This is a genomic window from Streptomyces sp. NPDC050528 (assembly GCF_044457795.1).
GTDB lineage: Bacteria > Actinomycetota > Actinomycetes > Streptomycetales > Streptomycetaceae > Streptomyces.
On the sequence record NZ_JBITHH010000026.1, the window covers coordinates 1 to 56,616 of the forward strand.

Here is a 56,616-nt window from a genome sequence, read left to right on the forward strand (position 1 = left end):
ATCTTCATCACCCACAACCCGCACCACGCCTACATGGTCGGCGACCACTTCAGCGTGCTGCGCCTGGGCACCATGGAACTCTCCGCCGAACGCAGTGAGATCACGCTGGAGGAGCTGACCAACCACATGGCCGGCGGCACCGAACTCGCCGCGCTCAAGCACGAGTTGTCACAGGTCCGCGGCGTCGACGTCCAGGAACTCCCCGGAGAAGTCACCTTGAAGGCCGGCTGACCCGGTCGGGTCTCGAACCAGGAGGCCGTACACAGCAGTTGGGGGCGGTACCGAATCGGTACCGCCCCCAACTGCTGTTTGTCAGCCGACCGGAAGAACCGTGCGCGGCCGGATCGGGAACCCTGCCGCCTGGTAGCAGTCGTCGATGAGGCGCATCGTGGTCAGCGCGTCGTCGACGTCGAGTGCCAGCGGCTCGCCGTGCCTCAAGTGGGCGGCGAAGGCCTCCAGTTGATACGTGTACGAGGAGCGGCGACCGAGTTCCTCGGTGCGTTCACCGGTCGCCGTACGCACGACGACCCGGTCGTCGAGGTGGGGCTGCACGAAGTTGACCACCGTGGCCTCGCCGCGTGAACCCACGACGCGGCAGCTCATCTGCCAGGTGTCGTGGGCCATGTGGCAGCGGGCGCTGCCCGTGGCGCCGCCAGGGAACTCCAGGTCCGCGTCCAGCCATTCGTCGATCCCCGGGGCGTCGGCCTTCTCGCCGCCGCGTGCGGCGACCAGTCGGGGTGCCCCGCCCGCCCAAGGGGCGAGCATGCGCTGGGCGTGCAGGCTGTAGCAGCCGAGGTCCATCAGTGCGCCGCCCGCCAGCGGGAGCGACCACCGTACGTCGCTGTCCGGGGGCGCGGGCATCGCGACCATGGTGTCGACGTGCCGGAGTTCGCCCAACTCCCCGCTGTCCAGCAGCTCGTGGAGCCGCAGGATCACCGGGTGGAACAGGTAGTGGAAGCCCTCCATGAACACCGTGCCCGCCTTGGCGACGGCCTCGTGGACCTCGGCCGCCTCAGCCGCGTTGCTCGCCGACGGCTTCTCGGTGAGGACGTGTTTGCCGGCCCGGAGCGCGGCCAGGTTCCACGGCGCGTGGAGGCTGTTGGCCAGCGGGTTGTAGACGACCTCGATCTCGGGGTCGGCGACGAGGTCGGCGTAGGAGTCGACCACCCGCTCCACTCCGTGCGTGGAGGCGAAGGTCTCGGCGCGGGCGCGGTCGCGGGCGGCCACCGCGACCAGGCGATGCCCGCCCGCCCTGGCCGGGCCGACGATCGACAGTTCGGCGATCCGGGCCGCGCCCAGCACGCCGATCCGCAGGGGTTCGTCCGTTGTCACTTGCGCACCTCGTCGAGTCGTACGGGACGGTTTTCGTGGAGCGAGAGGGTGCACGCGTCGGCGATCCGGCTCGCCTCGATGGCGTCGGCGACCGTGCAGGGGGAGGGGCGGGTGCCGGCCACGACCTCGGTGAACGCGGTGAGTTCGGCGCGGTAGGCGTCGGCGAACCGGTCCATGAAGAAGGTGTGCGGCACTCCCGCCGGGAAGGTCGCGCCCGGTTCGACGGAGCGCAGCGGGAGCTTGTCCTCCAGGCCGACCGCGATGCTGTCCTTCATACCGTGGAGTTCCAGGCGGACGTCGTGACCGCGGGCGTTGTGGCGGGAGTTGGAGATGACGGCGATGGAGCCGTCGTCGAGGGTGAGCAGCGAGGACGCGGTGTCGACGTCGCCCGCCGCACGGATGTACTCCGCGCCCCGGTTGCCACCCGTTGCGTACACCTCGACGACCTCGCGGCCGGTCACCCAGCGCACGATGTCGAAGTCGTGCACGCTGCAGTCGCGGAAGATGCCGCCGGAGGCGGCCACGTAGGCGGCCGGTGGCGGTGCGGGGTCGAGGGTGGTGGACCGCACGGTGTGCAGGTCGCCGAGTTCGCCGCTGACCACGGCCCGGCGCGCGGCGACGCAGCCCGCGTCGAAACGCCGGTTGTAGCCGATCTGCACCTCGACGCCGCTGCCCTCCACCGCGCGCAGCACCTCCAGGCTCTCCTCGACGCCGCGCGCGACGGGCTTCTCGCAGAACACGGGAACGCCCGCCTTCACGGCGGCGACGATGAGCTGGGGGTGCACGTCGGTCGCGGCGGCGATCACGACGCCGTCGACCCCGGCGGCCAGCAGGGCCTCGGGGGAGTCGGCGGGGACGGCCCCGAAACGTTCGGTGGCCGAGGCCACGGCCCCGGCCACCGGGTCGGCGACCACCAGGGAGTCCACGGCGTCGAGACCGACGAGGGTCTCCGCGTGGAAGGCGCCGATGCGCCCCAGTCCCAGGATGCCTATACGCATGAGCATCGAACTCCTTCTGCCGGCGTGCGGCTCAGTCCTGGCCGCCGAAGACGTTCTGGTCCCAGTCGACGACCGAGCCGGTCACCACACCGCTGCGGTCCGAGAGCAGGAACACGACGAACTCGGCGATCTCGTCGACCTGCCCGAGCTTGCCCATCGGCTGGGACTTGGCGGCCTGCTCCCGCCAGTCGTCGCCCGCGCCGTGGAAGGCGCGCTGCGTGGCGTCCTCGCCCTCGGTGTCCGTCCACCCGATGTTGACGGTGTTGATCCGGATCCGGTCGAAGCGGTGCGCGTGCGCCGCATTGCGGGTCAGGCCCGCGAGACCGGCCTTGGCCGCGGAGTACGGGGCCAGATAAGGCGGCCCGCCGTGGGCGCAGTTGGAGCCGATGTTGACGATCGTGCCCGGTGCCTTGCGTGCCGTCATGTCGGCCACGGCCGCCTGCATCGCGAAGAACGGCGCCTTCAGGTTGATCGCCATGTGCTGGTCGAACAGTTCCGGCGTGGTGTCCAACAGCGAGCCGCGTGACGTCAGCCCCGCCGCGTTGACGAGACAGTCGACGCGCCCGTGCGCCTCGACCGCATGGACAACGCTGTCGCGTGCCTGCGCCGGATCGGAGAGGTCCGCGCGCACGAAGAGCGCGCCGGTGTCCGCGGCCAGCTTCTCGCCGACCTCGGCCCGCCGCCCGGTGAAGACGACGGTCGCGCCTTCGGCTACGGCGGCCCGTACGACACCGGCTCCGACGCCTTGGCTGCCGCCGTTGACGAGGACGACTCTGTCCTCAAGCAGTCCCATGAGTGTGATGTGTCCTTTTCAGCTCTGGCGGCGCTTGGCTGCGGCCTGCAGTTCGTCGCGCAGTTTCTCGGGGGCCCACTCCTCGGCGACGGCCTGGCGCAGGGTGTCCGCCTGCGAGGGCGGGGCGAGACCGGCCACCGGCGGGTCGAGGTCGAGGTTCGTGGGGAAGGGGTAGCCCTCGGCGGTCGCGGCGATCACCCGGCGCAGCCAGTCCTCGGTCACGCCCTCGGCCTTGCGGCTCAGCAGCACCGGGAACAGCGCGTTCGACATCGCCTCGCGGTCCACCGTCTCCATGGCACGGCCGAAGGCGGAGGAGATCTGCAGCAGATTGGCCATGCGCTTGATGTCGGCCGAGCGGTTGTGGCCGGCGGCGTGGAACAGCGCCGGGTTGAAGAACACCGCGTCGCCCTTCTCCAACGGCAGCTGCACGTGGTGCGTCTCGAAGTACTCGACGAACTGCGGGAGCCGCCAGGCGAGATAGCCGGGCTCGAACTTCTGCGAGTGCGGCAGATAGAGGGTCGGACCGGACTCGACGGGCATGTCGACGTGGGCCACCGCGCCCTGCAGGGTCAGCGTCGGCGAGAGCCGGTGGACGTGCGCCGGATAGGCCGCCGCCTGCTCCTGGGTGAGGAAACCGAGGTGGTAGTCGCGGTGCACGCTCTGCGCCGCGCCGCCCGGGTTGACCACGTTGAGCTGCGAGGTGACCTGGTAGGCGGGGCCGAGCCAGGCCTCCGAGATCAGCTCCAGGACGTCGTTGGCGTAGTAGTCGGCGAACGCCTCGGGCGCCCGTACGGCAATCTTGTCCAAGGCGTTCCACACGCGGTCGTTCGCGCCGGGCTTGGCGAAGTGGTCGCCGCGGGCCGCGCCGCTCGCGCGCTCCTCCTCGATCAGCGCGCGGAAGGCGTCGGACGCCCGGTCCACGACCGCCTCGTCCGGGAAGGCGCCCTTGAGGACGACGATGCCGGGTCCGTCGAGCAGCGCGCGCACCAGTTCGCTCTGTACGTCCCGGCGGCCCTCGGCGGTGGCCGCGAGTTCGCGGAGCCGGGCGCTGTCGTAGAGCGGGACGTTCTGCTCGATCCGCTCGGCCGAGGGATGGTCGGCGGGGTCGGTGCTCTGCTCCACGAGTGAGCGGAACGCGTCGAGGTCGCAGTCCGCCTCGGTCAACCAAGTCCGCGTCCCTGCGGTTATGGGAGACATCCGGGTCCTTTCGCTGTCACGGCGTTTCTGCCAGTCTTGATAACCCAAACCCATCATTCAATGCTTACCGCTACATCAAAAGTGCATCATCGGTCTGGGGGATCACTCATGCGACATCAGTACCCGATCAGGGAAATCGCCCGTCAGGCCGGGCTGAGCACGGCCACCGTCGACCGCGTCCTCAATCAGCGGGGCAACGTCACGGAGAGCACCATCAGGGAGGTGCAGGAAGCCATCAAGGACCTGGACCGCCAGCAGAGCCAGGTCCGGCTCGGCGGCCGCACCTTCATGATCGACATCGTGATGCAGACGCCGGAGCGGTTCTCCACCGCCGTACGGGACGCACTCGAAGCCGAACTGCCGTCCCTGCACCCCGCGTTGGTCCGCTCACGCTTCCACTTCCGTGAGACCTGTCCGCCCGCCGAACTCATCGGCACCCTGGACCGGATCGCGAAGCGCGGCACGCAGGGCGTGATCCTCAAGGCCCCCGACGAACCGGAGATCGCCGCCGCCGTCGGCCGGATGGTCGCGGCCGGCATCCCCGTCGTCACCCTCGTGACCGACCTGCCGCACAGCGCCCGCCTGGCCTACGTCGGCATCGACAACCGCGCGGCCGGCGGCACCGCCGCCTACCTCCTCGGCCAGTGGCTGGGCAAGCGGCCCGGCAATGTGCTGACGACCATCAGCCGGGGCTCCTTCCGCGGCGAGGAGGAGCGCGAGATGGGGTTCCGCAGCGCGATGCGGCTTGCCGACCCGAGGCGCTCCCTCGTGGAGGTCACCGACAGCGACGGCCTGGACGCCACCCAGCACGACCTCGTCCTGGAGGCGCTCAAGCGGGACGAGGACATCATCGCCGTCTACTCCGCGGGCGGCGGCAACCTCGCCACCCTCGACGCCTTCGACGCGCTGGGCCGGGAGTGCGCGGTGTTCATCGCCCACGACCTCGACCACGACAACACCCGCCTGCTGCGCGAGCGCCGCCTGTCCGCGGTCCTCCACCACGACCTCCGCCAGGACATGCGCCGCGCCTGCCAGATCATCATGCGCGCCCACAAGGCCCTCCCCGACGACGGCCCGTCACTGCCCTCGGCGATCCAGGTGGTCACCCCGTTCAACATGCCGCCCGACGCGCCGTCCGTACCGGTCGTCGACTGATACGGCCACGGGTCGCGCCCGAAGTCAGCGTTCGTAGACGCCGGTCAGCCGGCCGCGGCCGAGGACGGACGCCGTGATGGTGGGCAGCAGGGCGCGGGGCCTGGCCCGGTCCAAGGGCGTGGCACCGGAGGCACTGTCGACGGCAGCCGAGAGGGCGAACAGCTCGAAGACGTAGCGGTGCGGTCCGTGGCCCTTGATGGGCGCGGGACCGTGATAGCCCCGGCCGACGGTGGACCGGAGCACCCGCACCCCGGGACCGGGCTGCCGCGCGGACAGGGCGCCGGGCTCCAGCTGTCCGGCGGCCGGGTCGATCAGGGCGAGGCAGTGCACGGCGGGCTTGGGGATGGGGACGTCGATGTCCTCGACGACCAGGAGGAGTTGTGCGGTACCGGGCGGGAGCGCGGACCAGGCCAGCTCGGGGGAGAGGTCGTCGCCGCCGATCTGCTTCGCGCAGTTCTTCAGCGGCATGGTGTCGCCGTCGCCGAAGTCCCGGCTGGTGAGGGTGAGTTGGTCGGGGCCCTGGAGGTTGGGCAGGTTCCAGGCCGTGTGGGTCTCGCCTGCCCTGCGGTTGTGCAGAAGTCGGCCGAGCAGGGTCATCGCGTCGCCTCCATCATGTCGACGACCTCGGCGGTGGTCGCGGTCTCACCGAGCTTGGGGAAGACACGCTCGACGCTGTGCCGATGCGCCTCGGCGTCGGGATCGCCCATGGCGTCGGTGGCCAGGACGACGTGATAGCCGTGGTCGGAGGCCGAGCGCGCCGTCGACTCGACGCCCGAGCTGGTCGCGATCCCGGCGAGCACGACCTGCGTGACTCCCAAGTCCCGCAGGAGCGTGTCGAGTCCGGTGTCGTGGAACGCGCTGCGCCGCCGCTTGGTGATCAGGTGATCGGTCGGCCGCACGTCGAGTTCGTCGATGAGGTCGGCCCAACCGGCGGGCAGCGCAAGGGCGTTGGCGGACCGTCCGGTGTCGGTACGTCCCGGCGCGCGTGCGGTGACGTTGACCAGGACCACGGGGAGGCCGTGCCGCCGGAACTCGGTGACCAGGTGGGTCGCCTGCTGGACGGCGGTGGTGACCGGGGTGTCGGTGAGGGCCGAGACGATGCCCTTCTGGAGGTCGACCACGACAAGCGCGGCTGTGGGGTCGACGGTGCTGAGTGGCATGGAAGTTGGCGCTCCTATGGGCGGCTTGTGATGTCGTGGACGGTGGCTGGTCGCCAGGCTCGGGATGAGGTGATCTCAGCCGTCGGCGTACTTGTCCGGTCGTGCGAGGGCGTTGCCGGGGGTGGTCCTGCGCGGTCCCGGCGTCTTGACCGTGGGGCGGGTGCCGGTGCCGCGCAGCAGGGACGCGATCGCGGCGAGGAAGGCGAGAGCGGCGCCGAAGGCGAACACGACGACCAGACCCGAGTGGAACGGCCCGGATATCAGGCTCGGGAAGAACTCGCTGCCGGTGAGCGTGCGTTGCTGCGCCCCCGTCAGACGGGTCAGGACGCCGCTGGGCTGGAGCAGATGCTGGATCGGGTTGACGCCCAACTGCGCGGCGAACAGCGAGGAGACCGGGGGCAGTCCGGCCACCTGGGTCGCCAAGTGGGCCGGTACGCCCTGCTGTTGGAGCCCGGTGGTGAGGCTGGCCGGGAGGGTTCTGGCCAGCCCGGCGATCATCAGGGAGAAGAACACGCCGATGGAGACGGCGGTGCCGGAGTTCTGGAAGGTGGCGCGCATGCCGGAGGCGACACCGCGCAGCCGTGCGGGCACACTGCCCATGATCGAGGAGGAGTTGGGGGAGGCGAACATCCCGCTGGCTATCCCGTTGAGCGCGATCAGCAGGGCGAAGATCCAGTAACTGAAGTCGATCGGCAGGCACATCAGGCCCAGGAAGCTGGCGCCGAACAGTGCCGCGCCGCCGGTGGCGAGACCCCGCGAACCGAGGCGGTCCGACAGATACCCGGAGACCGGGCCCGCCGCAAGGAAGCCCGCGGTCAGCGGGAGCATGAAGATGCCGGCCCACAGCGGGGTGTCGCCGTAGTCGTAGCCGTGCAGCGGGAGCCAGATGCCCTGTAGCCAGATGATCAGCACGAACTGCATGCCGCCCCGGCCGATCGAGATGGCCAGGCCCGCCAAGTTGCCGAAGGTGAAGGCCCGTTGACGGAACAGGCTCAGCTGGATCATCGGCGCGGAGACGCGGTTCTCGATGACGACGAACGCGGCCAGGAGGAGCAGCCCGCCGGCGATCAGTACGTCGACCAGGGGATTGGTCCAGCCCATGGTGTGACCGCCGTAGGGCTGGAGGCCCGCGGTGATCGCGATCAGGGACGCGCTGAGGCCCACCGCGAAGGTGATGTTGCCCCACCAGTCGATGCGGCCGCCGTCGCGCTTGGCGGTCTCGCGCAGGGTGCGGTAGGCCCACACCGTGAAGAACACGCCGACGGGCACGTTGACCCAGAACACCGCGCGCCAGTCCCAGGCCGACAGCAGACCACCGGCGACGAGACCGATGAACATGCCGCCCAGCGCGGCGACTTGGTTGATGCCGAGGGCGAAGCCGCGCTGTTCCTCGGGGAAGGCGTCGGTCAGGATCGCGGCGGAGTTCGCGGTCAGCATCGAGCCGCCGACGGCCTGGAGCAACCGCCAGGCGATCAGCCACATCGCGCCGTGGCCGCCGTCGAAGGGGTCGAAGGAGAGCAGGATCGAGGCGAAAGTGAAGACCGCGAACCCGGAGTTGTAGATCCGGACCCGGCCGTACATGTCGCCGAGGCGCCCCACCGTGACCACCAGGACGGCCTGGACCAGCCGGTACCCCATGATCATCCACAGCAGATACGCGATGTTGCCCGGCGCGAGCGGATCCAGGTGGACGCCCCGGAAGATCGCCGGCAGCGCGATCAGCACGATGGAACCGTCCAGCGCGGACATGAAGACCGCGGCGGTCGTGTTCGTCAGCGCGGTCCACTTGTATCGGTCGTCGGCGGTCGCACGGCGCGGGGCGCGTTCCTTGGGAGGGTCTGTCATCGGCCTGCTTCCTCGTGGCTCCGTCGCCGTCAGATGTTCTGGGCCAAGCGCTCCAACAGCGGTGCGGCTGCCGCGAGTTGCTCCAGTTCCCTCGGGGTGAACGCCCCGCCGGTCAGGGCCCGGGCGAGGAGTTCGACCCGCCCGTTGCGCTTGTCCTTCAGCGCCTGCCGTCCGGCGTCGGTCACCGTCAGCACCACGCGCCGCCCGTCGTCCGGGTCCGGCCGCCGCTCGACCAGACCACGGGTCCGCAGCGTGTTGAGCGTCGCCCCCATGGCCTGCGCGGTGATCTGCGCCTCCCGGGCCAACGCGGACGAGGTCGTGGGACCCGCACGGTCCAGCCGCGCCAGGGCACTCCGCTCGGGCATCGTCAGCCCACCCTCGACGGGCACCTGCCGGGCCCGCCGCACCAGCACACCGATCCCCGCGAGCAGGGCTGAGGCGACCGCCTCGGGGTCCAGATCGTCGTTCATGTACTAAGGCTACTTTATAAAGCTGCCTTAGTAAATCCGCATCGTTGCGGAGCTCGGGGGAGGGGTGCGATGCCGTACGACGCCGCGAGCGGGCGAGCTTCCAGCCGGGCTACTTGACCAGCCTGAAGGCGGGGTGCCGGACCCAGGCCCGCAGGAATTCCGCCGACCCCAGCGCGATCCGCCGGTCGTCCACGACCCCCAACACCCCCGGAAGACCGGCGACCACTGACGCCTGTCCGTCCAGCAGCTCGGCGTTGGCCACGCCCCCGATGACGTCCATGACGGCGGCGGTCAGCAAGGCCGTGGTCACATGGTCGAGCCCGCGATCGCAGCCGGCGCTGACATCGACGGCATGGGTCGGCCTGAAGCCGAGGAGGGCCTCCACCTCGGGCTCATCCGCGTGCGAGTGGCTCCGCCAACTCGATCACCAACGTTGGACCAGGCATGCCAGGGAGCCTAGTTCGGCAATTGCGGCGGCAGTGCGCGCAGGGCATTCCGTGCCACCGCCGTGCACAGTGCGGCGAGCGGCAGTTCGAGGCATGCAGCCATCAGGACCGCCGCGAGGACCGCGCCGGGGTCGGCGGTCAGTATGTCGAACCAGGCGTCGACCGCCAGCAGGACCGCCGTCGCCGGAGCCACGGCGACCCGCCGTCGGTCGCGGCGGGCCAGTAACAGGCCCGTGCCGACCAGGCCTATCGCCTCCATCGTGTCCAGGCCGATCCATGCGACGGGGTGGGCGCCCGCCACCCGTGACAGCACGAAGAGCCAGGGGATCAGCGCCAGTCCGGCGGCCGTGAGCACACGGGCGGACCAGGTCCAGCAGGGTGTCGTTGTCATGCGGACAAGGCTTCTCGGGATGAACTCCCAGGTCAGTAGCGTGGATTTCCGACCTGGGGGTGGTGCTGGGTACAGCCCGAAGCGGAAGCCAGCTGTATGTTCCGCAGGTCCGCCCGCGTTCTACGGTGTGCTCATGGGCCTTCTCACCGCGCTGCGCGGCGCCTTCGCACGCGTGGGCCGCGCGACGGTCTTCAACCTCGCCGGCGCACCGCTGCAGTTGCTGCCACTCGTGCTGATGACGGAACCGTGGCTGTTCATCCGCGACCCCAATGGCGTACTGGAGATCCAACTGGCCGTCTACGCACCGCTGTTGGTGATCGTCTACGTCGCCGGGGCGCTGACCGCCGTCCAGCGCCGCAGGTTCGCCTCGCTGGCGGGGGTCGACATACCGCGGCTCCCCGTCGCGCAGCGCAGGCCCACGTTCCGTCGAGCGGTGAACTGGCTTCGTGTCGGGGCGACTTGGCGACAGGTCACCTATCACCTGCTGGTCGGACCGTCGATGTTGTGCGGGACGGCCGTCACCGCCGCGCTGTGGGGCTGGGGCGCCTTCGCGGGGACCGCCCTGGTGTGGATGTGGGGTCTGCCGCCGGGGCAGCAGCTGAAGTTTCTGGAGACTTCCACGGAGGCGGTGTACATCAACATGTCCGGAATCGCTGCCCTGTTGATCGCCGCGTGGTTCACTCCCGTCCTCGTCCGCCTCGACACCCGCGCCGCCGTGGCCCTGCTGGGCCCCAGCCGCACCGAACAACTCGCGCGTCGGGTCGAGGACCTCACCGAGAGCCGGGCCGGAGCGGTGGACGCGGCCGACGCCGAACGCAGGCGCATAGAACGGGACTTGCACGACGGGGCACAACAACGCCTGGTCTCCCTCGCCGTGAACCTCGGTATCGCCAGAGCCACACTCACCGACCTGCCCGACGAGGCACGACAGGTCATCGACGAGGCCCATCGGGAGGCCAAGGAAGCGATCGACGAGCTCAACAACCTTGTACGGGGCCTGCATCCGGCCGTCCTGGACGACCGGGGTCTCGACGCGGCGCTGTCCGGTATCGCCGCGCGCGGCCCGCTCCCGGTGCGGCTGCGCGTCGACGTGCCCCGGCGCCTCGCCCCGACCGTCGAGGCGGTCGCCTACTTCACCGTCTCCGAGGCGCTGGCCAACATCACCAAGCACGCCCCCGAGGCCACCCGGGCGGACGTCACCGTCGAGATCCACGACGGTAGGCTCCGGGTCACCGTCGCGGACGACGGTCCCGGCGGTGCCGACCCCGCCCACGGCTCCGGCCTGGCCGGACTCGCCCGCAGGGCGGCTTCCGTGGACGGCGCGTTCGCGATCAGCAGCCCTGTCGGAGGTCCGACCGTCATCACCGTGGAGTTGCCGTGCGCCGTCTCGCCGTGATCGCCGAGGACTCGGTCCTGCTCAGGATCGGCCTGGTCAAAGTGGTGGAGATGGCGGGCTACGAGGTCGCCGCCGAAGCCGGTGACGCCGGCGCCCTGCTCGCCGCCGTCGCCGAACACCGCCCCGCCGTCGCCGTCGTGGACGTCCGTATGCCACCCGCCCAGTCCGACGAGGGTGTGCGCGCGGCCCTGGTGATCCGCCGCGAGTGGCCCGCCACAGCCGTGCTGCTGCTCTCCCAGTACGTCGAAGAGCGGTACGCGGCCGACCTGTTGACGACGAACACCGGCGGCGTCGGCTATCTGCTCAAGCAACGCGTCGCCGACGTCGAGGACTTCATCGACGCGCTCCGACGCGTCGAGGCGGGCGGCACGGTCCTGGATCCCGAAGTCGTGGCCCAACTCCTGCTACGACGCGCCAGCGACCCACTCGACCGGCTGACCCCGCGCGAGCACGAGGTGCTGGCCCTGATGGCCGAGGGACGCTCCAACTCCGGCATCGCCCGCCAACTCGTCGTCAGCGACAGCGCGGTGGCCAAGCACATCAACAGCATCTTCACGAAACTCGATCTGCCGTCGGTCGACAGCGACCACCGCCGGGTGCTGGCGGTACTGCGGTTCCTGAGCGCCGGGTGAGCGATGTGCTCCGCGGCGGACGGCAATTGGCTTTCGCGCCAGGCCCCCAAAAGCTACTGTCCCAACCGCCAGTGACCGCCCAGAAGTTGGAGCCCAGAGATGCCCGGTCGCCCGGGCGCGCGTTGACGGCATAGGCCGAGATCGGCCCGTCATCGCGTGCCGCCTTTGATGATGCTGCGGCACAGCGAGCCTTCCTCTCCCCGCTCGAACCACGGGCGCGTCCTTCGCGCGCCGGTTCGCGGGTCTCGTTGTCGGCGACTCAAAGGGTTCCCGTGCCGTCCACTTCCTCCTCTGTACCCGTTCCGCCGAGCCTGTGGCGCGACCGCGACTTCCGCAGGCTCTGGCTGGGGCAGACCGCCTCCCAACTCGGCGAACAGGCAAGCCTGGTGGTCCTGCCGCTCTTCGCCGTTCTGACGCTCGGTATCGGTGCCGGACAGCTGGGCGTCCTGCGCGCCGTGGAGCAGGCGCCGATCCTGCTGCTCTCGCTCTTCGTCGGCGCGTGGGTGGACAAACGGCGGACGCGCACCGTGATGGTGGTGGCGGACGCCGGCCGGACCCTGGTGCTGGGCGCCGCCGTCGTCGCCGGAGTGCTCAACTGGCTCGGTCTGCCCGCCCTGTTCGTGGTGGTCTTCGCCGCCGGAGTCCTCTCCGTGTTCTTCGACATGGCCTACCAGGCCTCTCTCGTACGGCTGGTGACACAGGATCAGCTGGTACGGGGCAACAGCGTGTTGGAGGGCAGCCGGTCCGCCGCGCAGATCGGTGGGCCCGCCCTCGGCGGCGCGCTGGTGACCCTGCTGTCGGCGCCGGTCGCCGTCGCCTCCAGCGCGTTGTTCTTCGCGCTGTCGTTCCTGTCGGTCCGACGTATCCGCCACACCGAAACCGTCCCGGCGCGCCCGGAAGATTCCCCTCGCGTAGGACGGCGGATCCTCGACGGACTGCGTTTCGTCGTCGGCGACTCCCTGCTGCGGGCCGTATGTCTTGCCGCTGCCGCCTTCCAGTTCTTCTTCGCGGCGATGATGACCGTCTATCTGCTCTTTCTCCCACGGGAGTTGCAGCTGTCCGGCACTGCCGTCGGCCTGGCACTCGCGGCGACCGGTCCCGGTGCGCTCGTCGGCGCGCTGCTGGCCGCGCGGCTGCCGGGCCGGTTCGGATACGGCAGGGTGATCGTGGGCGCGGCGGCACTCGGCGACGGTGTGTTCCTGTGTGTGCCCACGCTGCACGGATCGTCCGCGGCGACGATGCCCGTACTTCTGGCGGTCAACTTCGTGTTCGGGGTCAGCGGACAGCTGGTGAACGTCACGGTCATGGCCGTCCGGCAGGCCGTAACTCCCCACGGAATGCAGGGGCGTTCGGCCGCGACGATCAATGTCGCCGGCATGGGGACGGCGCCGCTGGGCTCACTGTTCGGCGGACTCCTCGCGCAGGAGTGGGGACTGCGCACCAGCCTCCTGGTGGCGGCCGGGGGCATGGTGCTGTCCCCGGTGGTGATGGCACTGTCCCCGCTCGCGCGTCTGGGAAGGGATCTTCACGCCCTCGCACGTGATCGATCTGCTGCCGAGTAGGGAAGCGGCGGCGGGACCTTGGTTAATCTGCACGGGTGACTGTTGACCTGACCCTGCTGCCGCGTGTCGCCCATCGAAGACAGGAGGTCACCGCGCCGCGTCTCCGCGGTCTCCTCGCCCTGCTCGCGGGCGACCTGCGCACCGGCTGCAGCACCGAGCGGCTGGTGGAAGGGCTGTGGCCGGACGAGCTGCCGGAGCGGCCGGGGAAGGCGCTCCAGGTCCTCGTGTCCAGGGCACGGTCGCAGCTCGGCGCGGACCTCATCGTCAGCACGCCGACCGGATACCGGCTCGCCCTCGCCGCGGACCAGGTCGACAGCTCCGCCCTGCTGCTGCACGCCGCCGCGAGCGCGGACCGGGCCAGGGCCGGCGATCACGCGGGATCACTCGCCGAGGCCGAGGCCGGGCTCGCGCTGTGGGAAGGCACCCCCGACCAGGGCGTCGACACCGACGACCCGGTGGCCGCGCTGCGCGCCGAACGCGCCCCCGTCCGCGACACGCTCGTCCGCGCGCAGGCCCTCGCGCTCGCCCGCCTCGGACGGCACGCGGAGGCCGCCGCGCCGCTGGCCGCCGCCGCCGAAGCGCATCCGCGCGACGAGGAGGTGCTCGGTGAGCTGCTGCGCGGTGAGGCGGCGACGGCCGGTCCGTCCGCCGCGCTGACCCGGTACGAGGCGTACCGCCGTGAGCTGCGCGACGAACTCGGCACCGACCCGGGTCCCGGACTCAAGGCCGTACAACAGGAGTTGCTGCGCGGCGAGGCGCCGGTGGCCCGGCACGGGGTGCCGCACGAGCCGAACCCGTTGCTCGGCCGGGACGAGGACGTCGCGGCGGTCGAAGGGCTGCTCCGCTCCTCGCGCGCCGTCACCGTCGTAGGACCCGGAGGTCTCGGCAAGACCCGGCTCGCGTACGCCGTCAGCCGCCGGGCCGAGCAGCGCCTGGTGTACTTCGTGCCGCTCGCCGGTGTCACCGAGGACGCGGACGTGGTCGCGGAGGTCGCGTCCGCGCTCGGCGCCGGTGCCATGAACGGGCCCGCGACGGGCGACCCGGTGGCCGGCATCCTCGGCGTGCTCGGCTCGGGGCCCGCGCTGTTGGTCCTCGACAACTGCGAGCAGGTCATCCGGGGCGCCGCCGACCTCGTCCAGGCCCTGGTCTCCTCCTCCAAGGACCTGCGGGTGCTCGCCACCAGCCGGTCCCCGCTGGGTCTCAGCTCGGAGGCGGTCTACGCACTGCCCGAGCTCCAACTCGCCACCTCCGTCGAGCTGTTCACACAGCGGGCTCGCGCCGCCCGGAGCGGGGTGGAGCTGCCGTCGGACGCGGTGGCCGAGCTGTGCCGGCACCTCGACGGGCTGCCGCTCGCCGTGGAGCTGGCGGCGGCACGGGTGCGGGTGTTGTCGGTTCCGGACATTGCCCGCCGCCTCGGCGACCGGTTCGCGCTGCTGCGCGGCGGGGCCCGGGACGTACCGGAGCGGCACCGCACCCTGCACGCGGTCGTCGAGTGGAGCTGGAATCTGCTGGCCGAGGACGCCAGGACCGCCCTGCGCACCCTGTCCGTCTTCCCCGGCGGCTTCTCCGGCGAGGCGGCCGAACAGGTCCTCGGCGAGGACGCGTTGCTCCTGCTGGAGCAGCTGGCCGACCAGTCGCTGCTCACCGTCGCCGACACCGCGGCCGGTGTGCGGTTCCGAATGCTGGAGACCGTACGGGAGTTCAGCGCGGCCCGCCGCACGGAGGCGGGCGAGGACGAGGCGGCCGTAGACCAATTCCTCCTGTGGGCGCGGGAGTTCGGGGTCGTGCATCACGACTGGTTCTTCGGGTCGGAGCCTCGGGCCGCGTGGGAGCGGATCCGGGGGGAGCAGGACAACCTTGTACTGGCGTTGCGGTATGCCCTGGCCCGGACGGACTGTCCCACCATCGCCGCTCTCACCGCCGTGCTCGCCGCCCTGTGGTCCACCGGCTCCAGCTATCCCCGGCTCACCGCCCTCGCCGCGGACACCGGCCCGCCGTTGTCGCACTACTACCCCGAGCCCGAGTACGTCGAAGTCGCCCGCGCCGCCGCGGTGTTGTGCACGGCGAGCCTGTTCATGGGCTACGGCCCGCAGGTCGTACGCCAGCTCGTCACCCTCCGGCGGCTGCCCGCGGCGCCGCCGGACACCCTGCTGCGCGCCATCTCGGCAGTGCTCGGCGCAGTGCCCGAGATGCTGCCTCCGGACTACGAAGTGCTGCGGAAGCTCTGCGACAGTGGGCAGCCGCTGCTCGCCGGCATCGCCGAGTGCGTCGCCACCTATGTCTGGGAGTTCGAGCACGACATCGACCGCTCGCTCGCCTCGGCACGGCGGAGCATCGAGGCGCTGGCGCCGGTCGACCACCCCTTCCTGCAGGTCATGGGGCATGCCCGGATGAGCGAGCTGTGCCTGCAGACGGAGCAGGGCGAGGCGGCGTACGAGCACCTCACGGCGGCGCTCGCGGCGCTGCCGCGGCTCGGCGACGAGCACGACTCCATCGGCGTCCGCTGGGGTCTGGTCCTCGCGTGTCTGCAGCGCGGTGACCCGGACGAGGCCGAGTCCTGGCTGCGGCAGGCGGAGAGCCGCAACCCCGTGCAGAAGGACGACCTCTACAGCCCCGACTTCGGCGGCCGCGCCGAGATCGCGCTCTCGCGCGGGCTGACGGAGGTCGGGCTCGGTCTGTGGCGGCGCAACGTGGAGCGGATGCACGAGGCCGGTTCGCCGGACAGCGACGACCCCTTCTACGACCGGTGGCTGCTGCAGGTCCAGTCGGCGGCGGTGACGGCACACGCGTACGCCGGCCGGCTCGGGCTGGTCGCGGAGGTGGTAGACCGCCTGCGACAGCGGCTGCGGGCCCTGCTCTCCGGCCCGGAGCGGTCGCCGATGGAACTCCCCGTGTTCGGGACGGCGTTGCACGCCCTCGGCGTGGCGGGGCTCGTGTCCGGCGACGCCTCCGCCGTACGGATGATCGCGCTGGCCGAACGGCTGCGGGTGCTGCGCGACTTCCAGCCGACCATGTCGGCGGACCGCGCCCGGCGGGCGGCCCAGGACGCCGACAGGGCGGCGTACGCCGACGCGGTGTCGGAGTACGCCGCCCTGGAGCGGGACGAGTTGCGGGAGGCGGCACGTGTTGCCATGGCGCTTACTTCAGGGCGCGGTTGAACTGTGAGGTCGACCAGCGGTAGCCGAGCACGGTGAGGCCGACGCACCAGGCGAGCGCGATCCACCCGTTGTTGCCGATCTCGGTGCCGAGGAGCAGGCCGCGCAGGGTCTCGATGACCGGAGTGAAGGGCTGGTACTCGGCGATCGGCCGGAACCAGCCCGGCATGGTGTCCGCCGGAGTGAACGCGCTCGAAATCAGCGGGAGGAGGATCAGCGGCGTCGCCATGTTGCTCGCGGCCTCGGGGTTCGGGCTCGCCATGCCCATCCCGACCGCGATCCAGGTGAGCGCCAGGGCGAACAGCACGAGCAGTCCGAACGCCGCCAGCCACTCCAGGACCGTGGCGTCCGTGGACCGGAAACCGATGGCCACGGCGACGGCACCGACGAGGACCAGGCTGGCCAGCACCTGCAGCACACTGCCGACGACGTGCCCGATGAGGACGGAACCCCGGTAGACCGCCATCGTGCGGAAGCGGGCGATCAGGCCCTCGGTCATGTCCATGGAGACGGAGATCGCCGCTCCGATCACGGTGCTGCCGATGGTCATCACCAGGAGGCCCGGGACGAGATAGGCGATGTAGTCGGAGCGGTCGGCGCCACCGCCACCGATGCCCGCGCTCATCACGTTGCCGAAGACGTAGACGAAGAGCAGCAACAGCATGATCGGCGTGAGCAGCAGGTTCAGGGTCATGGAGGGGTAGCGCCGGACGTGCAGCAGGTTGCGGCGCAGCATCGTGGACGAGTCGCGCACGGCGAGGGAGAGGGTGCTCATCGGACGTTCTCCTTGGGCTGGTTGGACTCGCTGGACTGGTGGGGGACCTTCGCGCCGCCGGTGAGGGCGAAGAACACGTCGTCGAGGTCGGGGGTGTGCACGGTCAGCTCGTCCGCCTCGATGTCGGCGGCGTCCAACCAGTCGAGAATGGCGCGCAGTTCACGCTGGCTGCCGCCGCTGGGGACCTGCAGCGAGAGCGTCTCGTCGAACCGGGTGACCTCACGCAGGGCCGCCGCGGCGAACTGGTAGGCGTCCGGGTCGGTGAAGCGGAGCCGTACGTGTCCACCGGGCACCAGTCGCTTCAACTCCTCGGCGCTGCCCTCGGCGACGAGCTTGCCGTCGTTCAACACCGCGATGTGGTCCGCGAGTTCATCGGCCTCGTCCAGGTACTGGGTGGTGAGGAAGACGGTCGTACCGCCGGAGACCAACTGCCGGATGATGCCCCACATGTTGTGGCGGCTGCGGGGGTCGAGACCGGTGGTCGGTTCGTCGAGGAAGATGATCCGCGGGTCGCCGACCAGGGTCATGGCGAGGTCGAGGCGGCGCTTCATACCGCCGGAGTAGGTGGAGGCGGGCTTCTTCGCCGCGTCGGTGAGGTCGAAGCGCTCCAGGAGTTCGGCGGCGACCCGCCGTCCCTCCTGCTTGGACAGGTGGTGCAGGTCCGCCATGAGGAGCATGTTCTCCTCGCCGGTGATCAGGCCGTCGACGGCGGAGAACTGCCCGGTGACACCGATCGCGGCCCGTACGGCGTGCGCGTCGGTGGCCAGGTCGTGACCGCCGACCCGCAGCTCGCCGGCGTCGGAGGAGATGAGCGTCGAGAGGATCTTGACGGCGGTGGTCTTGCCGGCGCCGTTCGGACCGAGCAGGGAGAAGACGCTGCCGGCCGGCACGGCCAGGTCGATGCCGTCGAGCACCGTCTTGTCCCCGTAGGCCTTGCGCAGCCCGGTGGCCGAGATCGCGAGTTCATGGGTCGTTGTCGTCATGCCGCAGAGCTTGTGGCAGGGCGCATTCAGCACGGTTTCACAGCGGTTTCAGTGCCCTGGAACCGGCGAGATCTCCGACAGGGAGCACGGACGGAGCCGCGCCGATAGGCTGACGATGCTCGGCACATCAGCACGCATCCAGCCAAAACTCCAACCGCAGCGCAGGAGGAATCATGGCCGGTCAGTTCGAGACGACAGCCGAGATCAACCGCCCCGTCGAGGAGGTCTTCGCCTTCCTCGCGGAGGGCACGAACGACCCCAAGTTCAGCCCGAGGGTCCAGGAGATCACCAAGACTCCGGCGGGCCCGACGGCCGTGGGCACCATCTTCACGAGCACGGTCAAGGACGCCGGCATGAAGACGGGCCGGAAATTCCGGATCACCGAATACGACGCCCCGCACCGCATCCGCTGGACCGAGGCCTCCAAGAACATCGTGACGGCGACCGAGGGCGGCTACGACCTCGAATCCACCGGCCCGGGCACGACCCGGGTACGGATCTTCAACGTCCTGGAAGGCCACGGCGTCGGCAAGCTCCTGGTGGGCTTCGCCCTGGGCGCGGCCCGCAAGGACGCGCCCGCGTTCGGGCAACGCATCAAGACGGCGGTGGAGGCGTCCTGACGGACCGATACCTGGAAATCCCGGGACTAACTCGCCGTTGCGGGGCGGCTGTTGTACGCCTCCACCTCCAAGAGCGGACGTCCTGAGGTCAGGACCCGGCTCGGCCACGACAAGGTGACGCTCTGGGATTCGCCGGGCAGCAGCCACAGGTAGTTGTGGCTGTACAGCGTCGGCAGCACGCGATGACCGGTCGCGCCGTTCTTCAGCGAGAGACGGACCATCGCGGCGACGGCCGGACCGTCATTGCGGACGGTGGCGGTCAGTTCGGTCCGGGTCCCGGAACGGGACACGCGCCCGAGCGTCGCGGAGACCTTCGTCCGCGGCGCCTTGCCCAGTCCCTGCATGGCGGCCGGCGTGCGATAGCGCCAGTACGTGTTGCGCGACAGGACCCGGCCGTCGCCGCCGGTCAGCGTCAGGCGCAGGAGATGCAGGTCCGGCAGGTCGTCGGTCCAGGCGGCGGTGAACGCCTTCGTGGTCGCGGCCGGCGCCACGTCCAGCCGGGCGCTCTTGTCCCGACTGAGCCGACGACCCGTCAGATCGATCAACTGCGCCGATATCACGGCATTCTTGAGGCCGTCGCGCGTGTGGTTGACCGCGATGACCTGCCCCTCGGGATCGGCCTGGACATGCAGGGGCTCACAGGCCGAACGGGCGCCGTAATACGTGCCGTTGACGTCGAAGTCGTAGTCGTAGGTCTGCCAGACCGTGCTGTGCCACGCGGGGTGGGACATCCACAGCATCAGACCGCTGGCGTTGTCCCAGAGGTTCGCGTTCCACGCCTCGAACATGGCGCGCGTGTTCTCGTAGTTGACGAACTGCGCCTTGAGCGCGAAGTCATCGAGACCGGTGGCCGTTCCGAGACGCGCTTCTACGGCCGCCTTGTACGTCTGCGGTGCCTGGTTCCCGCGCTCGCTCCAGTCGTGGTAGTACCAGGCACCGCGAATGGGCCACTCGGGCTCGTCGCCCGTCATGTTCCGCATACTGGCGGCGGTGGAGACGACGGGCATGCCGATCTCCGTGTGGAAGCCAAAGTCCTTGCTGCCGTAGGTGGTTGGGTCGAAGTACTTCTCCGGTTCCACCCAGCCGTACGGTCCGCCGCCGGTGATGATGCCGCCGGCCGAGTTGTTCTGGTAGAGGATGCCGGGGGCCTGTCCCTCCACGGCCTCGCGCATGCCCTGGTCGATGGCGGCGGGCGGGTTCCCCTCGTTGGCGCCGCACCAGATGACCACGCTGGGGTGGATGCGGGAGCGCAGCACGGTGTCCCGGGCGATCGAGTTGAAGGCGTCGTGGTCCGGCGGGTCCATGCCCCACGCGTTGGGGAAATCGTTCCACACCAGGATCCCGTGCTCGTCGCACGCGGCGAAGAACTCCTCCCGGTCGGACGTGCCCACCCAGTTGCGGATCATGGTGAAGTTCATGTCGCGGTGCATCCGCACGGCCGCGTCCATCCGCTCCGGCGGCATCCGGCGCAACAGCTCGTCCCAGCCCCAGTTACCGCCCCGGGCCAGCACCCGCACCCCGTTCACGCTGATCTGCAACGGGTCGGGGGTGTTGGACACCGACTTCACATCGGTCCACGTGTCCGCGTCGTCCGACACCTGGATCACATAGGTCTTCGGGTACGCCGACTCCCAGAGGATGGCGACCCGGTCGAAACGTTTCGAGGCTCCGAGGTCGACCTGGATCCACTGGTGATCCTCGTACTCGGAGGACCAACGGGTGTTCGTGTCACCGTCGGTGGCGTGTGCGGCCGGGTGGTCGGGGTCCTCGGTGGATGCGGTGGTCTTCTGGTGCAGGGCCAGGTCGGTCGCGGGCGCGGTGCTGTCGACGACGCCGAGGGACCACAAGGAGTTGCCCCAACTGGTATTGCGCAAACCGCAGTTGATACGGAGGTAGCGCGCGGTCCGGGCGGCGAAATCCTCGACTTGCAGGCTCGCGTTGCCGTTGTTGAAGGGCAGCGGAACCGCGCTGTTGTCCACCGACGCGGCATCGGTCCAGGTGGCGTTGTCGGAGGAGACCTGCACCAAGTAGCTCTTCGCATACGCTTGTTCCCAGACCAGGTCGACCCCGTCGAAGGACTGGACCGACCCCAGGTCGACCCGGATCCACTGGTCGTCCTCGTAGGCGGAGGACCAGCGCGTGCCGGGATCACCGTCGGTCACATTGCCGGCGGCGTGGTCGTCCCCATCCGTACTCGAAGCGTCGGCCTGCGCGTGCAGGGCCAGGTCGGTGGCGGTCCGCGTGCTGTCGCGTACGGCGAGGGTCCACAGGGAGTAGCCCCAACCGGAGGCCCTGGTAAGGCATTTGATGCGAACGTACCGAGCCTGTTGCCGGTCGAAGGTCACCGACTGGGTATACGCGTCACCGGAGTTGGCGAACGGCAGCGGCACTTCGTACGCGTAGCCGAACTGCCGGATGCCGAACCGAGTGGTGCGGCGGTCGCTCTCGGAACCGTCGACCGCTGCGGTGATCGTGAGCTTGTGCAGGGCGGGATCACCCAATCCGTTGGGCCACCACAACTCCGGCTCGTGCAGCCGCAGTTGACCGAAGGCGTCCGGCGTGAACGTGACGTCGACGCTCTCGCCCGCCGGGACGGTGACGACCTTGCTGACCCGCACGTTGTCGAAGGCCGCCGAGACGGTCGTCCTGTGGTCGGCGGTGTCGGCGTTGCGGACCGGGACGACGATCGTCAGCTCGGCGACCGACACCTGGGGCAGGTTCGGCAGCACGGTGTCGACCCGCGGATCGCCGATCACGACCTGGCCGGTCGTTCTCAGCCGGACGTGGTTCCAGATGCCGGCGGCCCGGTCGCGTACCGCCGGCATCCAGTCCCAGCCCGAAGAGGCCAGGTAGGTGGGGGAGTTGAGGTTCATCTGGTTGGCACCGGCGTCCACCCAGGACTCGCCGGCGGGGCCCTTGTCGCCGGGGCTGCCGGGTACCGGCATGGGCGTGATCTTCACGGCGAGCGCGTTCGCTCCGCCCGTGGAGAGCAACTCGGTGACGTCGTGGGCCGAGCGGGCGAACGGGTAGGTGAGACTGCCCACTCGGTGACCGTTGAGCCAGATGTCGGCCGTGTGGTTGATGCCGTCGAACTCCAACCAGGTCCGCCGCCCGGCACCGGTGCGCAGACCGCGCGGCAGCTCGAACTCCCGCCTGTACCACCACGAATGACGTGACAGGGCCTCGGGGATGTGGAGGTTGTTCAGTCCGACCACGGGGTCGGGCAGCTTGCCCTGGTCCACGAGTGAGCCAAGTACCGTGCCGGGGACGGTCGCAGGCAGCCAACCGCTTGCGTCGACGTCTGCCGTCGACAACTTCGCGCCGTCGGCGCCGGCCCAGTCGTCGAGCGTCAGCCGCCACCCCGACTCCACCGGAACCGTGCCGTCCCCGGCCACCGTCAGCTTGGGTGCCGGCCCGGAGTGAGTGCCCCAGTCCGTCCAGCCCGTGGCCGACGGGCGGTGTCCCCGGGCGGTGCCGTAGACCTCGAAGCCGTTGAGGCTGAGGGGGTTGGGGTTGGAGCGCCGGGTCGAGGTCAGCCGGACCCAGCGTGCGGTGACCGGGCGCGCGGGCTGGATGTTCACGACGCCGCCCGTGCCCGCCGTGGTGCGGTACACGCTGGTCCAGGTCGTGTGGTCGGTCGACGTCTCGACGACGTACTCGACCGAGTAACTGGACTGGATCTCCTTGCCTGTTGTGCCGTCGGCCGGGTTGCCCGTGGTGGGCGGCGTGAACACCGGGTCGCTCGCGTCGGCCTCGAAGGTGAGGCGGATCGACGTGACCTCGCACGCGGCTTGCAGGTCGATCGCGATCCACTGCGGGTCGCCCGCCGCCGCTCGCCAACCGCTGCCGCGCACACCGGGCGAGCCGAGCCGGTCCACCACGAACGAACCCGGGGTCGGCGCGTAGGCCGTCGAGGAGACGGACACGGGGCGGTGCAGCGCGAGTTCACCGGGTGTGGCGGGGGAGGAAGCCGCGGTGGCCGACGTGGGCAACGGGAGTCCGAGGCCGAACCCCGCCAGCAAGGTGGAACCCGTGGTGACCACGGAGCGGCGCGACGGGCGTGGCGAACCCGATTGATCTGTCATGAGCGTGATGTCCCATCAAACGTCGGCGGCACTGACAACGTTGCCAAAGGCTGTGACGCGAGGGATGCTGTGTCAACCCCTGATGCGGCGTTCTAATAAATTAGGAATTAATATTGACAGGGTTTCGGTCGCGCGCCACAGTCGTCGCCGTGACGCCGGAAGCCCCTGTCGCAGTGCGGCCCGCGTCACGTCCTCCTGCTTCCCAACCCTCGGGAGAGGCAAGTGACTTCACATCCGCAGGTCCGCACACCCGCGGCTTCGAGACGGACGCGCCGTGCCACCGTCGTCGCCATCGCGACCGTACTGGCGGCGACCGCCGCTCCGGTGGCCACGGCGCAGACCGGCGCCGACCAGGGCGCACCCGCCTCCTACGACAGCGGTCTCGCGCCGACGCCGTACATGGGCTGGAACACCTACTACGGCCTGGGCGCGCCCACCGAGCAACAAGTGCGCTCCGTCGCGGACAAGCTGGTCAACAGCGGTCTGCGGGACGCCGGTTACGACATCGTGTGGCTCGACGGCGGCTGGCAGGCCGACAACCCGCGTGATGCACAAGGGCGGTTGGTCGCCAACCCGGACCGATTCCCGTCCGGCATCCCCGCGTTGGTCTCCTACCTGCACAAGCGCGGCCTCAAGGCGGGCATCTACACCGACGCCGGCACCTACGACGGCGGCAAGAGCTGTGGGCTCGGCAGCAGGGGCCACTACGAGGCGGACGCACGGCAGTTCGCCGGCTGGAAGATCGACGCCGTCAAGGTCGACTTCCTGTGCGGGATCGGGGCCAAGCTCGATCCGGGCCCGGCGTTCAAGGAGTTCAGCGACGCGGTCGCCAAGTCCGGCCGCAAGATGCTGCTCAACCTCTGCAACCCGCTCACCGACGACTGGGGCCTGCCGCACACCCCCGAGCAGGACGCGCACAACACCTACGTCTACGGCCCGACGATCGCCGACTCCTGGCGCACCGGCACGGACATCGCCTGGGGCACCCCGAGCCCAGGCCAGTGGCCCAACATCCTGCGCAACATGGACGCGAACGCCTGGCACCCCGAGGCGCAGGGACCCGGGCACTACAACGACCCGGACTACCTCATCCCCATGCGTCAAATGACCGACGGCACGCTGGAGTTGACGCAGGAGGAGTCCACCACGCAGTACGTGATGTGGGCCGAGATGGGCTCGCCGCTCGTCCTGGGTTCCGACCCGCGCACCCTGTCGGACTCGATGCTCGCCACCCTGCGCAACCCGGAGATCATCGCCGTCGACCAGGATCCGCTCGCCGTCCAGGGCGTACGCGTGGCCAGCGATTCGGTCGGCGATGTCTACAGCAAGGTCCTCGCCGGTGACGGCCGACGCGCGGTCGTCCTGCTCAACCGGTCCGACCAACCCGCCCTGCGCACCGTGCAGTTCGCGGATGCCGGGCTCGGCGGGTCGGTCAAGGTCCGGGACCTGCGGGCTCGTACCGACCGGGGCGCGTACACGGGGTCGTACACCGTAGAGGTCCCCGCGCACGGCACCGCGCTCCTGAAGCTGACCGGGGCGGACGCCCTGCCCGGTACGAATCTGGGGCAGAAGGCCACGGCAAGTCCGGCTGTCGTACGGGACGGTGACTCGCTGAGCACCTTCCTGCGCGGCGCGCACGGCTCGCTCGTCCAGCAATCCGACGGCAGGACGCGGGACCTCGGCGGTCCCACGCAGGGCGAGATTCTCGGCCAGCCCGCCGCCTACGCCTCGGCCGGCGGCCGGATCGATGTCTTCGTGCGCGGCGCCGACTCCCGGGTGTACCGGCGGGTCTACGTCGGCGGTCGCTGGGGCGCGTGGCAGAGCCTGGGCGGCCGGGTGGCCGACGCGCCGTCGGTGGCGTTCACCGACGCCGCGCACTGGACGCTGTTCGCCACGGGTACCGACGGGCAGGTCGTGCAGCGCGGTCCGTCGACCGGCTGGACCTCGCTCGGCGCACCCGGCAGCAAGGCGGTGTACGGGCGGCCCTCCGCCGCCGTGGACGCTCAAGGGCGAGTGACGATCGCCGTGCGCAGCGCGGCCGACGACGTGTGGACGCGATCCCGGGACGCGTCGGGGGAGTGGTCGCCGTGGGCGTCGGTCGGCGGGACCGTCAGCGGGAGTCCGACTCTGGTCGCCGTAGGGGACGCCGTGGTGCTGTACGCGCGGGCCGCCGACTACACGCTCTGGCAGCAGCGGTACGAGAACGGTGCGTGGCAGGGCTGGACCAAGCAACTCGCTTTCCCCAGCGCGGCGTTCGACGGTGCGCTCGGGGCGGTGGCCGGGCCGGACGGGGCGGTCGACGCGGTGTTCCGCGGAGTCGACGGTTACGTGCACCTGACCCAGTTCAACTAAATTAGTAATTATTCTTGACGTGGTGGGGACGCCACGTGAATCTGGAACCGCGTGCATCTGGATCCGCGCGGGATCCACAGGGAGCCATCCATGACGAACCACCAGCCAGACCGACGCCGCTTCCTCGCGGGACTCGGTGCCGCGGGGACGGCGGCGCTGCTCAGCGGCTGTGTCACCTCGACCTCATCGAGCAAGAGTTCCTCGAAGGGAGCGGTGACCCTCCAGTCCAACCTCTCAGCCCCGCAGGCCAAGGCCGCGATGGAGGACCTCGTCGCCGCCTACGCCAAGAAGGGCTCCGACCGGGCGAGCCTCAACACGGTCGCCGCGGAGACCTTCCGCACCCAGCTGCCGACGTACCTCACCTCGGCCAACCCGCCGGACGTGTACACCTGGTACCCCGGCTCGGTCGCGGACGCGTACGCCAAGAAGAACCTGCTGCTCGACCTCGACGAGGCATGGACCTCGTCGCCCGACCTCAAGCACTACTCCAAGGCCCTCAACTCGCTGTGCACGTCCACGAGTTCGGGCAAGAAGGTCTTCGTGCCCACCACCTACTACTGGTGGGGCATGTTCTACCGGAAGTCCAACTTCGCCAAGTGGGGCGTGAGCGAGCCCAAGAGCTGGGACGAGTTCCTCGACCTGTGCGACAAGCTCAAGAGCAAGGGCGTCAACCCGATCGGGCTCGGAGCCGGCGGCGGCACGGCTTGGGTGGCGTCGGCGTGGTTCGACTACCTCGACATCCGCATCAACGGCGCCGAGTACCACCGTCAACTCCTCGCAGGGAAGCACCGGTTCGACGACCCCGAGGTGCGCAAGGTCTTCGACCGCTGGCAGGAGGTGCTCCCGTACTTCGACCCGAACGGCGCCGCCGTCGCCTTCCAGGACGCGTCGACCTCCCTGCTCAACGGCCGCAGCGCCATGATGCTCATCGGCACCTTCTTCGCCGACGCGACCCCCAAGAGCGCCCTCGCCGACGTCGACTTCTTCCGCTTCCCGATCATCGACCCGAAGGTCCCGCTCGCCGAAGAGGCGCCCACGGACGGCTACTTCGCCAGCGCCCGCACCGGCCGGCGCGACCAGGTGATCGACCTGATGAAGTACCTCGCGACCGCCGAGGCCCAGGAGATCTACATCAAGGGCTCCTCCGGCACCGTCCTGCCCTGCAACCCCGCCGCGAAGGACGCCGGTACGGCCCTGGTCACCAAGGGCCGCGAGCACATCGCGGCGGCCACCGAGATCACCCAGTTCTTCAACCGGGACTCCAGCGACGCCCTCCAGCCCACCGCCGACAACGCGTTGACCAAGTTCCTGGCCAAGCCCAAGTCGATCGGGAGCATCCTCACCGACTGGCAGCGCGACGCCGCGAAGATCTGGAACGCCTGACATGGCCGTCCTGACCGCGCCCGACCGGAAGTCCCCGACCCGAACGCCCGCCCCGGGCAAGCGGGTTCGGGGCCCCCGGCGCACACCCCCGCTGGTGCTCGCCTTCGTCCTGATCCCGTTGCTCGCCGAGTCGGTGTGGGTGTTCTGGCCCGCCGTGCAGGGCTTCTACCTCGCCCTGACCAAATGGGACGGCGTCTCCCCACCGCAGTTCGTGGGCCTGGACAACTTCCGGGAGATGGCCCACGACGACGTTTTCCGCAGCGCGGCCGGCCACACCGTCCTCTGGCTCGTGCTCTTCGGCGGCCTGTCCGCCGTGCTCGGCCTCGCTGCCGCACTCCTCCTCCAACAGGAGCGCCGCGGCGTCGGCTTCTACCGCGCGGCCCTGTTCCTGCCGGTCGTCTTCTCCCTGGTCGCCACCGCCCTGGTCTGGCAGGCGATCTACCAGCCCGACGGCGTCCTCAACCAACTCCTGCAATCCGTAGGCCTCGGCAGCCTCCGCCACGCCTGGCTCGCCGACCAGGACACCGCCCTCTACGCGGTGATCGTGCCCGCGCTCTGGCGCCAGATCGGCTACGTCATGGTCCTCTATTTGGCCGGCCTCAAGGGCATCGACCCCGCCCTCTACGAGGCCGCCAAGGTCGACGGCGCCAGCGCCTGGCAGCGCCTCCGGCACGTCACGCTGCCTCAACTGCGCAGTGTCAACGCGGTAGTTCTATCGGTCATCGTCATCGACTCCCTGCGCTCCTTCGACGTCGTGTGGTCGCTGACCCGAGGCGGCCCCTACCACTCCTCCGAGCTGCTGAGCACCTACATGTACTCAACCGCCTTCCAGTCCCTGCGACTCGGCTACGGCTCCGCACTCGCCGTCGTCATCTTCGTGCTGGCCTTCGGCGTCATCTGCTCCTACCTCGTCCGCGCGTTCCGGGAGGCCGACTGATGTCCGCCAACTCCACGGCACTGCGCCGCAAGCGCGCCGCGACCGCCGGATTCCACCTGGGCGCGGGCGCGTTGGCGATCCTCTGGCTGCTGCCCATCGCCCTGGTCCTGGTGACCAGCCTGCGTTCCTTCGACGACATCGCCGCCCACGGTCTGGGCAGTTGGCCGCACTCCTTCACCTTCGGCAACTTCCATCAGGCCTGGGTCGACGGCGGCCAACAGCGCGCCCTCATCAACAGCCTGATCGTCACCATCCCCTGCGTCCTGATCACGCTGGCCCTCGCCGCGATGGCCGCCTTCGCCCTCAGCCGCTACGAAGTCCCCTTCCGCCGCTCCCTGTTGCTCCTCATGCTCGGCGGCAACCTCCTCCCACCGCAGATCCTCCTCATCCCGGTGTCCAAGCTCAGCGAAGTGATGGGCGTCTTCGACACCCTGCCCGCGCTCATCGGCGTGCAGATCGGCTTCGGCGTCGGCTTCTACGTCTTCGTCCTGCACGGATTCATGCGGTCGATCCCGACGGAGATCCAACAGGCGGCGGTCGTCGACGGCGCCGGCCCCTGGCAGATCTTCTGGCGCATCATCCTCCCGCTGACCCGCCCCGCCCTGGCCGCGCTCAGCGCCCTGTCCTTCACCTGGATCTTCAACGACCTTCTCTGGGCGATCACCGTGCTGCGCAGCGACACCAAGATGCCGATCACCGCCGCCCTCATCGGACTTCAGGGACAGTTCGTCTCGATGTGGAACGTCATCGCGGCCGGTTCCGTCATCGCCGCCGCCCCCACGGTCGCGGTGTTCCTCCGCTTCCAGCGGCACTTCGTGGCCGGGCTCAACCTCGGGGCGGTCAAGTGACGTACCAGCGCTGGACCTTGCGCACGGAGAACACCAGCTACACCGTGCGCCTGTCCCCGGACGGCCCCTGGGCCGAACTCGACGCCTGGGGCCCGCTCGGCGTCGAGGACGGTCCCTCCGCCCTGGACTGGTCGAGGTGCACACACTTCATCACCCCCGCCGACGCGGCCCCGGCCGAGTATCTGCCCTACGGGCTACGGCCGTTCACCGGATCGGAGCTGGTGGCGTCCCGTCCGGACGGCGAAGACCGGGGCGTGTGGTGGGAGTTCGCCGGGACTGAAGAGGACGAGGGCAAGCTACGACTCGCCTTCCACGACGAGCAGTTGGGCTTCCGCACCGTCCTTCACTACGAGACCGTGCCGGGCACGGACGTGATCCTCCGCTGGACGGAGTTCACCGCCACCGACGAACTCCGCCTGGAGCGCCTCGACTCGGCCGCCGTGAACATCCCCGTCACCGGCGTTGCCCGCCTGACGTACCTCACGGGCCAGTGGTCGCAGGAGTTCCAGCGTACCCAACTCGACCTTCCCAGAGGCACGTTCACCATCGGCAGCCTGCAAGGCGCACCGGGACACGCGTACGCGCCCTGGCTCGCGATACAGGACGGCGAGTCGCCGGCCGCGTACGGCATCGCCCTCGCCTGGCCCGGCAACTGGCACATCACCGCGGAGGCCGAACCCGGCGGCGCCCTGCGGGTACGAGCGGGCCGCGTCCCCCACGAGGGAGCGGTACTCCTCGAACCCGGCGAAACCCTCGCCACCCCCCAACTCGCCTGCGCCTTCAGCCCGGAGGGCCTCGACGGACTCTCCCGCGTCTGGCACCGCTACGAACGGCACCTCACCGGCGAACGCCTGCACCGCCCCCGCAAGGTCCTCTACAACTCCTGGGAAGCCACCGGCTTCGACGTCGACGCCGACGGCCAACTGGAGCTGGCGAAGACGGCCGCCGACATCGGGGTCGAGCTGTTCGTCGTGGACGACGGCTGGTTCACCGGGCGCGCCGACGACACCGGGGGACTCGGCGACTGGCGGCCGGACCCGGCGGCCTTCCCGCAGGGCTTCGACCAATTCATCGCGGACGTAAGGACGTTGGGCCTGGACGTCGGTCTGTGGATAGAGCCCGAGGCCGTCAGCCCGGGGAGCCGTCTGCACGCGGAACACCCCGAGTGGGTCTACCGGATCGAGGGCCGCCCCGGTCGACTCGTCCGCAACCAGCTCCTCCTCGACCTCGGCCGGACCGACGTCCAGGACTTCGTGATCGAGACGCTCGACCGGCTCCTCGGCGCGTACGACATCAGCTACCTCAAGTGGGACATGAACCGCCCGCCCACCGAGCGGGGCCGTCCCGGTGCCGGCCGCGTCGATCTCGACGCCGAGCATGTCGCCGGATACCTCCGCGTTCTCGACCACCTCCGTTCCGCCCACCCGGACGTCACCGTCGAGGGCTGCGCGGGCGGCGGCGGGCGGATCGAGCATGCGACGATCGCGCGTACGGACGTGGTGTGGCCCAGCGACAACACCGCACCCCTGGACCGGCTTTCGACCCAGTACGGCTTCCTGCACGCGCACGCCCCGCACGTCATGAGCTCGTGGGTCACCGACGCACCCGGCGTCTTCGATCCGCGCCCGCGCAGTCTCGCCTTCCGGTTCGTCAACGCCATGTGCGGGGTGCTGGGCATCGGCGCCGACCTGCGCGCGTGGACGCCGGAGCAGCGGGCCGAGGCGGCCTGGTGGATCAGCCGGTACAAGGAGGCGCGGGACGTGATCCACCATGGTGAGGCGCGGCTCCTCGGTACGCCGGAGGAGCCGAGCTGCGGGGTGCAGTACGACGCCGGGGACCGGACCGTCGTCGCCGCGCTGAGCACCGGGCGTCTCGACGGGGCGCCGCTCGTGCCGGGGCGGATGGACCGGCTTCGGCTGCGGGGACTGGACGCGACGGCGCGTTACCGGGACGCGGCGACCGGGACGTCGTACAGCGGAGCGCATCTGCTGCACTACGGGCTGCCGTTCGCGTGGAGTGTCGATCATGACGCGGACCTGGTCGTGCTGATACGCGAGTGAGCCCCTTATGTTTCCAGCAGGCCTCTCCAGCGAGCCCTTGCCCGTGAGAGACGCGAAGGACGCGAGACCCGAAGGAGTCGAACCTCGATGGACCAGTCCGTACGACGGCACGGCGCCCGTTTCACCGGGCGCACGGCCGTGGTCACCGGAGCGGCCTCCGGCATCGGAGCCGCCACGGCCGTACGCCTCGCCGAGGAGGGAGCCGCCGTCGTGCTCGCCGATGTCGCCGAGGAGCGGGGCGAGTTGGTGGCCGAACGGATCGGCAAGGACGGCGGGCGGGCGCGGTTCGTGGCCGCCGATGTCGCCGTCGAGGAGGACTGGGCGCGGATCGTCACCGCCGCGCACGCCTTCGGGCCCGTCGACGTCCTCGTCAGCAACGCCTTCACCGTCGATGTCACACCGGCCCACGAGATGACCCTGCCGTCCTGGCAACGGCAACTCGACGTCAATCTGACCGGCAGTTTTCTCGGGTTCCGGGCGGTGCTGCCCGACTTGGAGGAGCGGCGGGGTTCGGTGGTGCTGACCTCGTCCGTGCACGCCCACAAGGGCATCCCCGGGCATCCCGCCTACGCCGCCGCCAAGGGCGCGCTGCTTTCCCTCTGCAGCCAACTCGCCGTCGAATACGGGCCGGTTGTGCGTGTCAACGCCGTCCTGCCGGGACCGATACTGACCGCCGCCTGGGACAGAGTGCCGCCCGAGGAACGGGAAGCCAGCATCGCCGAGACGGCCGCACGCCGCTTCGGTACGCCCGAGGAAGTGGCCGCGGCCATCGCGTTCCTCAGCGCCGACGAAGCCTCCTACATCACCGGGACGAGTCTCGTGGTGGACGGCGGCTGGAGCGTCGTCAAGGCCTCCGCATGACCACGCTCCCCAACCAGCAGAAAGGCTGTACGACATGACGCCCTATGCCCGTCGAGGCGTCCACGGCCAGACCGTGGAACTCCTCGCCCGCCGCATCCTGGGCGGTGAGATCGCCGAAGGGGCCACGCTCGATCTCGTGGCGCTGCAGAGCGAGTTGGACGTGAGCCTGACCGCGCTGCGCGAGTCGCTCAAGGTGCTCGCGGCCAAGGGGATGGTCGACGCCCGGCAGCGGCGCGGCACCTTCGTGCGCCCCCGCGCCGAGTGGAACCTGCTCGACGCCGACGTACTGCGCTGGCAGTTCGAGGGCGCCTCCACCAGCGAGTCGGACCGGGCGTTGCTGCACAACCTCGCCGAGGTGCGCGCCATCATCGAACCCGCCGCCGTACGCCTCGCCGCCCAGCGCCGAACCGACGCTGACCTGGCGGCACTTGACGGTGCCCTCGACGCGATGGGGGAGCAGGGCGGCGACGCAGCCCACGCCGTCGAGGCCGACCTCGCCTTCCATCGCGCCCTGCTCGCCGCCACCCACAACGAACTCCTCGAACGCATGGAGATGGTGATCGAGTCCGGCCTCGCGCACCGCGACCGCATCGTGCACAGCGCCCCGCACAGCGAGGACCCCGTCCCGGCCCACCGCGCCGTACTGGACGCCGTACGCGACCGGGACCCGCAGGCCGCCGAGGCAGCGATGCGCGCCCTGCTCGACCAGGCCGGTCGCGACCTGGACCGCCTGGACGACTCCGAAGAGGAGGGTTCCCACGTGGACTCCGCACAGGACTCCGAAGAAACGGAAGGCTCCCGGTCTCAGTGAAGATCACCCGTGTCGAGACCTTCCTCGTCCCGCCCCGCTGGCTGTTCTGCCGTGTCGAGACTGACGAGGGCGTGGTCGGCTGGGGCGAACCGGTCGTCGAAGGACGCGCCGAGGTCGTCCGCGCCGCCGTCGACGTGCTGGCCGAACACCTCGTCGGCCAGGACCCGTTGCGCATCCAGGACCACTGGCAGGTCATGTCCAAGGGCGGCTTCTACCGGGGCGGCCCGATCCTCTCCAGCGCCGTCGCCGGCCTCGACCAGGCGTTGTGGGACATCGCCGGGAAGACCTACGGCGCCCCCGTGCACGCCCTGTTGGGCGGCCCCGTGCGTGACCGCGTCCGGGTCTACGCCTGGGTCGGCGGCGACGAACCCGCCCAGCTGAGCGAGCAGATAGCAGCCCAGGTCGAGGCCGGTTTCACGGCCGTGAAGATGAACGCTGCCGGAGCCACCTCACCCATCCCCACCCCCGCCGAGACCGCCGCGATCGTCGCCCGCGTGGCCGCCGCCCGCGAGGCACTCGGCCCCGACCGCGATGTCGCCGTCGACTTCCACGGCCGCCTCACCGCCGCCGGCGCCCGCCGCGTCCTCGCCGAACTCGCCCCGCTGCACCCGCTGTTCGTCGAGGAACCCGTCCTGCCCGAGCACGGCCGTCAACTCGCCGGCCTGGTCGAATCGAGTCCCGTACCGCTCGCCACCGGTGAACGCCTTTACGGACGCGGCGAGTTCCTGCCCCCGCTCACCGCGGGCATCGCCGTCGTCCAACCCGACCTCTCGCACGCCGGCGGCATCTCGGAGGTCCACCGCATCGCCTCCCTCGCGGAGGCCTACGGCGCCCAGCTCGCCCCGCACTGCCCGCTCGGCCCGATCGCGCTGGCGGCCAGTCTCCAGGTCGCCTTCGCCACCCCCAACTTCCTTATCCAGGAACAGAGTCGGGGCATCCACTACAACAAGGACGCCGACCTGCTCTCCTACCTCGTCGACCCGGCGCCGTTCCGGTTCGTGGACGGCCATGCGGTGCGCGGTGACGCCCCCGGCCTCGGTATCACCATCGACGAGGCCGCTGTACGCGCCGCCGACCGCACCGGGCACGCCTGGCGCAACCCCGTGTGGCGACACCCCGACGGATCCTTCGCGGAGTGGTGACCGTGACACTCGACATCGTCACCGACCTTGCCCGCGGAGGGCGTTGGACCTCGTTGCGCACGACGGCAACGGGACGTGAGTGGCTGTGGCGACGTGCCGCGCCCGAGCGCGACAACGTTTCCCCCGGCGACGCCTTCGTGGACGCGGGCGGGCTGGAGGAGTGCATACCGACTGTGCGGGGTGCTCCCGACCATGGTGACGCCTGGTCAAGACCCTGGACACGAGAGGGAGTTGCGGACGTTCTCCACTGCGACCGCTTCGCCTTGGCGCGGACGGTACGTGCGACCGCCGACGGGGCTGTGGCCGACTACGTCCTGACGGCCGATGCGGGCTTCCGCTTCGTATGGGCCGCCCATGCTCTGCTCGACCTCTCCGACCGTGCGGGGCTGCACATCCGCGAGGGTGCGCGTACCCGGCTATTCCCCGAGGCAGCGCGGCAGTTGGACCGGGCGTGGCCGGACGGTGCCTCCTGGGTGGAGGGTGACTGGCCCGTGCCGTGCGGACTGCGCCTGGACCGGTTCGGTCCGGACGACGGCACCGCCGTAGGAGCCGTCATCGACGCTTCGCACTGCTGCGTCCATGACCAGACCGACCGTCTCTCGTTCGCCCTCGAAGCCGACGGGCAGCCGGTGTCCGTCGCGCTGTGGCGCAATCTGGGCGGCTATCCCGCCCAACACCCCTACCGCAGCACGGGCGTTGAACCCATGCTCGGCCGCGTCTTCGACCTCGCGGAGGCCGGCCCCGGTGATGCCGCCCGGGTACCCGCCTCGGGTGAGGTGCGGTGGCGGCTGACGCTGACCCCGAACTGCCGTTGTGCCTGAACCGACCTGTACAGGAAGGGAATTCGTCACATGGATCTGCGAGCGGCCCTGGCCGCCCACCGCCTCGTCGCGATCATCCGCGGCACCGACCCGGAAGCCGCGCTGCGCACCGTGCTGACCCTCGCCGAGGAGGGCGTCGAACTGATCGAGGTGTCTCTTACTGGCACAGATGCCCTGTCCGTCATCGCGCGGGCACGCAATGAGCTCGGTCCCGACCGACCGCTCGGCGCTGGTACGGTCCTGACCGCCGACGACGCCCGCGCCGCCCATCGAGCCGGCGCGAACTTCGCCGTCACCCCCGCACTCGGGGACGGTATCCGCGAGGCGCAGCGGCTCGAACTGCCGGTCATCGCCGGGGTGTTGACCCCCACCGAGATCCTCGCCGCCCGCCCCCTAGGTGTCGCCGCGCTGAAGATCTTCCCGGCCGCCGAGGCCGGCGGCCCCGCCTATCTCAAGGCATTGCGCGGACCGTTCCCGCACGAGGTGTTCGTACCGGTGGGCGGCGTCGACGCGTTGGCCGCGCGGGAGTATCTGAACGCCGGAGCGACCGCCGTCGGTGTCGGCTCACCCCTCGTCGGCGACGCGGCCGACGGCGGCAGTCTGACCGCGCTGCGCGCCCGAACTCGCGCGCTGCTCACCGTCGTAGAGAAAGCCTCGTTCGCGCGGGAGGGGTCATGACGAACGGATGGGAGTCGGCGGAAGGCGCGGTTGTCTGTATCGGGGAGACCATGGCGGCACTCGCTCCCGCTCCGTCCTCGTCGCTGGAGTGTGCCGACGATCTGCGGGTGTCGGTGGCCGGGGCGGAGTCGAATGTGGCCATGTATCTGGCGGATCTCGGGGTTCCCGTCGCGTGGCTTTCGGCGGTGGGCGACGACCCGTTGGGGCGGCGCGTGCTCGCGGAGGTCGGGGCCGCCGGGGTCGATGTCAGCGGGGTGCGGCGCGATCCGGAGCGGCCCACGGGGCTGCTCGTGAAGGAGCCGAACGGTTCGCGGACCCGGGTCCACTACTACCGGGGCAACTCGGCGGCCTCGGCGATGGGCCCCGACGTACTCGCCGACGACAGGCTGAAATCGGCCGCCGTCCTCCATCTCACGGGCGTGACACCGGCGTTGTCCCCGTCCTGCCGGAACCTGGTGACCACCGCGCTCACCGTCCCGGCCGCCGAACGCCCTTACGCCATCAGCTTCGACGTCAACCACCGCCCCGCGCTGTGGCCGCCCGGTACGGCCGCCACCGTGCTGCGCGACCTGGCCGAGCTCGCCGACATCACCTTCGTCGGGCTCGACGAGGCACGGGAGTTGTGGGGCGCGGACCTCGAACCGGCCGACGTACGGCGGCTGTTGCCGCAGCCGCGCCTGCTGGTCGTCAAGGACGGTGGCCATTCCGCCATCGCCTTCAGCGACGAAGGGGTACGGATCGTGCCCGCGCTGGACACGGATGTGGTGGAACCCGTCGGCGCGGGCGACGCGTTCGCGGCCGGGGTTCTGGCCGGGCTGTTGCGCGGGGACGGCATAGAGCGTGCGTTGCGGCTGGGGCACATCACGGCCGCCTCGGCGCTCCAAGTGACGGCCGATCATGGCCCGTTGCCGGACAGCGCGCGGATCGAGTGGCTCCTTGAGCTGCCGGCGAGCGAGTGGGGGGCCGGGGCCGGGAGCGGTTTCCGCGGTTGACCAGGTGCGTCCTCGTGCTCGGTCAACGATGGGGTGACGCGTCGACGTCGCCCGACTCAGGAGGACCGGGTACGGCATCCATGGTGCTGGGAGTGGGGGACACCGAGGGGCGGTTCGCGGGACCGACCGGTGGTTCCCGGACCTCGTGGATCGCGATGAACAGAACGCCGATCACCGCGGCGGCCACGACGAGCACCGCGACGGCCGTGCGACGGACGGGGTGGAGGGCCGGGAGCCGGAACAGCCGGGCCTGGCTGCTCGGCGGGGCGGCGGGACGCAGCGCGTGCAGGTCGACGGAGTCGGCCCGGGCGCGCAGGGCGTTGCGCAGCCGTTCTTCGAGGGGATCCGGTGGGAGTCCGGAACCGTGGTCCTGCTCGATCATCGGGACGCCTCCGGGGTCACGCGTGTTGTCATCGGGACGCCTCCAACTCTCGGCGCAGGGCGGCCAGCGCACGGCTCGCGGTGGACTTGACCGCGCCGCGCGACAGGCTCAGGGTGTCGGCGATCTGGGCCTCGCTGAGATGGGACCAGTACCGCAGGACCAGCACTTCACGTTGCCGCCGGGTCAGCCGGTGCAGGGCGGCGATCACTTCTCCGTGCTCCTCGCGCAGCAGCACGGGTTCCTCGGCGGACGGGGCGTACCCTTCGCGTTCGGGGACGTGCGCCCGTACCGTACGGCGGCGGCGCAGGACCGAGCGCGAGGTGTTGACCACGCTGGTGCGCAGATACGCGTCGGGGTTGTCGAGGCCGGTCAGCCGCCCGCCGTGGCGGCGGTACAGCGCGGCGAACACGTCCTGCACCACGTCCTCCGCCGTGGGGAGGTCGTCCACCAGGAGCAGCGCCAGGCGGACCAGGGGCAGTCGGCGGTGGGCGTACAGCTCGTCGATACCGGGTTCGCCGAGGTCGGCCGGGACGGCCGCTGCGTCCGGCGCCATCGGGAGGTCCTCGCGCGGCCGCGACACCCCGCGCACCAGGTGCCGTAGCGCCCGTCGCAGTGCGTCCGCCCAGGTGGGCGCCGGGAAACGTAGGGGCCGGTGTCCGCCCGTCGGTATGCCGTAGGCCGGGGTCGTCGCCGCGTTCATGGATCTCCAGGACAGCAAGGTCTTCGTGCATGGGCCCGGTGTCGCCGGGCGGGCGGTGGGACCGCCGGGCAGATACCCGGCGGCCCCACCTCGGCTACGGGCCGCCGAATGGCCCGTGGCCGATCAGCGGCGGTTCGCCGCGCGTGTCACCGCTTGGCGGGAGCGGGCTTGGCGTCCCGGGCGGTGTCCTTGCCGCCGGGCACGGCGTCGACCGGGGTGCCCTTGCTCGGGTCCGGGGCGGTGCAGTCGTCGCCGGGCACCGCGTCGACCGGGTCGTCGCCGAGGAGGGTGTACGACACCGTCTTTCCCTTGTAGGGGCCGTCGACCCCGTTCGGCACCGCCTCGACCTCGTCGCCGCTGAGGGTGGTGTACGACACCTGGCCTCCCTTGACGGGGACGGCACCCCCACCCGGCACCGCCTCGACCGGCTCCGGGCACTGGTCGGCGGGCGTGCCCTTGGCGGGCACCGGCTTCGGGGCGGGCGCGGAGTTGTCGGCGTGGGCGGTGAACGAGCCGCCGATGGCGAGCGCGGCGGCGGCGCCGGTGACGCCCAGGGCGATCCGTACCCGGCCCGCGCGGAGGCTGTGGCGGACGGTCTGACCTGCGGACATGTGAATCCTCGAATCGTCGATGCTGACGGGACTGTCGGGCCGCCGCCACGGCTGGCTTCCCGTGGCGAAGACCCTGGCTCGGAGGCGCCTCCACCCGGACAGACGTTCCGGGGGCATCGAGGTTGCAGGTCGGAAGAATCTTTTCTACGGCGAGTGCGCGACGGCCCTTGGAGGAGTGCGCGACGGCCCCTACATGTCCAGGACGATGTCCGTGCCGGGGCGCGCGCAGCAGATCAGGATCTCGCCGTCCGCCGGTGCCTCCAGCGGATCGGGGGAGTACGCGATCGTGCCGGACAGCAGAGGCGTGACGCAGGTGTGGCAGACACCGGTGCGGCAGCTCCAGCGGGTGGGTACGTCGCAGGCGTCGGCGAGGTCGAGCACACTGCCGGTGTTGTCGTCGTCGAACGGGACGGCGATGCCGCTGCGGGCGAAGGTCACCAGCGGACCGGTGCCGGGCGAGCCCGGGGGCTGGTGGGGTGCGCGGGTCGGGTGGTCGGTGAGGCCGGGGTTGATGGCGCCCAGCGCTCCGAACAACTCGGTGTGGATACGCGTCGGTTGGATGCCGGCCTCGATGAGGGCCTGCCGCATGTCGGTCATGAAGGGGGCGGGGCCGCAGATGTAGGCGGTCGCGTCGGCCGGGACCGACAGTGCGAGCAGCTTGTCCTTCGTGAGGCGTCCCGGTGCTGCGTGGGCGCGCTGCCGTTCCTCGGGCGTGGCCGCGCTGTAGAAGACGTGCTCGTGCGCGTCCGGCAGTGAGGCGATCAGGTCGTGTGCCTCGGCGGCGAGAGGGTGTTCGCGGGGACCGCGGGCGCCGTGGATCCACCAGACCTCACGCTTGCTGCCCCGCGCGGCCAGCTCGTGCAGCATCGCCAGCACCGGCGTGAGGCCGATACCGGCGGAGACGAGGAGCACCGGTCCGCTGTCCTCGGCGTACACGAACTCCCCACGGGGCGCGGCGACTTCGAGTTCGGCGCCCGGTCGTAGCCGCGTGGTCAGGTAGCCGCTCGCCGTGCCGTGGGGCTCGTGTTTGACGCTGATCCGGTAATCGCCGGCGTCGGGTGCGGCCGAGAGCGAGTAGCTGCGCACCGGGGCGGGTCCGGTCGTAGAGGGGACGCGCAGGGTCAGGTACTGGCCCGCGCGGGCGGTCGGGAGCGGGCTGTCGTCCGGGGCTGCCAGCCGGATCGAGGTGACCGTCGTGCTCTCGGGGACCACCTCCGTCACCCGCAGCGCGCGGAAACCGGCCCAGGCCGGGCGGGCGGCGGTCGTCAAGTCATCGGCGGCGGCGAGCAGTTCACGGAACGACCCCTGCCAGCCGGGGCTCAGCGCGGGCACGTCCAGGGCGAGGCGCAGCTTGGCGGGATCGCGGCCGGGGAGATACAGCAGCGCGTCGGTCTCGGCGACACTCAGCTCACCCGGACCGGTCCTGGTCCGTACGATCGGGTCGCCGGCCTGCACACGGCCCTCCCGTACGACCCGCATGTAGAACCCGGGCCGGTGATGGCTCACCAGCAGCGCGGCCAGCTCGGGCTCGCCGAAGCGCATGCCGACGCGGTAGCAGGTGACGCGCGGCTGGGTGACCTCGAACTCGGCCTCGCCGATGCGGTACCGGTCGCCGATGCAGACCTCGTCGTCGAGCAGGCCCTCCACGGTGAGGTTCTCGCCGAACTGGCCGTAGCCGAGATCGTCGCGCCCGAAGTGCCGCTGCCAGTGCCGGTACGACTGGATCTGGTAGACGAGGACCGCCCGCTGCTCGCCGCCGTGCCCGGCCGTGTCGCCCTGGCCGTCGCCGTCGATGTTCAGGCGGCGCACCATCGCCGGGCCGACCACCGGGTACTTCCATACACCCGTATAAACGGTCTTGCCCTGCCAGGGAACGTCCTTCGGCATGCCGACATTCACCGACAGCAGGGTGGGCATCGGAGCGCTCCTTCCCACGGGGACGGCCGGATACGCGCGCGGCCGGGGCAGTCGTCTCCTCCCATACTGAGGGTGCGGCCGTCGCCGTGCGAGACCGCACCCTCTCCGTATCGGTCTAGTTCGGTGCCGTGATCCGGAGCCTGATCGTGCGGGCCTCCGGGCGCAGCGCGAACTCCGGCCACACATCCGGACCACAGGCTCGTGAGCCGAGCCCGTGCTGGGCCGCGTCGACGAACAGGCGGCTCGTCGTCGAATCCGGCAGCTCGTACGGGTGCCCGGCCTTGGAGATCTCCTGCGGGGTGTGCCGGCTGAGCGTGAAGCCGGGACGGCGACCGTGCGTGTCGGGGAGTGCCTCGATGCGCAGCACTTCGGTGTCGCCGCTGGTCAGGGCCAGTCGGCGGAGTTCGGAGCGGTGACCGGTCTCCTGGGGGCGCGCGTAGTCGACCGAGAGGTCGCCGATGGAGGCGGCGAAGAGCCCGGTGCGGGCCGCGCGCACGCTGTCCGGGTAGGACTCCAGCGGGCCGAGGCCGAACCACTCGGCACCGTCGACCGGAGCCGTGCCGTCGGGCAGGTCGAAACGCACCCCGATCCGCGGCCACACCGTCTGCCAGCCGTGCGAGGGCTGGATCTCCACCCGCAGCTCGACTTCGCCGTCGCTCTCGCGCGACCAGACGGATTCCACCAGCACCGACAGACCGGAGTCGGCGGCCGAGACCTTGTCGACCGTGCGCAGTGCGTCCGCGCTCTGCTCCACCGACACCCGGCGCGAGGTCAGCCGGTCGAGCCCGTCGCGAAGCCACAGCTCGGCGTTGGACACCCCGGAGACGCTCGCGTCACTCTCGTCTACCTCGCCCCAAGCGCCCTTGTCGTTGTCCGTCGGCGCGCGGAACAGCTCCAACCGAGGCCCCGCTACGGCGCGTTCGCCCAGCCTGACGAGAGACCCGCCGACGAACTCGGCGACGCCGAGCGTGAGTGTCCCGGCGCCGGGCTGCCAGTCGAACCGCCCGCGGCCGGCGGGGACGGGACGGCGAAGCGAGCGGTCCAGCTGGGCAGTTGCGACGACATGACCCTCGGGCGCCCAAGGCGTTGCCGTGGCCAGCACCGCGTCGATCGTCAGCCAGGTCTCGGCGTCCGGCGACACCGGAACCGACGGCAGCGAGACCCGGCCCGAGTCGCCCGCCGCGACGGACGGGACCTCCAACTCCCCTGATTCCACGGGGACTCCGTCGTGCTCGACCCGCCAGTGGAAGCGCAGGTCGGCCGTGTCGGTCGTATGCCGGAGGTTGGTGATCGCGACCTTGTCACCGTCGAAGGCGAAGTGCACCGGCGCCACGACCGCCTTGAACTCGTGCAGGCTCGGCGTCGGCACGTCGTCGCTCAACACCATGCCGTCCATCACGAAGTTGCCGTCATGGATGACCTCGCCGAAGTCGCCGCCGTAGGCGTAGTACGGCGTCCCGTCCGGGGTCGTGGTCAGGATGCCGTGGTCGCGCCACTCCCACACGAACCCGCCGTGCAGGCGCGGGTGTTGGCGCACCAGCGCCTCGTACTGGTCGAACGCGCCAGGCCCGTTGCCCATCGCGTGCGCGTACTCGCAGAGCAGGAACGGCTTGGTGCGCTGCCGGGCGCCTTGTGCGGGCGTGCAGTTGAGCAGCGGGGCGCGGGAGCCGTCGGTGCCGATCTGCTCGGTCTCCAGCACGGACGCGTACATGCGCGAGTAGACGTCGGTGTACTCGCCGGTGTAGTCGCCCTCGTAGTGCACGGGACGTTCGGCGTCGCGGGCGTGGACCCAGGCCGACATGGCGGCGAGATTGCTGCCGGTGTCCGCCTCGTTGCCGAGGGACCAGATGACGATGCTGGGGTGGTTCTTGTCCCGCTCGACGGTGCGCTCGATCCGGTCGAGGTACGCCGTGCGCCAGGCCGGGTCGTCACTGGGATTGCCGACCCAGTCGACCTTGCCGAAGCCGTGCGTCTCCAGATCGCACTCCAGGATCACCCAGAAGCCGAGTTCGTCGGCGAGGTCGAGCAGCCGGGGGTGCGGCGGGTAGTGGCTGGTGCGGATCGCGTTCACGTTGAACCGCTTCATGAGGGCCAGGTCCTCGCGCGCGTGCTCTTCGTTGAAGACACGGCCGCGCTCCGGGTGGGTCTCGTGCCGGTTCACGCCGTGGAACACCACCCGGCGCCCGTTCACCAGGAACTGGTCCCCGCGGATCTCGACCGTACGGAAACCCACCCGCAGGGCGATGGTCTCGGCGGCCGTGGACACCGTGGCGTCGTACAGGCGCGGCAACTCGGCCGACCAGGGCTCGACTTCGGCGATGTCCACGGGCGCCACGTCGTCCGGCGTCGCCCAGACCTGCTCGACACCGAGCTCGGGAATGCGCAGGGTGACCGGGAATGCCGTAGCCTCGGCGACGACCTCAGCCTCGACCCGCCCGCGCCCGTTGTCGAAACCGGCCCGCAGCCAGACGTCCTCGATGCCTCCGGCCGGACGGGCGGTCAGGGTGACATCGCGGAAGATGCCCGGCAGCCACCACTGGTCCTGGTCCTCGACATAACTGGCCGCCGACCACTGGTGCACTCGCACGGCGACGACGTTCTCACCAGGGCGTACGGCGTCCGTGACATCGAATTCGTGGGCGAGCCGGCTGCCGCTCGCGCTGCCGATCCCGACGCCGTTGACCCAGACGCGGAACAGCGACTCGACACCGTCGAAGCGCAGGACGACGCGCTCGGTGTCCGACCAGTCGGCGGGGAGGTCGAAGGTGCGGCGGTAGTCACCGGTCGGGTTCTCGTCCGGGACGTACGGCGGGTCGATCGGGAACGGGAACTGGATGTTCGTGTAGATCGGGCGGCCGTAGGCACCGTCGCCCTCCAGTACCCAGTGGGCGGGCACGGGGATGTTGTCCCAGGCGTTGTCGTCGAAGCCCTCGGCCGCGAAGTCCGCCGCCGACGCCGTGGGGGACAGGCGGAAACGCCAGGACCCGTTCAGGGAAAGGGACTTCGCGTCGGAGTGCAGCCACGAGCGCGCCGGACGCAGGGCGCCACGCCCGGGAGCGAGGTCGGAAACATGGGGGGAGAACTCGGGAAGCAAGAGGTCACAACGCTTTCGTGAGAGCAGAACGGGTGCATTGCATTCGATCATGGCGGCCTACCGGAGCACGACGGTGCGGATCTCCCACGGCCCGAGGGCGAGGTCCAGCTCGTCCTGGACCTGCCTGCGGGAGATCGGCCGGCCCAGCAGATCGACGGTGGCGGCCTCCGCGAACGTGCCCGTCACGCGGACCGTCGACGCGGTGTCGCTCATCGCCGTCAGGCGTACCTCCGTGCCGGGTCCGTGCTCGGCGTCGGTGACCCGGCGGACGGCCGAGACGAGGACGTCCTTGCCGTCGACGCGCAACCCGGCCCGGTCGGGCGGCAGTTGATGCCCGGCGGGGGCGGTTCCGCGAGTGACCAGGACGTCGTTGCGGAACTCCTCGGCGAGAGCCACCGCGTTCGCCCCGCGCCAGCCGGTCGCCGACGGCACGACGGCGAACCGGTTCTCGATCCGCATCCCGAGATCCTGCGCACCGGGTACGGGGATCTCGCTCGCCGCCGGTTCGTCGCGCAGGGGGTGGATGTTGACGCTGATCGAGCCGATCGCGCGCAGCAGGGTGACGGCGAGTTCGGAGCCGTCGCCGACGAGTTCGTACTCGCTGGAGTGGTCGAGCAGGACGGTGGCGGCCCCGGCCGACACGAACGAACCGGCCGGGAAGGTCGGCAGCGGGAACTCGCCCCAGCCGCCCTCGGCGGTCAACCCGCGCTCGGTGACGGCGAATTGCCCGGCCGACGCGGAGGTCGCGACCGGCTCGGGCAGCGGTACGTGGAAGCGCAGCCGGTGGTCGGCGGACTGGTTCAGGAAGGACGTGGAGATCCGCACGAAGGGCTCGCCCGCGCGGACTTCCACCAGCGTCTCCACGGGGGTCGGTACGGTCCGTTCGCTGCGGAGATCGTGGTCGGAGGAGAGCGCGGCGGGCCACTCGTAGACGCGGGTGACACGCAGCCGTGAACGCAACGGGCCCGTTTCGAGGAGCTCGACGGTGATCTCCGTCGGCTCGGAGACGAGGACGTCCTGCGCCGGGGGCGCGTAGTTGTAACTGTCGCCCCGGTCACCGCCGTCCACGAGGCGCCCGACGCCGTACAGCACGGTGCCGTCGGCCCCGGTCATGTCCAGGGTGCCGTCGGCGGCGACGGTGACCTCGACCAGCCCGTTGGCGAGCGTGCGGTGCGTCGCCGTCGCGGGTGCGTACGCGGTCGGAGCGGCGGAGTCGGTCTCGCTCGGCTCGACGCGGAAGGCGGCCAGTCCGGAGGCCGGAACGTTCACCGGCACGAGCGCGGTGGCCCGAGCCTCCTCCAGCGTCAACACCCGCCACTCACCGGGGTGTTCGGCCGCTGCCTCGGCGACCTCGCGACGCAGGATCAGCAGGTCGAAGGGCCCGGAGGTGGGCACCTCCGCGAGGTGGAACACCAGGGCGCCGGGGGTGAGTTCGTAGTGGTCGATCTGGCGGCCGAAGAGTTCACGGCGGTGGATACGGCGCAGGACGCGTTCGAGTTGGGAGGCGTCCATGCGCTCGTCGCTGAGGACGGTCGGGGCCTCGGAGATCAGTTGTACGGGGGCCGTCGAGCCGTCGGCGGTGGTCGCGAGCAGAGCCGTTCCGTCGGGCGGGGCTACGACGTCCACCTCGACCAGCACCGAGCGGTCGAACGGCAGCGGGTTGGCGACCAAGTAGCCGTCGTTCGGGACCAGTTCGGCGGGCTCGGTGAGCGCCGCGTCCCGTACGGCCCGCGCTGTCTGTGCGGCTTCGGCGAGGCGGGCGGCGACCTGGTCGCAGGTCTCGTCGGTGCCGGAGCCGACGACCGAGTCGTGCGCGGTCGACTCGATGATCTTGTGCCAGGCGAGGTCCAGGAAGGGCGAGTCGTCGCGCCGGGACCACAGGGCGTTCACGCGCTCGGCGTGGTCGATCGTGCGCTCGGCGACGGCCATGCGCTGCTTGAGTCCGAGCCGTACCGAGAGCACGCCCGGGAGGATGTTGCCGCGCACATGGCTGCGCAGCTCGCCGGTGACGGTGGCGGACACCTCGTCGCGGACATGCTTGCGGAGGTATTCGTCGAGGGTGGCGATGGTGATCGGGCGCCCCTCGGCGGCGGCTTGCCGTAGCCAGGAGGCCAGTTGGGGGTCGGGCGCGTTGTGGTCGGTGCCGGCCATCGCCAACACCGGGTCGTCGCCCCAGCGTTCGGCCGTCATCTCGGCGTAGTCGCCGAGCGCGCGGCCGATCCGGTCCGGTACCAGCAGGACGTCGAGGCCGTTGTCGTAGCCGTCGAAGAGGAACTCGGTGTGGACCTGGGAGCCGTCCGGCGCACGCCAGTTGAAGGCGTGGCCGTCGATGGAGCCGGGCACTCCGCGCCACAGAGCCGCGTGTTCGATGCCGGCGCGCGCGAGGATCTGCGGCATCTGCGCGACGTGGCCGAACATGTCCGGCAGATAGCCGATCGGCATCGCGCCGCCCAGCTCGGTCGCCGCCGCCCACCCCATCTGGAGGTTGCGGACGATGGTCTCGCCGGAGCAGAGGAACTCGTCGAGCAGGATCAGCCAGGGCCCGACCGCGAGCCGGCCCTCGGCGACCAGGGCCGCGACACGGTCGCGGTTCTCCGGGCGCATCTCCAAGTAGTCCTCGATCGCGGCCATTTGACCGTCGACGGTGAACCGGAACTCCGGGTCCGTTTCCGCCGTCTCCAGCACGGTGTCGAGGGCGGCGACCAGCCGGTGCCGGAACACCTGGAAGGGCTCGTACCACTCGCGGTCCCAGTGGAAGTGGGGCACGAAGACAGCGGGGTTGGGCATGGCGTGGGGCACCTTCTGTGCGGGGACGGTCACTTGAGGGAACCGGCGGCGAGTCCGGTGCGCCAGAACCGCTGGAGCAGGATGAACACGATGATCACGGGCACGATCGACACCAACGAGCCGGTGATCACAGACTCTTGGAGGAGCGGGGCGCGGGCGGTCTGGCCGTTCCACTCGTACAGGCCGAGCGTGATCGGGAAGAGGGACTCCTTCTGGAGCATCACCATCGGCAGGAAGAAGTTGTTCCAGATCGCCACGAACTGGAACAGGAAGATCGTCACCAGCGACGGCGTCATCAGCTTGAACGCGACCGAGAAGAACGTGCGGAACTCGCCGGCGCCGTCGAGCCGCGCCGACTCCAACAGCTCTTGCGGGACAGCCGCGTTGGCGAAGATCCGCGCGAGATAGACGCCGAACGGGCTGACGATGCTCGGCAGGAACACCGCGAAGTACGTGTTGACGATGCCCGTCGCCGAGAACAGCAGGAACAGCGGGAGCGCCAGCGCGGTGGTCGGGACGAGGACACCGCCGAGGATGACCGAGAACAGGAACTCCCGGCCCCGGAAACGGAACTTGGCGAGCGCGTAGCCGCACAACGCCGAGATCAGCGTGCCGACGGCCGCGCCCAGCACCGCGTAGATCACGGTGTTGAGGGCCCACCGGCCGAAGATGCCGTCGCTGCGGGTGAACAGGACATGCAGGTTGTCGAACAGGTTGAAGTGCGAGAACGCCAGGCCGTTGGTGGCGGCGAGGTCGCCCTGCGGCTTGGTGGCGGCGACGATCAGGAAGTAGATCGGCAGCAGGAAGTAGATCGCCAGGAGCAGCATCAAGGCCATCGCGGCCGTACGGCTGACCTGGCTCTCGCGGTTCACGGAACGGTTGTTCATGGTGCGGTCGCTCACCGATCGGTTGCTCACAGGCCGGCCCTCTTCGACGTCAGTCGCATGAACCCGAAGCTCAGGACGAAGGTGATGACGGCGATGACCACGGAAATCGCCGCGGCCTGCTGGTAGTTGTTCCCGGAGGCCACCGCGTAGGCGAGCATGTTCGGCGTGAACGTGCTGGAGATGTTCGAGGAGATCTGCCGCAGCACGGCCGGTTCGGCGTAGAGCTGGAGCGTGCCGATGATCGAGAACACCGTGGTGAGGACGATCGACGGGGCGATGATCGGGACCTTGATCCGCCAGGCGATGGCCCAGTTGCTCGCACCGTCGAGCTTCGCGGCCTCGTACAGCTCCTGCGGGATCGACTGCAGCGCCGAGAACATGATCAGCATGTTGTAGCCGGTCCACAGCCACGTCGAGATGTTCGCCGCCGACCACAGCACGGCACCCGGGCCGAGGAAGTCGGGGTGGAGCCCGATGTTGTTCAACAGGTCCACGACGGGGCTGAGTTGGGGCGAGTAGAGGTACGACCACATGATCGCGGCGATCACGCCGGGCACGGCGTACGGCATGAACGCGGTGATGCGGAAGACCGACTTGAGCTTCAGCAGGGGAGTGTCGAGGAGCAGCGCGATGACCAGCGCGACGAACAGCATGACCGGCACCTGCACGATGCCGAACAGGCCGATGCGCCCGACGCTGGACCAGAACTCGCTGTTCTGGAGCACCTTTTCGTACTGGTCGAAGCCGCCGAAGGTCGTGTACGAGGTGCCGTACTGGCCGCCGGTGCGGCGGACCACGCGGACGCTCTGCCACAGGGCATAGCCGACCGGGACCAGGTAAAAGAGCACGAACGGGAGGAAGAACGGGGTCACGAACGCGACGATGGTGCCCGCCCGGGGGCCGCCGCCGTTGAGACGGCGACGGCCCCCGGGTGACTGCACCACGCGCGACGCGCGCGTTGCGATGTCGGTCATTGCGCGGTCACTTGCCCGCCGCGGCCGGGATCGCCTGGTCCTTCATGGACTTCAGCGCGGCCGCCTGCGCCTTCGCCAGCGCGTCGGAGAGCGTGCCGTCACCGGCCGCCGCCTTGGCCATCGCGTCCTGCAGCGCCAGGTTCACCGTCTTCTGGGTGGGGCCCCAGGCGAAGCTGGTGTTGATCTTCTTGGACGAGTCGGCGAACACGTCGAAGATCTTCTCGTTGTTGTAGTACGGAACTCCCTTGGACAGCGCGGGCAGTTGGAGCCCCGCGTTGGCCGCCGGGTAGAGGCCGCCCAGCTGGTTCTCCAGCGCGAGGGCCTCCGGGTCGGTGTTCAGCCAGGCGTTGAACTCGGCCGACTCGTAGAGGTGCTTGCTGCCCTTCATGAACGCGACGGTCGAGCCGCCCCAGTCGCCGGAGGCGCCGTTCGCACCCCACGTCGGCATCGGGACGATCGTCCATTTCCCGGCCTGCTTGGGCAGGTTGTCGCGGAACATGCTGTAGCCCCAGGCGGCGCCGACGTAACTGGCGATCTGGTCCTGCTGGTACGCGGCGTACATCTGCGTCGAACCGTTGGCGAGGTCGGTGCGCACGAGCTTGCCGGCGATCAGCTTCTGCCAGTAGTCGGCGACCTGCTTGCTCTGCGCCGAGGCGACCGTGACCTGCCACTTGTCGCCGGAGTAGCTGTACATCTGGGAGTTGTTCTGCCAGAGCAGGCCGTTGAACCACTCGGCGTTGTTCGGGTCGAAGAACGTGATGTCGAGCTTGGAGTCCGCCTTGTGCAGCTTGGCCGCGGCGGCCGCGTACTCGTCCCAGGTCGTGGGGATCGCGATCTTGTACTTCTTGAAGATGTCGCTGCGGACGAAGAGGGCCATCGGGCCGGTGTCCTGCGGCAGGGCGAAGACGCCGGTGTTGCCGAAGCTGGTCTGCGACCAGGTCCACGGCACGAACTTCGACTTGGCCGCGGTGGCCGCCGAGCAGGCCGAGGCGTCCACGAACGCGCTCTGGGTGCGCAGGTTGGGCAACTCGTCGTAGCCGACCTGGGCCAGGTCCGGCGCCTTGCCCGCCTTGAGGGCGTTGCCGAGGGTGCCGTACTGGTCGTTGGAGATGTTCTTCGTCTCGACCTGGATGTTCGGGTTCTTCTTGTTCCACAGGGCGACCACCTTGTCCATGCCCGGAACCGTGTTCCAGTACTGGAGGGTGACCTTGCCCTTGGCGGGTGCGCAGGAGGCCGCGGATGTCTTCGTCGACGGCGAGGACGACGAGCATCCGGCGAGTACGGCGACACTGGCGGCCACGGCTACGGCGCCGAGGCGGATGCGCGTGATTGTGCTGCTCATGGTTTCCGTTCCAGACAACGACTAGCGGCGGTGCTAGGCGGCTCGATGCTGATCCCGAGGGCGGGATGCCTTCTGGGTGGAAGGGACGTGGGCACACCGTTTCCCAGAGGCCCAAAAGCGTCCCGTGAGCGCTCCCGTGAGCGCTCACGGGGCTGCCTGCAGATGGACCTCGACATGCAATTTGGAATGTTCGGAAGTCTGCGCTTCGGCCTGGGCGAGTGTCAAGACATTCGGACCGGATGCGCACGCGTGGCGGTCAGGCGGAGCCGCTCAACCGCAGTTCACCCCGTACGACGAGGTCGTCGCCCGCGAGCGCTTCCTCTCCCGAGAGCAGCCGCGCGACCTGCTCGATGGCGAGTGCGCCGAGCCGGCGGGTGTCGAGGGCGACGCTGGTGAGCGGGGGCTCGACGAGCGCCCCGAGCTGCAGACCGTCGAAGCCGATGACCGCCAGCTCCCGCGGGATGCTCCGGCCGAGGCGGCGGCCCTCGCGCAGGGCGCCGATCGCGATGATGTCGTTGAACGTGAGGACCGCGGTGACGTCGGGATGGTCGGCGAGCAGGGTCCTGAGCGCCGATCCGCCGCCGTCGGCCGTCTGGTCCGCGGGGACCATCAGGCCGGCCTCGATCCCGTGGGCGGTCGCGGCGGTCGTGAACCACGCGTGCCGGATGCTCGGTTCGGCCCGGGTGTGGTGGTCGAGCATGCCGATCCGGGTGTGCCCCCGCGCGACCAGGTGCGCCACGGCGGCGTGCACACCCGCCGCGCCGTCGATCTGGATCGCGCTGAACCGCGTGCGCTGTTCCCGGCCGATCAGCACCACCGGCATACCGCGCGTGAACTTCTCCAACTCGCTCTCGGGACAGCTGAAGTAGCCGATGACCGCGTCCACTTGGGAGCTGATCACCTGGAGCGTGCCGAGCTCCTCCTCCGCCCGGTCCCCGGTGTCGTACACGACGACCTGCCAGCCACGGGTCCTGGCCGCCTCCAGCGCCGCGGCGGCGACCTCGGTGAAGAACGGGTTGAGCAGATCGGGGATCACCAGCCCGATCGTCATCGTGTCCTGCCGGACCAGACCCCGGGCGAACCGGCTCGGCCGGTAGCCGAGCGCGCGGGCCGCGTCGAGCACCCGCTGTTTGGTGACGCTGTCGATCTCGTCCTTGTCGTTCAGCGCCCGTGACACCGTCTGCCGGGACACCCCGGCCGACTTGGCGACGTCATTGATCGTGATTTTCCGGGGTTCCGTCCCCGTTGCCGACGGCACCACCATCGCCCACCTCCCGCTTCTCGCGAACGCCGGTGCGCGCGCAGAGCCCGAGTATGCATGTACGAGGGCGGACGTACGAAGCCACGGCCGGAAGCCGGGAGGGTGACGGCGAGGGCGACGGGCTACTCGGACGGCACGGTGACCGCAGTCCGGGGGAGCGCCGGAACACTGGTGGGATCGTCGAGCAGGGCGTCCCGGCAGGCCTGGAACGCACCGCGCAGCGTCGCCTCCCCGCCGAGGATGCCGAAGGTGATCACCGGCTGCATGTCGGGCGCCAGCGCACGCCGTCCGGCCAGCCGTGCGTCCAGGCCGGGCAGCAGCCAGTCGGCCCAGGTGGCGAGATACCCGCCGAGGATGATCTCGCCCGCGTCGGTCACACCGGACACACCGAGGACCGCAACTCCCAGCGCCTGCCCGGCCGTTGCGAGCGCGGCGACCGCGTCCGGATCCCCCGCACGCAGCCGACGGTCCAGCTCGGCCAGCGCCGCCTCACCACCGTCCGACTCGGCTACGGCGGCCAACCCGGCCGCGTGGAGGAGGGGTTCGGGCCCGATGTACGTCGCCAGGCAACCCCGCGTCCCACACCGGCAGTCGGGACCGTCGAGGGAGATCGGCAGATGCCCGATCTCACCCGCCATGCCGTGACTCCCGCTGTGCACACGGCCGTTGACGAGCAGCCCGCCGCCCACGCCGGTGTCGGCCTTGATGTAGGCCACCGTGTCGGGGTGCTCCACACCGTCGGCCGCGAGGGCGTGGTACTCGGCCAGCGCCGCCATGTTCGCGTCGTTCACGACATCAACCGGGCACTCCAGCAAGGGGAGTTCGGCGACGACGAGGGCGCGCAGATCGGTGCTGTGCCAGCCGAAGTCGATGGCGGCGGCGACCAGTTGGGACGAGCCGACGACTGGTCCCGCCATCGCCACGGCGAGTTGGGCAAGATGAGCGTCTGGTGTCGCGTCCCGCACCGCCGCCTCGGCCGACCGCACCACACAGCCGATGACCGCGGCCAGGGCGCGCGGATCACCGTACGGCGCGTGGTGGGGAGCCGACTCGCGGTGCAGGACGCGGCCCCGGAAGTCCGCCGCCATGACGTGCACGGACTCCAGACTCACCTGGGCGGCGAGGATCACCACGCGCTCGGGGACCAGCCGCAGGAGGCGCCGGGGACGGCCTCGCCCGCCCGACGGCACGGAACCCGCCTCACGGACCAGCCCGCGGTCGATCAGCTCCGTGACCAGCGCGGTGACGGTGGCGTGCACCAGCCCGGTGCCGACGGCGACCTCGGTACGGGCGCACGGACCGTGGGCGTCGAGGTACCGCAGTACGAGGCCCAGATTGCGGCGTCGTACGTCGGCGGAGTCGGCGGGGGCGTTCACGCAGACGATTGTGCCCCCGCGAGAAGGGATCCGGTCAAGGTGGCCAAGATATTATTTTTCGAGCCTTGAAATAAATAAATCCACGTGGCCATACTCCCGGCACCGGCAACGGTGCCGGTCCGTCCCCGTGGAGGCGTCCTTGTCCGCTTCGACCTCTTCCGCCCCCGCCACCGCCCGAACGGACGACACCCTGGGCAGCTCCCAGGTGAACGTCCTGATGTGGTCGATGGGCGCGGGATTCGCCGCTCTCTACACCGCGTACGCCGGCCTCGTCGTGGTTCTGCTCCCCGCTCAGATCCAGAACCTCGACGCCGCCGCGAAGGAATCGAACCTCGCCCTGGTGACGATGACCTCCTCCATCGTCACGCTCTTCGCCCAGCCGATCATCGGCGCCATCTCGGACCGCACCCGAGGCCGCCTGGGCCGCCGTACCCCCTGGATGCTGTTCGGCGCCGTCGCCTCGACCCTCTCCCTGCTGGCCATCTCGCACGCGACCACCCTGTTCTGGCTCACGCTGATGTGGGTCACCGTCCAGGTGCTGCTCAACGTCATCCAGGCCCCGCTCACCGCCGTCATGGCCGACCGCGTCGCCCCGCGCCGGTTCGGCATCGTCTCCGCCTTCGTCGGCCTCGGCTCCAACCTCGGCGCGACGCTCGGCGTGATCATCGCCGCCCGCTACGCCGGTCGACTCGGCCTGGGCTACGGCGTGATCGCCGCGATCGTCCTGGTGGTCGTGCTCGCGTTCGTCCTCCTCAACCGCGACCGGACCCGCCCCGAGCCGCCGGAGCCCTTCTCCTGGCGGGAGTTCCTGACCGGCTTCTGGGTCTCACCGCGCCAACACCCGGACTTCGCCTGGGCGTTCGTGGCCCGCATGACGTTCATCCTCGGCTACTGGGGTGTCGCCACCTACCAGCGCTACGCCCTCCAGGACTACGTCGGCCTCGACGCCGACGCCGTGGACAGCGCCCAGCAACTGATGTCCGTGCTCGCCCTCGTCGGCACCCTCGCCGGTGCGATCCCGGCGGCGAAGATCTCCGACCGCACCGGCCGCCGCAAGATCTTCGTGATCGGCGCGTCCGTCCTCCTCGCGCTGTCCATGGCGATCCCGCTGGTCAGCCCGACCCTGCCCGCGATGTACGCCTACGCGCTGGTCAGCGGTATGGGCTTCGGTACGTACATGTCGCTGGACATGGCGTTGATGACCGAGGTCCTGCCCAAGGGCGCGGCGGCCGGCAAGGACCTGGGCATCCTCAACATCGCCACCAACGTCCCGCAGGCGCTGGGACCGATCATCGCCTCCGTGCTCATTACCTCGTTCGCCGCGGGCTCCGACAAACTCCCCGGCTACCGCGTCCTGTTCGCCTTCGCCATGGCCGTCGTACTGATCAGCGCGCTGGCCATCCGGCCGATCAAGGGCGTCAAATAGCGGACCGAGTATCGACCCCCTATCTCGAGCCTGTCACCTCCACAAGGAAGTTGCTCCGTGCCCCAGTCCGTACTCGCTGTCACGTCCCAGGGCCCCGTCCTCGGGACGTGGCAGCACACCACCGCCCGCTTCCTCGGCATCCCCTACGCCGAGGCCCCCGTCGGCGACCTCCGCTTCGCCGCCCCCGCCCCGACCAGGCCGTGGACCGAACCGCTCGACGCCACCCGGTACGGACCCACCGCACAGCGCCGCCCCTTCATCCTCGACGGCCCCACCATCATCCCCGAACCCTCGGTACCGGGCGACGGCGTACTCAACCTCAACGTCTTCACCCCGGACCCGACCCCGGGCGCCGGCCTGCCGGTCCTCGTCTGGATCCACGGCGGGGGCTACGTCGCCGGATCGGCCGCCAGCCCCTGGTACGACGGTTCCTCCTTCGCCCGGGACGGCATCGTCCTCGTGTCCATCGGCTACCGGCTCGGCATCCAGGGCTTCCTCCACCTCGACGACGCCCCCGACAACCGCGGTGTGCTCGACTGGATCGCCGCGCTGACCTGGGTACGCGACAACATCGACGCGTTCGGCGGCGACCCCGGAAAGGTCACCATCGCCGGTCAGTCGGCGGGCGGCGGCGCGACCCAGACCCTGATGGCGACGCCCTCCGCGCACGGGCTCTTCCGCGCCGCGATCTCCCAGTCCGGTGCGGTCAGGTCGCCCCAGCACCGCAGCGACGCCCTCGCCGACTCGGCCCGCCTCACCGAACGCACCGGCGTCCCCGCCCTTGCCTCCGCCCTCCGCGACCTCACCGACGACGAACTCCTCGCCCTCCAGGACGCGTTGTCCACACCCGAGGCAGGCCTGACGCTGGCGCCTTTCGCGGACGGGGAGTTGATCCCGGTCCCCGTGCCCGACGCCTTCGCGGAGGGCAGCGCCGCCCCCGTACCGCTCCTGCTCGGCTTCACCCAGCGCGAGTTCTACCCCCCGCCCGGCACCACCCCAACACCCGTACCGACAGCGGCCGTTGACGCCATGCTGACCGGTTACGGCCTCGGGCCCGATGCCGTGACCGTGTACACCGCCCTCAGTGACCGGGTGGCCCCGGAGTTCCGCATGGGCCAGGCCCTCACCGACGCCATCTTCCGAGGCCCGTCACTCGCCCTGGCCGAGTCCCACGCCCACCACGAACTCCCCACCTGGATCTACCACTTCACCTGGGGCGGCGCGGCCCACTGCACCGAGATCCCCTTCACCTTCGACCTCCTGAACGCGGAACGCGTCACAGCGGCGACGGGCCCGAACCCGCCTCAGTCCCTGGCGGACGCGATGCACAGCGCCTGGGTCGCGTTCGTCCGCGATCTGGACCCGGGCCCTCAGTGGCCCCGCTACACCAACAAGCGGCGTACGACGATGACTTGGGACACGGTCCCGGAGGCGCTGGACGACCCGCTGAGCGCCGAACGGCGTATCTGGACCACGCCATGAATCGCCGGGAAGCCCTGTGGCCGCGTGTTCTTCTGCCGACCTGACCAGCGGCACGCCGGTGTGGGCACCCTGAAAACCGGGTGGCGGTACGGCCACCTGGGCGTGACACGATCGGCCTCCTGCCAGGTGAACGGAGGCCGGGGACATGACCAAGGAAGAGGCCAAGGCGCAACTCGGGCGACTCGCCAGGGCTCGCGCCTTCGGCTGCCACGTGGGGTCCGACCGGCTCATCCAGGCGGGCCTGGACGCACTCCTCGCGGACGTGGACAGCCCGTCCCTCCCCCTCCTGGCCGGCCTCGCACGGAGAGACGAACCCGAAGCACCCGAGCTCTTCGACCAAGTCCTCGACGAACTGGGGCTGTCCTTCGCACCACCGGCAGACCCTACGGCCGCGAAATGGGCCCACACCTACTGGCTGGCCGAGGAGATCACTGACGGCAGCCTCGATCCGGCCACCGGCGCCGACCTGATCTGGACCGAGGTCGCCGAGGCGCTCGACCACCCGGACGCACTCCGGCCGATCGTCCACTGCGCGATCTCGCTCGCCGGCCAGGACGACGACCGGACCGCGTCCTTCGAAGCGCTCCGACTCGATGCCCTGCAAGCCGCCAGGGACCTGCTGGGCCACCGCCCTCCATCGTGAACAGCTGGCTCGTGCCTATGCTGCGCTGAGGTAGGGCGACGGGGAGGCGTGTATGTACAAGCCCGGCATCCAGGTGCTGGTCAGGGCGATGGCAGCGGTGTCGGTGATCATCGCTGCCGTGGCATGCGGAGGTCATCAGGACCCGGCGACGACAGCCCCCTCCGCGACCGCCTCCCCGAACTCCTCCGTGTACACCGCCCAGTTGGAGAAGAGCGACCTCCCCTGGAGCGGCAGCCCCAGCCCGTACAACGCCGTGGCGAAACTCGACGACGGCCGCCGCGTAGCCCTGCATTACCTGCGCGGCAAGGGCCTCGTCGAGCAGCACTACAGCCCCGGCGCGAAAGCCTGGACCGCACCGAAGGTCATCTACCGCACCAAGACCGACGCATGCCAGGGCATCCAGCTGCGCACCAGGAACGGAACCGTCGCCGCGATCGCCGACTTCGGTTCCTACTGCTACGACGGTGAACCGCCGACCGAGTCCATCGCGGCCGTCGGCACCGGCGGGTTGAGCGATTGGAGCGTCAACGTCACGAAGGACTTTGACGGTTGGGAGCGGGCCACCGTCTCCAGCGACGGGCAACAGGTCGTCTTCGGGAGTGACACCACTCTGCGGTGGAGCCGGGCCGACGGGTTCGAGGGTCGGTAACCGGACTTCGGGCAGGTCGGTTTCGGTGGCGCGGCCGACGGGGCGCATCAGGAACCCCGCCAGCACGGTGAAGTCACATCTGTCCCCAACTACGCTCCCGGAGAAAGGGCTTGCCGTCGTCACCGCGAGGCTGCCAGGATCGCTGCCTTCCTCACCCCGAGCCACGGGTGGCGGCCATCTAGGAGGTCCGGTGTCCAAGCGGTGGCTGTTCCTGTCGGCGGCCGCGGTACTCATCGTCGTCTCCCTGGCGCTGGTGCTGCTGCCCGGCGACAAGAACGGCGAGGAGGTGAAGACCGCGGCCGGAAGCGTCGCGACCGAGCCCTCCGCGACCAGCTCCGGTCCGGTCAACTCACCGTCCGCGAGCGCCACTTCGAGCCCCTCCGCGCGGGCGACCGCCGCATCGAAGAAGCCGTCGGCGACCCCGTCCGCCCGCGCTACCTCCAAGCCTGCCGCCACGCCGGCCACGAAGACCCGCCAACAGGCGTCCGGTACCGCCTCGTTGGCCGGACGCATCCGCCCCGGCGTCACCTACACCGGAGTCGCCACCTTCTACGACGCGGACGGCGGCGGCGCCTGCATGTACGACCCGAGCGGTGACGTCATGACCGGCGCGATGAACACCGCGGATTACGAGTCGTCCAAGGCGTGCGGGGCGTACGTGCTCGTGCACGCGGCCAACGGCGCGAGCATCACGGTCCGCATCACCAACGAGTGCCCGGGGGACTGTGCCCCCGGCCAGATCGACCTCAGCGCACAGGCCTTCGCCAAGCTCGCCGCCCCTTCGGCCGGCCGGATCCCGATCACCTGGAACCTGGCGAGCCCCAGCACCTCGGACACGATCTCGATCCGCTACAAGACCGGTTCCACCCGCTACTGGTGCGGCATCCAGGCGATCGGCCACCGAAATCCCTTGGCCCGCCTCGAAGTCGAGACGAGCAGCGGCTGGCGTCAGTTGCAGCGCGCCGACTACAACTACTTCCTCTCCGAGGACGGCGGCGGCTGCGGCGGCGCACTCAGGCTCACCGACATCTACGGCGAACAACTCACCGTCCCCGCACTCGCGGTGCGGGCGAACGTCACGCAGTCCACGGGGCTCCAGTTCGCCAAGCACTAGGTTCTGTCCGGCGGATCATGTGACTGTCGGGTTGCCGGCTCGTTGGTCTCGGCATGGGGCGGGGTGATCTGACGAGCGCGGAGTGGGTGCG

45 protein-coding genes and 2 pseudogenes are annotated in these 56,616 nt (G+C 70.2%); 23 read left to right on the forward strand and 24 right to left on the reverse strand.

Features of this window, described 5'->3' with window-relative positions:
* A pseudogene (locus ACIBK4_RS49835) lies at positions 1-231 on the forward strand (sugar ABC transporter ATP-binding protein); the annotation flags it as partial.
* Between the two features lie 81 nt (positions 232-312).
* On the opposite strand, the gene ACIBK4_RS49840 reads toward ACIBK4_RS49835, so the two are convergent.
* From ACIBK4_RS49840 to ACIBK4_RS49855, 4 genes are read right to left on the reverse strand one after another with little or no spacing between them, the layout of a single operon-like run.
* The gene (locus tag ACIBK4_RS49840; protein ID WP_399006731.1) at positions 313-1,332 is read right to left on the reverse strand and encodes a Gfo/Idh/MocA family protein; all 1,020 of its coding nucleotides are present in this window, start codon (positions 1,330-1,332) and stop codon (positions 313-315) included.
* Positions 1,329-2,330, reverse strand: coding sequence for a Gfo/Idh/MocA family oxidoreductase (locus tag ACIBK4_RS49845; protein WP_399006733.1), 1,002 nt, complete (start codon positions 2,328-2,330; stop codon positions 1,329-1,331). Before ACIBK4_RS49845 ends, ACIBK4_RS49840 begins: the two co-directional genes overlap by 4 nt.
* Before the next feature lie 31 nt (positions 2,331-2,361).
* Positions 2,362-3,123 carry an SDR family oxidoreductase gene (locus ACIBK4_RS49850; protein WP_399006735.1) on the reverse strand — a complete coding sequence of 254 codons (762 nt, stop codon included), beginning with the start codon at positions 3,121-3,123 and terminating at the stop codon, positions 2,362-2,364.
* 18 nt (positions 3,124-3,141) lie between these two features.
* Entirely contained in the window at positions 3,142-4,320 is a 1,179-nt protein-coding gene (locus ACIBK4_RS49855; RefSeq protein ID WP_399006737.1) for a phytanoyl-CoA dioxygenase family protein, read from the reverse strand.
* Between the two features lie 108 nt (positions 4,321-4,428).
* On the opposite strand from ACIBK4_RS49855, the gene ACIBK4_RS49860 reads away from it, so the two are divergent.
* On the forward strand, positions 4,429-5,475 hold the full coding sequence (locus ACIBK4_RS49860) for a LacI family DNA-binding transcriptional regulator (protein ID WP_399006739.1): 1,047 nt from the start codon (positions 4,429-4,431) through the stop codon (positions 5,473-5,475).
* A gap of 24 nt (positions 5,476-5,499) precedes the next feature.
* Here ACIBK4_RS49860 and ACIBK4_RS49865 read toward each other — a convergent pair whose 3' ends face one another.
* The 6 genes and pseudogenes from ACIBK4_RS49865 to ACIBK4_RS49890 all read right to left on the reverse strand — a co-directional run bounded on the left by ACIBK4_RS49865 (position 5,500) and on the right by ACIBK4_RS49890 (position 9,787).
* Complete coding sequence (locus tag ACIBK4_RS49865; protein ID WP_399006741.1) at positions 5,500-6,072, reverse strand: YbhB/YbcL family Raf kinase inhibitor-like protein; 573 nt, start codon at positions 6,070-6,072, stop codon at positions 5,500-5,502.
* On the reverse strand, positions 6,069-6,635 hold the full coding sequence (locus ACIBK4_RS49870) for a cysteine hydrolase family protein (RefSeq protein ID WP_399006743.1): 567 nt from the start codon (positions 6,633-6,635) through the stop codon (positions 6,069-6,071). Before ACIBK4_RS49870 ends, ACIBK4_RS49865 begins: the two co-directional genes overlap by 4 nt.
* A gap of 75 nt (positions 6,636-6,710) precedes the next feature.
* Complete coding sequence (locus ACIBK4_RS49875) at positions 6,711-8,480, reverse strand: MFS transporter (protein WP_399006745.1); 1,770 nt, start codon at positions 8,478-8,480, stop codon at positions 6,711-6,713.
* Between the two features lie 29 nt (positions 8,481-8,509).
* Positions 8,510-8,950: a MarR family winged helix-turn-helix transcriptional regulator gene (locus tag ACIBK4_RS49880; protein ID WP_399006747.1), complete on the reverse strand. Its 441-nt coding sequence runs from the start codon at positions 8,948-8,950 to the stop codon at positions 8,510-8,512.
* Between the two features lie 109 nt (positions 8,951-9,059).
* Positions 9,060-9,356, reverse strand: a pseudogene (locus tag ACIBK4_RS49885) (DUF6368 family protein); the annotation flags it as partial.
* A gap of 50 nt (positions 9,357-9,406) precedes the next feature.
* Entirely contained in the window at positions 9,407-9,787 is a 381-nt protein-coding gene (locus ACIBK4_RS49890; protein ID WP_399006749.1) for a hypothetical protein, read from the reverse strand.
* A 133-nt stretch (positions 9,788-9,920) separates the two neighbouring features.
* Here ACIBK4_RS49890 and ACIBK4_RS49895 point away from each other — a divergent pair, with 133 nt between their 5' ends.
* The 4 genes from ACIBK4_RS49895 to ACIBK4_RS49910 all read left to right on the forward strand — a co-directional run bounded on the left by ACIBK4_RS49895 (position 9,921) and on the right by ACIBK4_RS49910 (position 16,535).
* Positions 9,921-11,183 (forward strand): sensor histidine kinase, encoded by a 1,263-nt coding sequence (locus tag ACIBK4_RS49895; protein ID WP_399006751.1) that lies wholly within the window; start codon positions 9,921-9,923, stop codon positions 11,181-11,183.
* Positions 11,184-11,233: 50 nt separating this feature from the next.
* On the forward strand, positions 11,234-11,815 hold the full coding sequence (locus tag ACIBK4_RS49900; protein WP_399006813.1) for a LuxR C-terminal-related transcriptional regulator: 582 nt from the start codon (positions 11,234-11,236) through the stop codon (positions 11,813-11,815).
* Between the two features lie 272 nt (positions 11,816-12,087).
* The gene (locus tag ACIBK4_RS49905) at positions 12,088-13,377 is read left to right on the forward strand and encodes an MFS transporter (protein WP_399006753.1); all 1,290 of its coding nucleotides are present in this window, start codon (positions 12,088-12,090) and stop codon (positions 13,375-13,377) included.
* 35 nt (positions 13,378-13,412) lie between these two features.
* Complete coding sequence (locus ACIBK4_RS49910; protein WP_399006755.1) at positions 13,413-16,535, forward strand: ATP-binding protein; 3,123 nt, start codon at positions 13,413-13,415, stop codon at positions 16,533-16,535.
* On the opposite strand, the gene ACIBK4_RS49915 is transcribed toward ACIBK4_RS49910, so the two are convergent.
* Together ACIBK4_RS49915 and ACIBK4_RS49920 are read right to left on the reverse strand one after the other, a co-directional pair.
* Positions 16,516-17,307, reverse strand: a complete 792-nt coding sequence (locus tag ACIBK4_RS49915; RefSeq protein WP_399006757.1) for an ABC transporter permease — start codon at positions 17,305-17,307, stop codon at positions 16,516-16,518. The genes ACIBK4_RS49910 and ACIBK4_RS49915 overlap by 20 nt on opposite strands.
* The gene (locus ACIBK4_RS49920) at positions 17,304-18,290 is read right to left on the reverse strand and encodes an ATP-binding cassette domain-containing protein (RefSeq protein WP_399006759.1); all 987 of its coding nucleotides are present in this window, start codon (positions 18,288-18,290) and stop codon (positions 17,304-17,306) included. The genes ACIBK4_RS49915 and ACIBK4_RS49920 overlap by 4 nt, the downstream gene beginning before the upstream one ends.
* A 173-nt stretch (positions 18,291-18,463) precedes the next feature.
* Between ACIBK4_RS49920 and ACIBK4_RS49925 the strand changes: the two genes are divergently transcribed.
* The gene (locus ACIBK4_RS49925; protein ID WP_399006761.1) at positions 18,464-18,910 is read left to right on the forward strand and encodes an SRPBCC family protein; all 447 of its coding nucleotides are present in this window, start codon (positions 18,464-18,466) and stop codon (positions 18,908-18,910) included.
* A 26-nt stretch (positions 18,911-18,936) separates the two neighbouring features.
* Here the strand turns inward: ACIBK4_RS49925 and ACIBK4_RS49930 are convergent, their stop codons facing one another.
* Positions 18,937-22,995 (reverse strand): discoidin domain-containing protein, encoded by a 4,059-nt coding sequence (locus ACIBK4_RS49930; RefSeq protein ID WP_399006763.1) that lies wholly within the window; start codon positions 22,993-22,995, stop codon positions 18,937-18,939.
* A gap of 222 nt (positions 22,996-23,217) precedes the next feature.
* On the opposite strand from ACIBK4_RS49930, the gene ACIBK4_RS49935 reads away from it, so the two are divergent.
* The 11 genes from ACIBK4_RS49935 to ACIBK4_RS49985 all read left to right on the forward strand — a co-directional run bounded on the left by ACIBK4_RS49935 (position 23,218) and on the right by ACIBK4_RS49985 (position 35,880).
* Positions 23,218-25,347: a glycoside hydrolase family 27 protein gene (locus tag ACIBK4_RS49935; protein WP_399006765.1), complete on the forward strand. Its 2,130-nt coding sequence runs from the start codon at positions 23,218-23,220 to the stop codon at positions 25,345-25,347.
* 90 nt (positions 25,348-25,437) lie between these two features.
* Positions 25,438-26,730 carry an ABC transporter substrate-binding protein gene (locus ACIBK4_RS49940; protein WP_399006767.1) on the forward strand — a complete coding sequence of 431 codons (1,293 nt, stop codon included), beginning with the start codon at positions 25,438-25,440 and terminating at the stop codon, positions 26,728-26,730.
* Between the two features lies 1 nt (position 26,731).
* On the forward strand, positions 26,732-27,667 hold the full coding sequence (locus tag ACIBK4_RS49945) for a carbohydrate ABC transporter permease (RefSeq protein WP_399006769.1): 936 nt from the start codon (positions 26,732-26,734) through the stop codon (positions 27,665-27,667).
* Positions 27,667-28,515, forward strand: a complete 849-nt coding sequence (locus ACIBK4_RS49950; protein ID WP_033279637.1) for a carbohydrate ABC transporter permease — start codon at positions 27,667-27,669, stop codon at positions 28,513-28,515. Before ACIBK4_RS49945 ends, ACIBK4_RS49950 begins: the two co-directional genes overlap by 1 nt.
* The gene (locus tag ACIBK4_RS49955; RefSeq protein WP_399006772.1) at positions 28,512-30,575 is read left to right on the forward strand and encodes an alpha-galactosidase; all 2,064 of its coding nucleotides are present in this window, start codon (positions 28,512-28,514) and stop codon (positions 30,573-30,575) included. The genes ACIBK4_RS49950 and ACIBK4_RS49955 overlap by 4 nt, the downstream gene beginning before the upstream one ends.
* An 87-nt stretch (positions 30,576-30,662) precedes the next feature.
* Positions 30,663-31,436, forward strand: coding sequence for an SDR family NAD(P)-dependent oxidoreductase (locus ACIBK4_RS49960; protein WP_399006774.1), 774 nt, complete (start codon positions 30,663-30,665; stop codon positions 31,434-31,436).
* A 34-nt stretch (positions 31,437-31,470) separates the two neighbouring features.
* The gene (locus tag ACIBK4_RS49965) at positions 31,471-32,247 is read left to right on the forward strand and encodes a FadR/GntR family transcriptional regulator (protein ID WP_399006776.1); all 777 of its coding nucleotides are present in this window, start codon (positions 31,471-31,473) and stop codon (positions 32,245-32,247) included.
* On the forward strand, positions 32,244-33,389 hold the full coding sequence (gene dgoD, locus ACIBK4_RS49970; RefSeq protein ID WP_399006778.1) for a galactonate dehydratase: 1,146 nt from the start codon (positions 32,244-32,246) through the stop codon (positions 33,387-33,389). Before ACIBK4_RS49965 ends, dgoD begins: the two co-directional genes overlap by 4 nt.
* Positions 33,386-34,210, forward strand: coding sequence for a hypothetical protein (locus ACIBK4_RS49975; RefSeq protein WP_399006815.1), 825 nt, complete (start codon positions 33,386-33,388; stop codon positions 34,208-34,210). Before dgoD ends, ACIBK4_RS49975 begins: the two co-directional genes overlap by 4 nt.
* 30 nt (positions 34,211-34,240) lie before the next feature.
* Positions 34,241-34,888: a bifunctional 4-hydroxy-2-oxoglutarate aldolase/2-dehydro-3-deoxy-phosphogluconate aldolase gene (locus tag ACIBK4_RS49980; RefSeq protein WP_399006780.1), complete on the forward strand. Its 648-nt coding sequence runs from the start codon at positions 34,241-34,243 to the stop codon at positions 34,886-34,888.
* A complete protein-coding gene (locus ACIBK4_RS49985; protein ID WP_399006782.1) occupies positions 34,885-35,880 on the forward strand; it encodes a sugar kinase in 996 nt (331 codons plus the stop codon). The genes ACIBK4_RS49980 and ACIBK4_RS49985 overlap by 4 nt, the downstream gene beginning before the upstream one ends.
* A gap of 22 nt (positions 35,881-35,902) precedes the next feature.
* On the opposite strand, the gene ACIBK4_RS49990 is transcribed toward ACIBK4_RS49985, so the two are convergent.
* The 11 genes from ACIBK4_RS49990 to ACIBK4_RS50040 form a co-directional block, all read right to left on the reverse strand.
* Positions 35,903-36,262: a hypothetical protein gene (locus ACIBK4_RS49990; RefSeq protein WP_399006784.1), complete on the reverse strand. Its 360-nt coding sequence runs from the start codon at positions 36,260-36,262 to the stop codon at positions 35,903-35,905.
* Between the two features lie 28 nt (positions 36,263-36,290).
* Complete coding sequence (locus ACIBK4_RS49995; protein WP_399006786.1) at positions 36,291-36,962, reverse strand: SigE family RNA polymerase sigma factor; 672 nt, start codon at positions 36,960-36,962, stop codon at positions 36,291-36,293.
* Positions 36,963-37,108: 146 nt separating this feature from the next.
* Entirely contained in the window at positions 37,109-37,573 is a 465-nt protein-coding gene (locus ACIBK4_RS50000) for a hypothetical protein (protein ID WP_399006788.1), read from the reverse strand.
* A gap of 189 nt (positions 37,574-37,762) precedes the next feature.
* Positions 37,763-39,490, reverse strand: coding sequence for an MOSC domain-containing protein (locus ACIBK4_RS50005; RefSeq protein WP_399006790.1), 1,728 nt, complete (start codon positions 39,488-39,490; stop codon positions 37,763-37,765).
* Positions 39,491-39,605: 115 nt separating this feature from the next.
* Positions 39,606-42,584: a glycoside hydrolase family 2 TIM barrel-domain containing protein gene (locus ACIBK4_RS50010; RefSeq protein ID WP_399006792.1), complete on the reverse strand. Its 2,979-nt coding sequence runs from the start codon at positions 42,582-42,584 to the stop codon at positions 39,606-39,608.
* Positions 42,585-42,641: 57 nt separating this feature from the next.
* Entirely contained in the window at positions 42,642-45,371 is a 2,730-nt protein-coding gene (locus tag ACIBK4_RS50015) for an alpha-mannosidase (protein WP_399006794.1), read from the reverse strand.
* A gap of 29 nt (positions 45,372-45,400) precedes the next feature.
* On the reverse strand, positions 45,401-46,258 hold the full coding sequence (locus ACIBK4_RS50020) for a carbohydrate ABC transporter permease (RefSeq protein WP_399006817.1): 858 nt from the start codon (positions 46,256-46,258) through the stop codon (positions 45,401-45,403).
* Between the two features lie 26 nt (positions 46,259-46,284).
* A complete protein-coding gene (locus tag ACIBK4_RS50025) occupies positions 46,285-47,232 on the reverse strand; it encodes a sugar ABC transporter permease (protein WP_366431745.1) in 948 nt (315 codons plus the stop codon).
* A gap of 7 nt (positions 47,233-47,239) precedes the next feature.
* On the reverse strand, positions 47,240-48,574 hold the full coding sequence (locus ACIBK4_RS50030) for an ABC transporter substrate-binding protein (protein WP_399006797.1): 1,335 nt from the start codon (positions 48,572-48,574) through the stop codon (positions 47,240-47,242).
* A gap of 256 nt (positions 48,575-48,830) precedes the next feature.
* Positions 48,831-49,838, reverse strand: a complete 1,008-nt coding sequence (locus tag ACIBK4_RS50035; protein ID WP_399006799.1) for a LacI family DNA-binding transcriptional regulator — start codon at positions 49,836-49,838, stop codon at positions 48,831-48,833.
* 119 nt (positions 49,839-49,957) lie between these two features.
* On the reverse strand, positions 49,958-51,211 hold the full coding sequence (locus ACIBK4_RS50040; protein WP_399006801.1) for an ROK family protein: 1,254 nt from the start codon (positions 51,209-51,211) through the stop codon (positions 49,958-49,960).
* Between the two features lie 139 nt (positions 51,212-51,350).
* Between ACIBK4_RS50040 and ACIBK4_RS50045 the strand changes: the two genes are divergently transcribed.
* From ACIBK4_RS50045 to ACIBK4_RS50065, 5 genes are all read left to right on the forward strand, one after another.
* Complete coding sequence (locus tag ACIBK4_RS50045) at positions 51,351-52,637, forward strand: MFS transporter (RefSeq protein ID WP_399006803.1); 1,287 nt, start codon at positions 51,351-51,353, stop codon at positions 52,635-52,637.
* A gap of 57 nt (positions 52,638-52,694) precedes the next feature.
* Entirely contained in the window at positions 52,695-54,119 is a 1,425-nt protein-coding gene (locus ACIBK4_RS50050) for a carboxylesterase/lipase family protein (RefSeq protein WP_399006805.1), read from the forward strand.
* A gap of 145 nt (positions 54,120-54,264) precedes the next feature.
* Positions 54,265-54,762 carry a hypothetical protein gene (locus tag ACIBK4_RS50055; protein WP_399006807.1) on the forward strand — a complete coding sequence of 166 codons (498 nt, stop codon included), beginning with the start codon at positions 54,265-54,267 and terminating at the stop codon, positions 54,760-54,762.
* Between the two features lie 52 nt (positions 54,763-54,814).
* On the forward strand, positions 54,815-55,411 hold the full coding sequence (locus ACIBK4_RS50060; protein WP_399006809.1) for a hypothetical protein: 597 nt from the start codon (positions 54,815-54,817) through the stop codon (positions 55,409-55,411).
* A gap of 190 nt (positions 55,412-55,601) precedes the next feature.
* Positions 55,602-56,525, forward strand: coding sequence for an expansin EXLX1 family cellulose-binding protein (locus ACIBK4_RS50065; protein ID WP_399006811.1), 924 nt, complete (start codon positions 55,602-55,604; stop codon positions 56,523-56,525).
* Positions 56,526-56,616 lie beyond the last annotated feature (91 nt).

Excerpts from the sequence above, each read along its gene's own strand:
- ACIBK4_RS50060 (WP_399006809.1), top strand. The coding sequence starts at position 54,815 with ATGTACAAGCCCGGCATCCAGGTGCTGGTCAGGGCGATGGCAGCGGTG.
- ACIBK4_RS49985 (WP_399006782.1), top strand. The coding sequence starts at position 34,885 with ATGACGAACGGATGGGAGTCGGCGGAAGGCGCGGTTGTCTGTATCGGG.
- ACIBK4_RS49990 (WP_399006784.1), bottom strand. The coding sequence starts at position 36,262 with ATGATCGAGCAGGACCACGGTTCCGGACTCCCACCGGATCCCCTCGAA.
- ACIBK4_RS49915 (WP_399006757.1), bottom strand. The coding sequence starts at position 17,307 with ATGAGCACCCTCTCCCTCGCCGTGCGCGACTCGTCCACGATGCTGCGC.
- ACIBK4_RS49890 (WP_399006749.1), bottom strand. The coding sequence starts at position 9,787 with ATGACAACGACACCCTGCTGGACCTGGTCCGCCCGTGTGCTCACGGCC.
- ACIBK4_RS49880 (WP_399006747.1), bottom strand. The coding sequence starts at position 8,950 with ATGAACGACGATCTGGACCCCGAGGCGGTCGCCTCAGCCCTGCTCGCG.
- ACIBK4_RS49995 (WP_399006786.1), bottom strand. The coding sequence starts at position 36,962 with ATGAACGCGGCGACGACCCCGGCCTACGGCATACCGACGGGCGGACAC.
- ACIBK4_RS50025 (WP_366431745.1), bottom strand. The coding sequence starts at position 47,232 with ATGACCGACATCGCAACGCGCGCGTCGCGCGTGGTGCAGTCACCCGGG.
- ACIBK4_RS49865 (WP_399006741.1), bottom strand. The coding sequence starts at position 6,072 with ATGACCCTGCTCGGCCGACTTCTGCACAACCGCAGGGCAGGCGAGACC.
- ACIBK4_RS50035 (WP_399006799.1), bottom strand. The coding sequence starts at position 49,838 with ATGGTGGTGCCGTCGGCAACGGGGACGGAACCCCGGAAAATCACGATC.
- ACIBK4_RS50055 (WP_399006807.1), top strand. The coding sequence starts at position 54,265 with ATGACCAAGGAAGAGGCCAAGGCGCAACTCGGGCGACTCGCCAGGGCT.
- ACIBK4_RS49930 (WP_399006763.1), bottom strand. The coding sequence starts at position 22,995 with ATGACAGATCAATCGGGTTCGCCACGCCCGTCGCGCCGCTCCGTGGTC.
- ACIBK4_RS49875 (WP_399006745.1), bottom strand. The coding sequence starts at position 8,480 with ATGACAGACCCTCCCAAGGAACGCGCCCCGCGCCGTGCGACCGCCGAC.
- ACIBK4_RS49920 (WP_399006759.1), bottom strand. The coding sequence starts at position 18,290 with ATGACGACAACGACCCATGAACTCGCGATCTCGGCCACCGGGCTGCGC.
- ACIBK4_RS49965 (WP_399006776.1), top strand. The coding sequence starts at position 31,471 with ATGACGCCCTATGCCCGTCGAGGCGTCCACGGCCAGACCGTGGAACTC.
- ACIBK4_RS49960 (WP_399006774.1), top strand. The coding sequence starts at position 30,663 with ATGGACCAGTCCGTACGACGGCACGGCGCCCGTTTCACCGGGCGCACG.
- ACIBK4_RS49980 (WP_399006780.1), top strand. The coding sequence starts at position 34,241 with ATGGATCTGCGAGCGGCCCTGGCCGCCCACCGCCTCGTCGCGATCATC.
- ACIBK4_RS49900 (WP_399006813.1), top strand. The coding sequence starts at position 11,234 with ATGGCGGGCTACGAGGTCGCCGCCGAAGCCGGTGACGCCGGCGCCCTG.
- ACIBK4_RS49950 (WP_033279637.1), top strand. The coding sequence starts at position 27,667 with ATGTCCGCCAACTCCACGGCACTGCGCCGCAAGCGCGCCGCGACCGCC.
- ACIBK4_RS49845 (WP_399006733.1), bottom strand. The coding sequence starts at position 2,330 with ATGCGTATAGGCATCCTGGGACTGGGGCGCATCGGCGCCTTCCACGCG.
- ACIBK4_RS50005 (WP_399006790.1), bottom strand. The coding sequence starts at position 39,490 with ATGCCCACCCTGCTGTCGGTGAATGTCGGCATGCCGAAGGACGTTCCC.
- ACIBK4_RS50020 (WP_399006817.1), bottom strand. The coding sequence starts at position 46,258 with ATGAACAACCGTTCCGTGAACCGCGAGAGCCAGGTCAGCCGTACGGCC.
- ACIBK4_RS49860 (WP_399006739.1), top strand. The coding sequence starts at position 4,429 with ATGCGACATCAGTACCCGATCAGGGAAATCGCCCGTCAGGCCGGGCTG.
- ACIBK4_RS49870 (WP_399006743.1), bottom strand. The coding sequence starts at position 6,635 with ATGCCACTCAGCACCGTCGACCCCACAGCCGCGCTTGTCGTGGTCGAC.
- ACIBK4_RS49895 (WP_399006751.1), top strand. The coding sequence starts at position 9,921 with ATGGGCCTTCTCACCGCGCTGCGCGGCGCCTTCGCACGCGTGGGCCGC.
- ACIBK4_RS49940 (WP_399006767.1), top strand. The coding sequence starts at position 25,438 with ATGACGAACCACCAGCCAGACCGACGCCGCTTCCTCGCGGGACTCGGT.
- ACIBK4_RS50000 (WP_399006788.1), bottom strand. The coding sequence starts at position 37,573 with ATGTCCGCAGGTCAGACCGTCCGCCACAGCCTCCGCGCGGGCCGGGTA.
- ACIBK4_RS49945 (WP_399006769.1), top strand. The coding sequence starts at position 26,732 with ATGGCCGTCCTGACCGCGCCCGACCGGAAGTCCCCGACCCGAACGCCC.
- ACIBK4_RS50030 (WP_399006797.1), bottom strand. The coding sequence starts at position 48,574 with ATGAGCAGCACAATCACGCGCATCCGCCTCGGCGCCGTAGCCGTGGCC.
- ACIBK4_RS49855 (WP_399006737.1), bottom strand. The coding sequence starts at position 4,320 with ATGTCTCCCATAACCGCAGGGACGCGGACTTGGTTGACCGAGGCGGAC.
- ACIBK4_RS50015 (WP_399006794.1), bottom strand. The coding sequence starts at position 45,371 with ATGCCCAACCCCGCTGTCTTCGTGCCCCACTTCCACTGGGACCGCGAG.
- ACIBK4_RS49925 (WP_399006761.1), top strand. The coding sequence starts at position 18,464 with ATGGCCGGTCAGTTCGAGACGACAGCCGAGATCAACCGCCCCGTCGAG.
- ACIBK4_RS49850 (WP_399006735.1), bottom strand. The coding sequence starts at position 3,123 with ATGGGACTGCTTGAGGACAGAGTCGTCCTCGTCAACGGCGGCAGCCAA.